The following is a 53,094-nucleotide window of genomic DNA, read 5'->3' as shown; positions in this document are numbered from 1 at the left end:
CCGGTGGGGGGCGCCGGGCCCCCCCCCCCCCCCCCCCGGGGGGGGGGGGGGGGGCCCCCCCGCCCCCCCCCCCCCCCGCGTCTTATGACCTTGAGCCGAGCGCAGACGTGGGCACCCCCTCCCCCCTCAGTCGCTTCGCGACAGCTCCCCCTTCAGGGGGAGCATCTGGAAAGCCCTACCCGCCCTTCTGCCGCGCGGCGAAGTCCCGGCGGAACTGCTCGAACCGCCCCTCTTCGATGGCCGCCCGCATGGCGGCCGTCAGGGCCTGGAAGAAGGCGATGTTGTGCCACGACAACAGCACCTGCCCCAGGATCTCCTCGGCCTTGAACAGGTGGCGCAGATAGGCCTTGGAATAGTCGCGGCTGGCCGGACAGTCGCTGGTCGGATCCAGCGGGCTCTCGTCCTCGGCGAAGCGGGCGTTCTTGATGTTGATCGCCCCGTCCCAGGTCCAGGCCTGGCCGTGGCGGCCCGAGCGGGTCGGCAGCACGCAGTCGAACATGTCGACGCCGCGATAGACGGCCTCCACGAGATCGATCGGCTTGCCCACGCCCATCAGGTAGCGCGGCTTGTCGGCGGGCAGCAGGCCCGGCGCATAGTCCAGCACCTCGCACATGGCCTCGTGGCCCTCGCCGACGGCCAGGCCGCCGATGGCGTAGCCGTCGAAGCCGATCTCCTGCAGGCGCTCGGACGACTCTCGGCGCAGGCTCTCGAAGGTCGAACCCTGCTGGATGCCGAACAGCGCCTGGGTGTCGCGCGTGCCGAAGGCGGTCTTGGAGCGCAGGCCCCAGCGCGCCGACAGCTCCATGCCCTCGCGGGCCCGCTTCTCTTCCGCCGGCCAGGCCACGCACTCGTCCAGCTGCATGACGATGTCGGATCCCAGCAGGTCGGCCTGGATCTCCATCGACCGCTCGGGGGAAAGCACGTGCTTGGTCCCGTCGATGTGGCTGGCGAAGGTGACGGCCTCTTCCGTCACCTTGCTTATCCCCGACAGGCTCATCACCTGGAAGCCGCCGCTGTCGGTCAGGATCGGCTTGTCCCAGCGCATGAACTTGTGCAGCCCGCCCAGGCGCTTCACCCGCTCGGCCGTCGGCCGCAGCATCAGGTGATAGGTGTTGCCCAGGATGATGTCGGCGCCGGCAGCCTTGACCTGGTCGACCGTCAGCGCCTTCACCGTCGCGGCCGTGCCCACCGGCATGAAGGCCGGGGTGCGGATGTCGCCGCGCGGGGTCTTCAGCACGCCCGTGCGGGCCTTGCCTTCGGTGGCTTTGATCTCGAAGGGGAAAGCGGCCATCTAGACGGTCTCTGTATCGGCGCGGAACAGCAGCGAGCCGTCGCCATAGGAATAGAAGCGGTAGCCCGTCGATATGGCGTGCTCGTAGGCTGCACGCATCGTCTTGCGGCCGGCGAACGCGCTGACCAGCATGAACAGGGTCGACTTGGGCAGGTGGAAATTGGTCATCAGCACGTCGACCGCCCGGAAGCGGTAGCCCGGCGTGATGAAGATCGCCGTCTCGTCGGCGAACGGGCGGACGACGCCGTCCTCGCCCGTGGCGCTCTCGATCAGGCGCAGGCTGGTGGTGCCGACGCAGACGATGCGCCCGCCGGCGGCGTGCACCGCGTTCAGGGCGTCGGCGGTCTCTCCGCTCACCTCGCCGAACTCGGCGTGCATCTTGTGCTCGGAAACCTCGTCGGTCTTCACCGGCAGGAAGGTGCCCGCGCCCACGTGCAGGGTGACGAAGTGCAGGGACACGCCCTTGGCCTTCAGGGCCTCCAGAAGGTCCGGGGTGAAGTGCAGGCCCGCCGTCGGCGCGGCCACCGAGCCGTCCTCGCGGGCGTAGACGGTCTGGTAGTCGGCGCGGTCGCGGTCGTCCTCGGCGCGCTTGGCGGCGATGTACGGCGGCAGCGGCATCATCCCATGCCGGGCGATGCCGATGTCCAGGTCAGGGCCCGACAGGTCGAAGGCCAGAACGACCTCGCCGCCCTCGTGCTTCTCGACCACCGTGGCGTCCAGGCGCTCGGCCTCGCAGGCGACCGAGCCCTGCGCGGCGAAGGCCACGCGGTCGCCGGCCTTCAGCCGCTTGCCCGGGCGCATGAAGGCGCTCCAGCGGTCCGGCGCGACGCGGCGGTGCAGGGTCGCCTCGACGGCCACCGGCGTACCGTCGGCCCCGCCGGTCGTGCGACCCTCGCGCAGGCCCGACAGGCGCGCGGGGATCACCCGGGTGTCGTTGAACACCAAAGCATCGCCAGGACGCAGGAAGTCGGGCAGGTCGCGGACGATGCGGTCCTCGAGGTCCTGCCCCGGCCGCACGACGAGAAACCGCGCGCTGTCGCGCGGCTCGGCCGGGCGCAGGGCGATGTTGTCGTCGGGAAGGTGAAAGTCGAAGTCGGAAAGGCGCATGGGCCGGCTTCAAGGCCACGAAGGGGGCGCAAGGTCAAGGCGCGGCGCGGCCGCATCGGCGCCGCGCGGCTGCGCAACCGCTCGCCCAGGCCCCTGGAAATGTATGCCGGCTTACACGACCGTCGCCTGCCCGTGCTAAGGGCGAAGTCATGCAACTGATCCTGCACCTTGCCCGCCTCTTCTGCCGCGGCACGGCCCTGGCCCTGGTCCTGCTGGCCCTGGCGCTCGGCCTGGCCGGCCTTGGCGGCGCCTTCAGCGACCGGCTGGACGTGGCCAACCACTTCGCGCCGATCTGGCTGGTCACGGGCTTGGCCGGCGCCCTGGTCGGCGCGATCGTCTCGCGGCGCAGCGAGCGCTGGGCGATCGTGGTCATGGGCGTCGTGGCGATCCTGGCCCACGGCGGCCTGATGGCCCCGGAGCTGATCGCGGCCCAGACCCGCAAGCTCGACAAGGGCCCCGCCACGCTGAAGGTCATGCAGTTCAACGTCTGGGCCTCGAACGACGACCCTACCGAGGCCCTGGAGTGGGTGCTGGCCGAGGACCCCGACGTCCTCTTCGTCGAGGAAGGCGGCGGCAGCGCCTGGCCGCTGATCGGCCCGCTGCGCCGGCTCTATCCGTTCGTCGTCTCCTGCGTGGGCAACACCCGCCCGTGCGACAGCTGGATCTTCAGCAAGAAGAAGATGGTCGCCCGGGGCGGCCTCTATGATCGCGAACGGCCGTTCTCGGTCGCCTGGGCCACCCTGGCCGATCCCAGCGGTCCGTTCACAGTGGTGGCCACCCACTATGTCTGGCCGATCCCGGCCGGCGCCCAGCAGGCCCAGAGCCGCCGCCTGGCGCAGATGCTGAACGGCTTCGACAAGAAGGCGATGATCGTCGCCGGCGACTTCAACTCCACGCCCTGGTCGTGGAGCCTGCGCCGTCAGGACAAACTGTTCGGCCTGGAGCGCCGCACGCTCGCCCTGCCCTCCTGGCCGTCGGGCTCGTTCACCCGCCTCTTGAAGGCGCCCTTCCCGTTCATGCCGATCGACCACCTCTATGCCGGCAAGCAGTGGAAGACGGTGTCGGTCAAGCGCGGCCCGCACCTGGGCTCGGACCACCGGCCGGTGGTCGTCACCCTGCGGCGCGGCTAGGCGCGCAAAGAAAAAGGGCCCCTCCGTTTCCGAAGGGGCCCTCTTTTGGATTTAAGCGTCGGCGGCGATCTTGGCGCTGACGATCTTGCCCGGCGCGCGGGGCGGCTCGCCCTTGGGCAGGTTGTCGACGTGCTCCATGCCTTCGCTGACCACGCCCCAGACGGTGTATTGCTTGTCGAGGAAGGTGGCGTCGTCGAAGACGATGAAGAACTGGCTGTTGGCCGAGTTCGGATCCGGCGTGCGGGCCATCGAGCAGACGCCGCGGACGTGCGGCTCGGCCGAGAACTCGGCCTTCAGGTCGGGCTTCGAGGAACCGCCGCGGCCGGTGCCGGTCGGGTCGCCGCCCTGGGCCATGAAGCCCGGGATCACGCGGTGGAAGACGACGCCGTCATAGAAGCCCTCGCGGACCAGTTCCTTGATCCGCTCGACGTGGCCGGGGGCCAGGTCGGGACGCAGGGTGATGGTGACCGGACCGGTCTCGAGCGTCAGGATCAGGGTGTTTTCGAGGTCAGCCGACATGGTCGTCCCTTCGGTACGGGGTTTGGCGGGCGAACCCGCCGGAGAAATTGAGTCTGGCGCTCTTTAGCCCGCCGCAAAGCGGCTGTGAACCGCCGTTACTGAACGCTGACGGGCAGGTCGAGGTCGCAGACCGAGAAATCCGCGCCCTTGGCCCGCCGCACCGCGGCGATCTGGCCCCGGAACCACGGGCTGTTCGGATCGATCACTCGCACCTTCGGTCGCTCGGCCGCCGGAATGTCCGACAGCAGGCGCACCTTGGTCATCTCGTCCTGCGGATCGGGCACCGGCTCGCCGGTCTTGATGTCGCGCACCACCTCCAGGCCCGAGATCACCCGGCCAAAGGCGGTGTAGCGCTTGTCCAGCGACGGATAGGGCTGGCGCATCAGGAAGAACTGGCTGTTGGCGCTGTCGGGCGCGTCGTCGCGGGCCATGCCCAGAACGCCCGGGCAATAGGTCCCCCAGGCGGCGACCTTCTTGTCGCTGGTCATGGTGTTCCAGCTCAGCGCCTGGCTGACCACGGGCAGCGACTTCAGGAAGCCAACCTCCGTGCCGGCCGGCGAGGCGGCGACCACGAACGGCAGGGCCTGGTCGCGGCGGAAGGTGAATTCGGCCTTCAGGTTGGGCTTGCTTGAAGCCCCCTGCCCCGTGTCCTCCGGATCGCCGGTCTGGGCCATGAACCGGTCGATGACCCTGAAGAAGGTGCGCCGGTCATAGACGCCCTCGCGGGTCAGCTCCTGCAGGCGCGCCACGTGGGCGGGCGCGACCTCGGGGATCAGCTCGACGAGGATACGGCCCTTGGTGCTGTCGATGACCATCACCGTGTCGGGCGCCGGCGTGCGCCAGTCGGATTCGCGGGGGTCGGCCGGCGCCGTGGCGACAGCGGCCTTGGCCCGCTTGGCCTTGGGCGCGGCCTGCGCCGCCGGGACGACCGCCGCAGCGGTCAGGAGAACGACGGCGGAGACGATCGGCAGGCGCATTTAAGTCGACCTTCGCTTACTTGCTGACCTTCACGGGTACTTCCACGTCGCAGATGTTGTAGCCGGCGCCAAGCTCGGCCTGCTTCTTCTTGACCAGTTCGGCGAAGGCGGCGCTGCGGGTGTCCATCACCTGCACGGTCGGGCGCTTGTCGGCCGGAATATCGGCCAGCACCTTGACGCTGAGCATCTTGTCCTGCGGATCGGCGACCGGCTCGCCGGTCTTGATGGCGCGCACGACCTCCAGGCCCGACAGCACGCGGCCAAAGCCGGTGTAGGTCTTCTCCAGCGACGGATAGTGCTGGCGCATGAAGAAGAACTGGCTGTTGGCGCTGTTGGGGTCGCCGGCGCGGGCCATGCCCAGCACGCCGGGGCAGAAGTTGGCCCAGGCCTGCACCTTGCCGTCGGCGGTCATGGCCGCCAGCATCGACGACTGGCTGGTCACGGCCAACGGACCGACGAAGCCGGTCTCCAGCGAGCCGACCTTGCCGGCCGGGGCGAACGAGCCGCCCGAGCCAGCGCGGCGGAAGGTGAACTCGGCCGTAAGGTCGGGCTTGTCCGAGCCGCCGGTGCCGTCGTTCTTCGGGTCGCCCGTCTGGGCCATGAAGCTGTCGATGACGCGGAAGAAGCTCAGGCCGTCATAGAAGCCGGCCTTGGCCAGTTCGCGCACCCGCTCCACGTGGCCCGGCGCGGCCTCGGGGACGAGCTCGGCGACGATGCGGCCCTTGTTGGTCTCGACGACCAGCACGTTCTCCGGATCGGGCGTACGCCATTCGGCGACCTGGGCGGAAGCGGCCGAGGCCGAAACGAGCGCCAGGGCGGCGACGCCGAGAGCGCGGAACGCAGACTTCATGGATTTCCCCGAACAGATCTCGTCGCCCCGCGTAGAACGGGCGGAGCGGAACCACAAGCTTTGTCGATGATTTCGGCCACTTGTGGGCGATGAGAAGATGCTCCCCCTGAAGGGGGAGCTGTCGCCCCCGGGTCCGGCCATAGGCCCGCCCGAGGATAAACTCCGCGACTGAGGGGGAAGTGAACGCGGCATGCCAGCAGCCGCTTCCCCCTCCGGCCCTTCGGGCCACCTCCCCCTTCAGGGGAGGATTTGAGGATCACCGCGCCTTGATCTTGGCGATCAGGTCGGTGGCGACGCCCGGGCTGACGAACTTGCCGACTTCGCCGTCGAGCGAGGCGATTTCCTTGACCAGCTTGGAAGCGATGGCCTGGTGGCGCGGGTCGGCCATCAGGAAGACGGTCTCGATCTCGCGATCCATCTGCTGGTTCATCGCGGTCATCTGGAATTCGTATTCGAAGTCGGCCACGGCCCGCAGGCCGCGGACGATCATCTGGGCGTTCACCTCACGGGCGAAGTGGATCAGCAGGCTGTCGAAGGGCCGGACCTCGATGGCCGCGCCCTTCAGGTGCGCCGTCTCGCGCTGCAGCATGGCGACCCGCTCATCGAGCGAGAACAGGGGGCTCTTGCCGATGTTGACGGCTACCCCGATGACCAGCTTGTCGACCAGCTTGACCGCCCGACCGATGATGTCGAGATGGCCGTTGGTGACCGGATCGAAGGTCCCGGGATAAAGACCGATACGCATGAAACCCCCTGCGCTTCTTTGCTTTACGGGGTCTCGTCCGCCCCGTTTGCCTCGTCCTGCCCTTCGTCGCCGCCGGCCTCGGCCAGACGTTCGACGCTCACGACATGCTCATCCGCCGCCGTACGGAAGACGGTTACGCCCTGAGTATTCCGCGCCGCAACACGAATTTGCGAGACGGGGCACCGTATCAGCTGACCCGCGTCGGTCACCAGCAGGATTTGGTCGCTCTCGTCGACCGGGAACGAGCCCACCAGCTTGCCGCCGCGCTTGGACAGGTCCTGGGCCGCGAGGCCCTGGCCGCCACGGCCCGTGCGGCGGAAGTCATAGGCGCTGGTGCGCTTGCCATAGCCTTCCGACGAGATGGTGAGGATGATTTCCTCGGCCGCGCCCAGCTCGGCGATGCGCTCGACCGTGAGGGTGGCCTCGCCGGCCTCTTCGTCGGCCTCCTCCGGCGCCGGGGCTTCCTCGCCCTCCTCGCCGTTGGCGGCGCGCAGCAGGGCGCGCTGGTGCTTGAGATAGGCGGCGCGCTCGGCCGGGGTGGCGTCGACGCTGCGCAGCACGGCCATCGAGATGACGGTGTCGCCCGAGGCCAGCTTCACGCCGCGAACGCCGGTGGAGTCACGGCTGGCGAACACCCGCACCTCCTCGACCGAGAAGCGGATGCAGCGGCCGGCCGCCGTGGTCAGCAGCACGTCCTGGTCGCCGTTGCAGACCGCGACGCCGACGATGCCGTCGCCTTCGTCCAGCTTCATGGCGATCTTGCCGTTGCGGCGGACGTCGACGAAGTCCGACAGCTTGTTGCGACGCACGCTGCCCGAGCGGGTGGCGAACATCACGTCCAGGCCGTCCCAGGTGGCCTCGTCTTCCGGCAGGGTCAGGATCGAGGTGATGGTCTCGCCCGGCTCGATCGGCAGCAGGTTCACGAACGCCTTGCCGCGCGAGTTGGCGGCGCCCAGCGGCAGGCGCCACACCTTCATCTTGTAGACCTTGCCGCCCGAGGTGAAGAACAGCAGCGGCGCGTGGGTCGAGGCCGAGAACACGCGGGTGACGGCGTCCTCGTCCTTGGTGGCCATACCCGACTTGCCCTTCCCGCCCCGGTGCTGGGTGCGGTAGTTGGCCAGCGGGGTGCGCTTGACGTAGCCGCCCATGGTGACGGTGATCACCATGTCCTCGCGGACGATCAGGTCCTCGTCTTCCATGTCGGCGTCGCCGTCGACGATCTGGCAGCGGCGCGGAATGGCGAACTTGTCCTTCACCTCGACCAGCTCTTCGCGGACCACGGCCATGATGTTGGCGCGGTCGGACAGCAGGTCGAGATAGCCCTTGATGGCCTCGGCCAGCAGAGCGGCCTCGTTGCCGATCTCGTCACGGCCAAGGCCGGTCAGGCGCGACAGGGTCAGGGCCAGGATGGCGCGGGCCTGCTCGTCGGTCAGGCGGATGAGACCGCCTTCTTCCAGCACCGAGCGCGGGTCGGCGATCAGCTCGACCAGGGGCAGCATGTCGCCCATCGGCCAGGCCTTGGCCACCAGGCGCTCGCGCGCCTCGGCCGGGTCCTTGGACGAGCGGATGATGTGGATGAACTCGTCGATATTGGCCACGGCGATGGCCAGACCGACCAAGACGTGGCCGCGGTCGCGGGCCTTGCCCAGCTCGAACTTGGTGCGGCGGACGACGACTTCCTCGCGGAACTCGACGAACACTTCCAAGAGCTTGCGCAGGCCCATCTGCTCGGGACGGCCGCGGTTCAGGGCCAGCATGTTGACGCCGAACGAGCTTTGCAGCGCCGTGAAGCGGTAGAGCTGGTTGAGGATCACCTCGCCCGAGGCGTCGCGCTTGAGCTCGACCACGATGCGCATGCCGTCGCGGTTGGACTCGTCGCGGATGTCGGCGACGCCCTCGATCTTCTTGTCGCGGACCAGCTCGGCGATGTGCTCGACGAGGTTGGCCTTGTTCACCTGATACGGGATCTCGGTGATGATGATGGCTTCGCGGCCGCTGCGGATCTCGTCGACGCTGGCGACGCCGCGCATGACGACCGAGCCGCGGCCGGTCAGCAGCGCGTTGCGAGGCGGCGAACGGCCGATGATCTCGCCGCCGGTCGGGAAGTCCGGACCGGGCACGAGGTCGAGCAACTGGTCGGTGGTGACCTCGGGCTCGTCGATCAGCAGCAGGCAGGCGTCGATGACTTCGCCCAGATTGTGCGGCGGAATGTTGGTGGCCATGCCGACGGCGATGCCGCCCGCGCCGTTGACCAGCAGGTTGGGGATCCGCGACGGCAGGACGGTGGGTTCCTGCTCCTTGCCGTCGTAGTTGTCGGCGAAGTCGACCGTGTCCTTGTCGAGGTCGGCCAGCAGCGACATGGCCGGCGGGGCCATGCGGCACTCGGTGTATCGCATGGCGGCCGGCATATCGCCGTCGACCGAGCCGAAGTTGCCCTGGCCGTCGATGAGCACCAGGCCCATCGAGAACGACTGCGTCATGCGCACCAGGGTGAAGTAGATCGAGGCGTCGCCGTGCGGGTGATACTTACCCATGACGTCACCGACGACGCGGGCCGACTTGACGTACGGACGCTCGGGCGTCTGGCCCTGCTCGTGCATCGAGAACAGCACGCGGCGGTGCACCGGCTTGAGGCCGTCGCGCGCGTCCGGAAGGGCGCGGCTGACGATGACGCTCATCGCGTAGTCGAGATACGAACGGCGCAGTTCGTCCTCGATGTTGATCGGGGCGATGTCTCCGCGCGGCCCTTCGGGAGGCAGAGTGTTTTGATCGTCGCTCAAGGGGATTTTTCGCCGTCAGAATCGAACACGGAACAGTCGGAAACAGTTAGCATTCTGACACGGACGGCGCCACCTTCGCGGCCCCATGCGTCCCTTACGAATGCAGGAGCAGTTCATGCGTCTGACCGCCCTTTTCCTCGCCGCCGGCCTCGTGGCCGCCACCACGGCCTCCGCCGCCGAAGCGCCCGCCACCGCGATCGCCGAGATCAAGGGCGCGGACGGCAAGACCATCGGGACCGGGACGATCACCGAGGCTCCGCACGGCGTGCTGCTGAAGATCGAGGCCAAGGGCCTGACGCCCGGCTGGCACGGCCTGCACTTCCACGAAAAGGGCGACTGCGGCACGCCTGACTTCAAGTCGGCCGGCGCCCACGTGCACACCACGGCCACGGTGGTCCACGGCCTGCTGAACCCGAACGGCAACGACAACGGCGACCTGCCCAACCTCTACGCCGCCGCCGACGGCAGCGCCGTCACCGAGGTGTTCTCGCCCCTGGTGTCGCTGAAGGGCGCGGGCGGCCGCCCCGCCCTGCTGGACGCCGACGGCTCGGCCATCGTCATCCACGCCAGCCCCGACGACCACACGAGCCAGCCGATCGGCGGCGCCGGCGCGCGCAGCGCCTGCGGCGTCGTGAAGTAGGCTTCCCCTCCCCTTCCTTGAGGGCGGAAACTAAAACGGCCTCCGGATCGCTCCGGAGGCCGTTTCTGTTTGGAATGTCTTGCGACCCTAGCGCGGCAGCACCAGGCCCGGGTCGATCGGCTTGGCCTTGTCCTTCGGGGTCGGAGCGTAGCGGACCTCGAAGTGCAGCTGGGGTTCGTTGACGCCGCCCGTCTGGCCGACCGTGCCGAGCTGTTCGCCCTGGCCGACCTGCTGGCGCATCTTGACGTCGGTGGTGGCCAGGTGGGCGTAGGCCGTGACCCAGCCGTCGGCGTGCTTGACCAGCACGAGGTTGCCGAAGCCCGGCACCTGGTTGCCGGCATAGACCACCTCGCCCGAGGCGGCGGCCTTGACCGGCGCGCCGGCCGAGGCGCGGATGTTGAGGCCGTCGTTGCGCTGGCCCGTGCCCTTGGGGCCGAAGTCCGAGATGGTCTCGCCGCGCACCGGCCAGACGAAGCGGCCGCGGCCGGCGGCCGTGATCTCGGCCTCGGTCGGCGGGGCGCTGCTCTCGATGATCGGACGCGCCGGAGCCGGCGGCGGGGTGATCGGCTGGGCCGAGACCGGCGCGCTGGGACGCGGATAGCTGGAGGTCGAACCCGACGGCGTGTAGGGGCGCGGGCTGGACGGCAGGCCGCTGGTCGACGGCGCGGGCGCCGGCGAAGCGCCGATCGGCGCCTGGGCGGTCGTGGTCGGAGCCGGGGTCGAGGGGCGCGGCGCGGGCGTCGTCACCGTCGTGCGGATCGGGCCGCGGTCCTTGTAGCCGTCGGGCAGGACGACCTTCTGGCCCTTCTTGATCGACGCGCCGGTGCGCAGGTTGTTTTCCTTGGCCAGGGCCGAGACGCTGACGTTGAAGCGCTTGGCGATGCCGGCCAGGGTGTCGCCGCTCTCGGCCACATAGGCCTTGTCGGTGGTGGCGGGGCCTTTGAGCTTCTGGCCCGGACGGATCACGTACGGAGCCTTCAGGTCGTTGTCCTCGACCAGGTCCTTGCGGGTGGTGCCAAGCTCACGGGCGATGGAGTCGATGGCGTCGCCCGACTTCACGGTGTGGATCTTCGGCTTGCCGGCGACCTCGATCACCTTGCCGGTGATGCTGACGGTCGTGGTGGTCGTGGCGGCCGGAGCCGGCTCGTCGTCGACGACCGGGCGCGACGGCGGCGGCGCAGCGGTGGGGCGCGAACCGATCGGCGGAGCCGAGGCGGTCGGGGTCGGACGCGACGGGGCCGCGCCGGCCAGGGTGGACGAGCCGCCCGGAACCGGCTGCATCACCGTGGTCTTGGACGGACCCTTGTCCTTGTAGCCTTCCGGCAGGCGGATCTTCTGGCCGGCGCGGATCGAGGCGCCGCTGGCCATGTCGTTCTCGTCAGCCAGGGCCACCGGGGTGACGCTGAAGCGGCGGGCGATGGCGCTGAGGGTGTCGCCGCTCTCGACCACGTAGGCTTTGGCCTTGGTCGACGGGCCCTTCAGCTTCTGGCCGGGCTTGAGGCGATAGGGTTCTTCAAGGTCGTTCAGCTTGGCCAGTTCAACGCGCGAGATGCCCATCTTGCGGCCGATGGCGTCTAGGCCGTCGCCCGATTGGACAGTGTAGGTCTGCGGGCCGCCGCTGACGTCGACGACCTTGCCGCCAGTGACGGTCACCACGACCGGACGCATGGCCGGCTGCTGCGGCGCGGGCGCCGGGATGGGACGGCTATCGGCGGGCGGCGGAGGCGGCGGGGGAATGTCGGAAGGCACCGGCGACAGCGGCTGGCTCGACACGGCGCCGGCGGCGACCGGTGCGGTCACCGGCGGGGCGTCGTCCTCGGACGGCTGAGCGGCCGGCGGCGGGGTCTGGACGGCAGGCGGAGCCTGGACGAGCGGCGGGCTGACGCCGCCCTCGACGCGGGTGGGATACTGGGCGCCGGTCGTCTCGCAGGCCGCGAGCGTTCCAGCCGTCAGCGCGATCACCGCCGCTTGCGTCCACAACTGCCTCATGACCTCTCCTTTCCTCGCGGAGCCTTCAAGTCGCCGCCGCAAGGGTGAATCAAACCTTAACCAAACACGCACAGCGCCGCCGAACCTGTGGACGCCGGGCCCGCTCTACTCGCGGGCGACGCCTTCCAGGATCGGGACGAAACGCACGTCGCACAGGGCTTCGACCGTGAAGCCCCCCTTCCCGTCGCCGGCATAGCGGCGGAGGCTCTGGACAGGCCCGCGACCAACCGGCGCGACGAGCACGCCGTTGGGCTTGAGCTGAGCCAGAAGCCCCTTAGGCTCTTCTTGCGCCGCAGCCGTGACCATAATGCGGTCGAAAGGCGCCTGCTCGCGCCAGCCTTCCCAGCCGTCGCCGAACTTGGTGATGACGTTGGTCAGGCCCAGGGTCGCGAAGCGCGACTCGGCCTCCTTCATCAGGGTGCGATAGCGCTCGACCGTGTAGACGAGGCGCGACACGCGGCTGAGGATCGCGGTCTGATAGCCCGAACCGGTGCCGATCTCGAGCACGCGGCAGCGCGGCTCGACCGTCAGGGCCTGGGTCATCAGGCCGACGATGAACGGCTGGCTGATGGTCTGGCCGCAGGCGATCGGCAGGGCCGAGTCCTCCCACGACCGCTCCTTGAAGAGATCAGGCGTGAACAGGTCGCGCGGCGTCTTCTCGATCGCCGACAGTACGCCGGGATCGGTCACGCCCTGGGCGCGCAGGGCGTCGAGCAGACGCTTCAGCAGCGCTTCAGGCGTCTCCGGGCGCTTGGCGCTCGCCATCACAGGCCAGGCTCCGGCTTGGGGGCGAGCTTGGGCGGCGCGCCGCCCAGCACGCCCTTGAGGGTCGCGACGGTGGCGTTGTGCGTCAGGTCGATATGCAGGGGCGTCACCGAGATGCGCCCTTCGTAAACGGCCCTCAGATCAGTGCCCTCCGGCGGATTGGACGGCTTGGCGGTGAAGCCGGTCCAGTAATAGTCGCGACCGCGCAGGTCGGTCCGCTTTTCAATGCGCCGCAAGTGCGAGTCGCGGAAGCCTTGGCGGGTCACTTCCACGGCATCGACGCGCTCGGGCGGGATCGCCGGGAAGTTGACGTTCATCACCACGTCCGACGGCCAGCCCACTTCCAGCAGGCGGCGGATGATGCCCGGCGCGAAGTGTTCGGCGGTCTCCCAGTGGGCGACGACCTCGTCGGCGAAGTAGGTCATGGCCTGCGACAGGGCGATGGCCGGCACGCCCAGCACCATGCCTTCGATGGCGCCGGCGACCGTGCCCGACAGGGTGACGTCCTCGGCCAGGTTCTGGCCCCGGTTGACGCCCGAGAGCACCAGGTCCGGACGCGCGCCCTGGACCAGTTCCTGGAAGGCCAGCGCCACGCAGTCGGTGGGCGTGCCCTCGACGGCGAAGCGGCGCTCACTGATCTTCCGCACCCGCAGCGGGTCGGCCAGGGTCAGAGCCCGGCTGGCGCCCGACTGTTCGTATTCCGGCGCGACGACCCAGACGTCGTCCGACAGGGCCGCGGCGATGCGCTCCAGGGCTTCAAGCCCCGGAGCATGGATGCCGTCGTCGTTGGTGAGGAGGATCCTCACGCAGCGCCCCCGATGTGGGTCAGGCCGCCCATATAGGGCTGCAGCACGGTCGGGATGGCGATGCGGCCGGCTTCGTCCTGGTAGTTTTCCAGCACGGCCACCAGGGTGCGGCCGACGGCCAGGCCCGAGCCGTTGAGGGTGTGGACGTAGTGCGTGCCCTTCTCGCCGGCCTTCTTGTAGCGGGCGTCCATGCGGCGGGCCTGGAAGTCGCCGCAGTTGGAGCACGAGCTGATCTCGCGATAGGTCGCCTGCGACGGCAGCCAGACTTCCAGATCGTAGGTCTTGCGCGCGCCAAAGCCCATGTCGCCCTTGCACAGCAGCATGGTGCGGAACGGCAGTTCCAGCTTCTTGAGCACGGTCTCGGCGCACTCGACCATGCGCTCGTGCTCGGCTTCCGACTGGTCGGGCGTGGTGATCGAAACGAGCTCGACCTTCTGGAACTGGTGCTGGCGGATCATGCCGCGGGTGTCGCGGCCCGAGGCGCCGGCTTCCGAGCGGAAGCAGTAGGTCAGGGCCGTCAGGCGCAGCGGCAGTTCTTCCTCGCCGGTGATCTGCTCGCGCACGAGGTTGGTCAGCGACACCTCGGCGGTCGGGATCAGCCAGTGGTCGCCGGTGGTGCGAAACAGGTCCTCGGAGAACTTGGGCAACTGGCCCGTGCCGAACAGGGCGTCGTCCTTGACGAGGACCGGCGGGCTGACCTCGGTATAGCCGTGCTCGACCGTCTGCAGGTCGAGCATGAACTGGCCAAGGGCCCGTTCGAGCCGGGCGATCTCCTTCTTGAGCACCACGAAGCGCGCGCCGCTCATGCGGGCGGCGGCTTCAAAGTCCATGCCGCCCAGCGCCGCGCCCAGGTCGACGTGATCCTTGGGCGCGTTCAGGCGACCGGCCGGCAGCTTGGCGGCGTCGCCCCAGCGGCGCTGCTCGACATTGCCCGCCTCGTCCTCACCTTCCGGCACTTCGGCGGCGGGGATGTTGGGCAGGCTGGCCAAGAGGTCCTTCAGCTTGGCGCCGACTAGGTGCTCTTCTTCCGAAGCCTCGGCCATGCGGCCCTTCAGCGTCTCGACCTCGGCCATCAGGCGGGCGGCTTCGGCCTCGTCCTTCTTGGCCTTGGCCATGCCGATCAGCTTGGAGCTTTCGTTGCGCTTGGCCTGGGCCTCCTGCAGGGCGGTCTGCGCCGCGCGCAGTTGGGCGTCGAGCTTGACGGCCTCCGAGGCCGCGCCCGAACGGCCCTTGGCCGACCAGGCGGCTTCATAGGCTTCGGTATTTTCGCGGATGGCCTTGATGTCGTGCATCGGAATGGGCTCGGCAGGAAGTCGTTAAGAAACGCCCTTCTCTAAGGCGCGTCGGCAAGGGCGCCAACCTTCTTACACGTCCCCTCTCCCCTTGCGGGAGAGGGTGGCCCCGCAGAGCGGGGTCGGGTGAGGGGTCGCGCAAACAGAAACGCCGCGACGGCCGATCGGCTGTCGCGGCGTGAAACATCTGAGAGACCCCTCATCCGTCGGCTTCGCCGACACCTTCTCCCGCAAGGGGAGAAGGGTACGGAATCAGACCGCGACGACGTCCGTGCTCTCTTCGGCTTCGCGCTTCTTGCGGCCGCGCTCGATGATCCAGACGCACCAGATGCCGACCTCGTAGAGCAGGCACATGGGGATCGCCAGGGTCAGCTGGCTGATCGGATCGGGCGGGGTCAGGATGGCGGCGGCGATGAACACGCCGACGATGGCGTAGCGGCGGCCGGCGCGCAGCATCTTGGAATCGATAATCCCGGCCATGCCCAGCAGCGACACCACGACCGGCAGCTGGAAGCACAGGCCGAAGGCCAGCAGCAGCGAGGTCACCAGGGTCAGGTAGTCGGAAACCTTGGGCAGCAGTTCGACCGAGATGCCCGCGCCGAAGATCTGCTGGTTCATCGAGAACCAGACGATGAACGGCAGCATCACGTAGTAGACCAGCGCCGCGCCCATCATGAACAGCACAGGCGAGGCGACCAGGAACGGCAGGAAAGCCCCACGCTCGTTCTTGTAGAGGCCCGGCGCGACGAAGCGGTAGAGCTGCCAGGCCAGCACCGGGAAGGTGACCACCACGGCGCCGAAAGCCGACAGCTTCAGCTTGGTGAAGAACTGTTCCAGCAAGGCCGTGAAGACGAACTTCTGGTGCGCGACATCGGCCGGCGCGTCCTTCAGCCCCATCAGCACCATGATCAGGTCGAACGGATTGTGGTGCGCCCCGGTCTTGCTCGCCGCGACCATGCCGGCGGCGACCTCGAACGGGTGGATCAGGAAGAGGAAAAGCTGGGTCGAGAAGGCGAAGCAGACGCCGAAGCCGACGAACAGCGCCACGACGCAGACGATCAGGCGCGAGCGCAGCTCGGTCAGGTGTTCGAGCAGCGGAGCGCGCGAGGCCTCGATCTCGTCTTCCGGATCATGTCCGATCGAATTGGTCACGAAACGATGTCCGAGCTGGAGGCGGCGGTCTTGGTCGTGCGCTTGCGGACCGGCTTGGCGGCGGGCGCGGCGACTTCAGCCTTGGAAGCCTTGGCGGCCTTCGGCTTGGCGGCGACGCCGACGTCCTTGGAGGAGGCCTTGGCGCGCGGCTTCTTGGCGACGATCTCGACCGTCGGCTCGGCCACGGCCTTGGGCGCACGCTTGCGGGCCGGCTTGACCGGCGGCTCGAGCGTGGCCGCAGCGTCGGTCTGCGGCTCGCCGACCGGCTCGGGATTGTGAGCGGCGTAGGGGTGGGCCTGCACCGAACCGCTGTTCAGGCTGGCGTCGATGTCGGCGAACACCTGGTCGACGCCGGCGTCCTTGGCCTCGTCGACGGCGCTCTGCACCGGATTGGCGTACTGGCCGGCGCGCATGGCCTCGACCTCGCGACGCAGGTCGTCCAGTTCGGACTGGCGAGCCATCTCGTCGAAGCTGGCGCGAAACTCGTTCGCCATGCCGCGGATCTTGCCGACGAACTGGCCCAGCTTGCGCAGGAGAACAGGCAGGTCCTTGGGGCCGACCACGATCAGGGCGACCGCGGCGATGACCAGGAGCTCTGCGCCGCCGATATCAGGAAGCATGCAACCGCCTCAGATCGGCCCGGCGCTTCTCGGAGGAAGGCCTGGGCCGCGCAGTATGAAAAACGCGGCCGCGCCCTCCACGGGAAGGCGCGGCGAATAGAGACCTTACGACTTGCGCAGGTCTTCCTTCTCGGCCTCGGTGCGCGGCAGGGCGCCGGTCGACTTGTTGTCGGCCACTTCCTGGCTGCTGTCGTCCTTCAGGCCGTCCTTGAACGCCTTGATGCCCTTGGCGGCGTCGCCCATGATCCCGGACAGCTTGCCGCGACCGCCGAAAAGCAGGGCGACGACCGCGATCACGATCACCCAGTGAATCCAGCTCATGCTACCCATAACGGCGGTGCTCCTTGCGACAGCGGCGCTTTAGCCGCTGCGGCGTGTCGTTACAATGTCTCAGATAATATAGGCGTCCGCGTGGCGTGGAGCCAAGCGGAACGGAATGCGGCGATTGCGCCCCGGCCAAGACAGGCTAGGCCTTGTCGCCTCCCTCCAGCTCTCCGAGGAAATCCTGTGCGAATTCGGGGGTCTCGCCTTCCTCGAGCGGGTCTTCCTCCTCGCCGTCGGCGCGCAGCCCCATCGGGTCGGGCACGCTGAAGCCCGGCGGCAGGTTGAGATCGAGCAGGCCGGCGGCCTTCATTTCGGCCACGCCAGGCAGGTCGCCCAGATTCGCCAGGCCGTAATGTTCGAGGAAGGCGTCGGTGGTGCCGAACGTCACCGGACGGCCCGGCGTGCGGCGACGGCCGCGCATCCGGATCAGGCCCAGCTCCAGCAACACGTCCAGCGTGCCGCGGCTGGCCTGCACGCCGCGCACGGCTTCGATCTCGGCCCGGGTGACGGGCTGGTGATAGGCGACGATGGCCAGGGTTTCCTGGGCGGCCTTGGACAGGCGCCGCGGCTCCTCGCGCTCCTCGGTCATCAGGAAGGCCAGATCGGCGGCGGTCTGGAAACGCCAGCGCCCCGCCACCTCGACCAGCTCGATGCCCCTGCCCGCCCAGGTCAGGCGCAGATCTGTGATCCCTTGCTTGATGTCGGCGCCGTCAGGCAGGCGCTTGGCCAGATCCTGGACGCTCAGCGGCTCGGCCGCCGCGAACAGCAGCGCCTCGATGCAGCGTTCGGTGAAGATGGGGTCGAGGGTCATCGTGCGGGGCCGGCGCCAAGGAACCTCCCCCCATGGGGGAGGCGATCGCGCAGCGATCGGTGGGGGGAGTGACTACGAAACCGGCCGAGTGCAGCGGAAGCCGACGACTTCCCCCCACCGGCCTTCGGCCGCCTCCCCCGCGGGGGGAGGTTCCTGGAAGCGGCCGCCATCACAACAGCCCCTCCCCGCCATCGGTCCGGGTGCGCAGGTAGATCTCCTCGAACGCGCCCATCTGGCGGACGGTCAGGGCGCCCTCCTTGGCCAGCTCCAGACTGGCCGACAGGGTCGAGGCCAGATAGCTGGCCGGCGTGGGGCCTTCCGGATCTTCTTCCCAGCGCTCGACGGGGGCGACGCCGGATAGGGCCGTCCACTCCTCCATCCTCGGCAGGAAGGTGCGCAGGCGGTCGCGGGCGTCTTCCAGCGGATAGGCCTGCGGCGGGCGCGGGGCGTAGTAGCGGCCGTGCTCGCGCTTTCGCTGGCTGATATAGGCGCTCATCAGGGCGTACAGGTCGCCCTCGAAACGGGTGGAAGAGACGATCTTCACCGCGTCGGGATCACCGCGCATGAAGACGTCGCGTTTGAGCTGCGGGCGCTCCTTCAGGGCCTCGACCGAGCGACGCATGGCGTCCAGCTTGGCCAGGCGAAAGGCCAGCAGGGCCGCCATCTCCTCGGCCGGCGGCTCCTCGGCCTTGGGGCGCTCGGGCTTGGGCAGCAGCAGGCGTGACTTCAGGTAGGCCAGCCAGGCGGCCATCACCAGATAGTCGGCCGCCAGCGAGAAGCGCACCCGTCGGGCTTGCTGAACGAAGGCCAGATACTGCTCGGCCAGACGGGTGATCGACAGCTGAAGCAGGTCGACCTTCTGGTTGCGGGCCAGGGCCAAGAGGACGTGCAGCGGGCCTTCGTAGCCATCGATGTCGATGACCAGGGCCGCGCCGTCTTCGGCCGCCTCACGGGCGGCCGCGAAGTCGAATGTGGGCTGAAAGCCCGTGCTCACCCGGCGTACCGGCCGTCGAAGGCGGCGTCGAAGCGGGCGCGGGCCTCGGCATGATCGAAGGGTTCGGGAACCTTGACCAGGCGCCCCATGACGGCCTGGGCGCGGCGGCGGGCTTCCTTGGACATCTTGCCGACGCCGGCCATCACGGCCTTCATCTCGTCCATGTCGCCGTTGCAGTGCAGGACGACGTCGCAGCCGGCCGAAAGGCTGTCCTTGGCGCGCTGCTTGAAGTCGCCCGACAGCGCCTTCATCGACAGGTCGTCGCTCATCAAGAGGCCGTCGAAGCCGAGCGATCCGCGGATCACCTGCTTGATGGCCTTCTTCGACGTCGTGGCCGGACGCCGACGATCGATGGCCGTGTAGACGACGTGGGCGGTCATCGCCATCGGCATGTCCGAAAGCACCCGGAACGGGGCGAAGTCGCGCTCGTCCAGCTCGGCCAGCTTGGCCTTCACCACCGGCAGCTCAAGATGGCTGTCGGCCATCGCCCGTCCATGTCCGGGGATGTGCTTGATGATCGGCAGCACCCCGCCGGCCAGCAGCCCCTCGGCGGCGGCGCGGCCCAGCGTGGCCACCTGCTGCGGGGTGTCGCCATAGGCGCGGTCGCCGATGATCTCGTGGCCCTTGGGATCGGGCACGTCCAACACCGGCACGCAGTCGACATTGATGCCCAGCGACGTCAGGTCGTGGGCGATCAGCCGCGCGCCCAGGCGCGTGATCTCGCGGGCGTGAAGCGGGTCGTTGGCGACCAGCTCGCCATAGGCGCGGCCGGGCGGATACTTCCCCCAGTGCGGGGCGCCAAGGCGGGCGACGCGGCCGCCCTCCTGGTCGATCAGGATCGGCGCGTCAGGACGACCAACCGTCTCGCGCAGCGCGGCCGTCAGCTTGCGCACCTGGTCGGGCGTGTCGATATTGCGCTTGAAGAGGATGAAGCCCCAGGGCCGCACGTCGCGGAAGAAGCTGGCTTCTTCCGCCGAGAGGACGGTCCCGGCGCAGCCGAGGATGGCGGCGGACGACGTGCTCATGAGGCCCCTCGCCTTACTTCACGAAGCAGGACTTGCCGGCGGCGCTCAGGGCGTCGCAGAACGCCTTGGCGTCGGCGCGGCTGGAGAAGCCCGTGACCGAGGTGCGGTAGAGCGTCGAGCCGTTCTTGTCGATCGCCTCGACCTTCTTGCCCTTGCCGGCGGCCAGGCCCGGCGCGATGCGGGCGGCGTCGCTCCAGGCCTTGTCGGCCAGGGCGGTCGAGGACAGGGCGCCGATCTGCACGCTGGCCGGACCCGAGGCGGTCGCGGCGGGCTTGGGCGCGGCGGCGGCCGGCTTAGGCGGAGCCACGGCGGCGGTGGCCAGGCTCTCGATGCTCGGGGCCGCCGCAGGCTTGGCGGCCGGCTTGGCCGCGGGCGGAGCGGCGACCGGGGCGCTGGGCGCGGTGGCGGCGGGCTTGGCCGGCGGCAGGCTGGCGCTCTGCACAGGGGCGGCCGGCGGCGGGGCGGTCGGACGGGCCATCGGCTCTTCCGGCGGCGCAGCGTAGGTCGGCGAGGCCGTCGGGTTCTCGTGGCTGTAGATCTGCAGGCCGGCGGCTTCGTCGGGCTTGTTCTGATCCGGCGTCGGGGCGGCCTTGATCTCGGCCACCGGCTCGCCGACGGTGCGCGGCGGCTCGTTGGGGCCGCGGATGCCGTTACGATAGATCAGGAACACGGCCACCAGCAGGGTGCCCAGCACCACGGCGCTGATGATCAGGGTCAGCGGCAAGGGCCGCGACCCGCGCACCGGCTGGCGCGCATCGAACGAAAGCGGCGCATCGGTGGGCGGCGCATAGGCGCCGCGGTGCGGGTCGGACATCGAAAAAGGCTCCAGAATTCCGGCGCGCGTTCACCATGTGCGAATCACGCGCGCAAGTTCCTACTCTACTGGACCCGATGGCCGTTCAGAACTGTCGCACCCTCGACGGTCGTGCGTCGCCCGGCGCTCGCCCGTCAGCTCCACACATCGAGATGGAAGAGCTTGCGGTGCTCCTCGATGGCGAAACGATCGGTCATGCCGGCGATGTAGTCGCACACCACGCGGGCCCTTCCGGCCTGGTCGCGGTTCTGCGACTTGGCGAACCATTCCGATGGCAGCACCTCGGGTTCGGCCAAGAACAGCGTGAACATCTCGGCCAGAATGCGGCGCGCCTGGCTGCGGGTGCGGTTCACGCGCCAGTGGCGGTACATCCTGGCGTGCAGGAACTCGCGCAGGCGGGCCAGGTCCTCCAGCATGTCGGACGAGAACGACACCAGGGCGTGCGGCAGGGCCCGCACCTCGTCCGCCGAAGAGACGCCGGTGATGGCCGCCCGCTGCAGCGTCTCGCCCATGACGTCGTCGACCATGGCCCCGATCATCCGGCGCACGGCCTCCAGGCGGGTGATGCGGGCGTCGAGGTCGGGCCGCTCGCTGCGCACGGCCGCCAGGATCGGGCCGATCAGCGGCACGTCCATCAGTTCGTCCAGCGTGAAGAGCCCCGCCTCCACCCCGTCGTCGATGTCGTGGTTGTTGTAGGCGATGTCGTCCGACAGGGCCGCGACCTGCGCCTCGGCCGAGGCCCAGGTGTCGAGCTTGAGCCCGTACTCGCCGTCGTACTTGGAGATCGCCTTCCACGACGGCTGGCCCAGCTTATGGATCACCGGGCCGTTGTGCTTGATGACCCCTTCCAGGGTCTCCCAGGTCAGGTTCAGGCCGACAAAGTCGGGATAGCGATGCTCCAGCTCGGTCACGACCCGGAAGGTCTGGACGTTGTGGTCGAAGCCGCCGAACTCCTTGGTCTGCAGCTCCAGTTCGTCCTCGCCGGCGTGGCCGAACGGCGGGTGGCCCAGGTCGTGGGCGAGCGCAATGGTCTCGGCCAGGTCGGCGTCCAGGCCCAGCGCGGTGGCCAGCGAGCGGGCGATCTGGGCCACTTCCAGCGAGTGGGTCAGGCGGGTGCGGAACTGATCGCCCTCGTGGGCGACGAAGACCTGCGTCTTTTCCTTCAGGCGACGGAAGGCCGAGGTATGGATGATGCGGTCGCGGTCGCGCGCGAACGGCGTGCGGGTGCGGCTCTCGTCTTCCTGATAGCGCCGGCCGCGTGACTTGGCCGGATCTTCGGCGTAGGGGGCGCGGGGGACGGCGAACGGAGACGTCGACATGAGCGGCCTTTGCTGATCGCCCCTTTTCCCGGGACGCGGTCGCCCTCATATATGCGATAGATCAAGTTTCCACAGCCATGACCGACATCACCGTTACGCTTTCTTCCAACGCCGTCCGCCGCCTGCACGCCCTTTCCGAGGCCGAAGGTCGCGAAGTCATGCTTCGCGTCGCGGTCGACGGCGGCGGCTGCTCGGGCTTCCAGTACCGGTTCGACCTGGTCGAGGCCGCCGAAGCCGACGACCTGAAGATCGAGCGCGACGGCGCAGCGGCCCTGGTCGACGTCGTGTCGCTGGCCCTGCTGAAGGGTTCGGAGATCGACTTCGTCGACGAACTGGCCGGCGCCGAGTTCCGGGTCAGGAACCCCAACGCCAAGTCCAGCTGCGGCTGCGGCGTCAGCTTCTCGATCTGACGCCCCTTTCCGCCCCTCTCAAGTTTATGGCGTGACACGCGCCAAACTAGGCTCTACGGTCGCCGCCATGATCCTCGCCGCCAGCCAACAGCTGTTTTGGTACTTTAGCTATCCGACGCCTCTGGCGCCGGGAGGGGATCGTTTGGCCTGAGATCAGGCCGCCAAAAACGCCTTTCACCAGCCGCCAGGGGTTCCCCGGGCGGCTTTTTTGATGGCCGCCGGATCCCGCGAATTTTCCGGAGCACGCCATGCCATCCTCGACCGCCGCCAACCTCGTCTCGCTGCCCGTCCCCACCGACGACCTGCGCATCCAGAAACTCCAGACCCTCAGCCCGCCCGCCCAGGTGATCGGCGAAGCGCCCGCCACCTCGACGACGGCCGAGCTGGTCGAAGGCTCGCGCCAGGCGGTGCACGAGATCCTGCACGGCCGCGACGACCGGCTGGTGGTGGTGATCGGCCCCTGCTCGATCCACGATCCCAAGGCCGCCATCGACTACGCCAGCCGCCTGGCCGCCGAGCGCGAGCGCCACGCCGGCGAGCTGGAAGTGATCATGCGCGTCTACTTCGAAAAGCCGCGCACGACGGTGGGCTGGAAGGGCCTGATCAACGACCCCGGCCTGGACGGCGGCTTCCACATCAACGAAGGCCTGCGTCTGGCGCGCCGGGTGCTGCTCGACGTCTCCGCCCAGGGCCTGCCCGCGGCCTGCGAGTTCCTGGACGTCACCACCCCGCAGTACATCGCCGACCTGGTGGCCTGGGGCGCGATCGGCGCGCGCACCACCGAAAGTCAGATCCACCGCGAGATGGCCTCGGGCCTGTCGTGCCCGGTGGGCTTCAAGAACGGCACCAACGGCGACGTGAAGGTGGCGGTCGACGCCGTGACCGCCGCCGCCCAGCCGCACCATTTCCTGGCCGTGACCAAGGAAGGCCGCGCCGCCATCGCCACCACCACCGGCAACGCCGACAGCCACGTGGTGCTGCGGGGTGGCAAGACGCCCAACTACGACGCCGCCAGTGTGGCGGCCGCCGCCCAGGCGCTGACCAAGGCCGGCCAGCCGGCCCGCCTGATGATCGACGCCAGCCACGCCAACAGCGGCAAGAACCACGAGAACCAGCCGGCCGTGGTCGACGACATCGCCGCCCAGGTGGCGAGCGGCGCCTCGCCGATCATGGGCGTGATGATCGAGAGCAACATCGTGGCCGGCCGCCAGGACATCGTTCCCGGCCAGCCGCTGACCTACGGCCAGTCGGTCACCGACGCCTGCGTCGACTGGGACACCTCGGTGCGCATGCTCGACGCCCTGGCAGCCGCCGTCCGCGCCGGCCGGGCGGCCCGCAAGGCCTGACCCCGATAGACGGAGGGGCGCTCCTAGGGGCGCTCCTCCCTATCCCCGGAAATCTCCCGGCCATGGCTTGAGCGCGAGGCCCGCGCCCCCTAGCCTCCGCGCGCCTATCGGAGCCCGCCATGCGCATCGCCACCTGGAACGTCAATTCGGTCAACGCCCGCCTGGACAACGTCCTGGCCTGGTTCGAGGCCGAGGCGCCCGACGTCGCGGTGCTGCAGGAGATCAAGTGCGTCGACGAGAAGTTCCCGGCCGAGGCCTTCGAGCGCCTGGGCTACAACGTCGTCGTCCACGGCCAGAAGACCTATAACGGCGTGGCTTTGCTCTCGAAGCACCCGGTTGAAGACGTCCGCAAGGGCCTGCCCCTGCTGGACGGCGACGCCGAAGACGAGCAGGCCCGCTATGTCGAGGCGGTGATCTCGGGACCCAAGCCGATCCGCGTGATCGGCATCTACCTGCCCAACGGCAATCCGATCGGCACCGAGAAGTTCGCCTACAAGCTGTCGTGGATGCGCCGCCTGCACGCGCACGCCAAGGGCCTGCTGGCCTTTGAGGAGCCCCTGGTCATCGCGGGCGACTACAACGTCATCCCCGAGGTCGAGGACGTGGCCAATCCGGAGGCCTGGCTGAGCGACGCGCTGTTCCAGCCCGAGAGCCGGGCGGCCTTCCGGGCCCTGAAGAACCTCGGCTTCACCGACGCCTACATGCAGGCTGACGGCGCGCCCGGCGGCTACACCTTCTGGGACTACCAGGCCGGCGCCTGGCCCCGGAACCTGGGCATTCGCATCGACCACCTGCTGCTGTCGCCCCAGGCCGCCGACAAGCTGGCGCAGGTGAAGATCCACCGCGACGAGCGCGACAAGGAAAAGCCGTCGGACCACGTGCCGGTGGTGGCGACGCTCGATCTCTGATGCTCGGAAGCGGCCGGTAGCCGGCGCCTCTGTCGCGAATCCGCGAACGCCGCTAGCCTCCGCGCCATGAGCGAGTTCTGGCGCCTCCTGTTGCTTGTCGCCATCGCCGGGTCGGCCGTCACCTTCATGGGCAGCGCGGCCATCTGGTTCATGGACGAAGAGCGTCGCATCCGCCGCGCCCTCCGCCACGTGCTGAAGGGCGAGCCCGAGACCGTGATCATCGCGCGCGGTCGCGGCAAGGGCGTGGGCTTCTCGTTCGACACCAACACCGCCGCCGTCGCCTGGGACAGCGGGACCTGGTGCCTGCTCTATCGCATCGACGAACTGATGGGGGCCGAGCTGTCGGTCGACAACCAGGTCGTGGGCCGGGTGTTCCGCGGCGAGCAGCGCCGGGCCATCGACCAGATCGTGCAGCAGGCCGCCCGCGTCTGCCTGCGGCTGATCTTCGACGATCCGCGCCATCCCGACTTCGAGCTGGACCTTTGGCTGGAAGGCGACGAGCAGCAGCGCCAGAGCCGCTCGCCCGCCCAGGCGATCCAGGAGGCCAACCGCTGGCTGGCCCGCGCCGAAGCGATCGTGCGGCGGCCGCTGGCCCCGCGCGGCCAGACGCCCGCCGCCGCCAAGAGCGCCGAGCCCGAGATCGCCCGCCGCGCCGAACCGGCCGCCGCGGCCGACAAACCCAAGCCCTATCGTTCCGCCCGCGAGGCCGTGACGGCGGGAGCAGGCGGCGTCGCCGCGGCCGTCGCCACCGCGCCGCTGTTCGAGGAGATCGACGACGGCCCCGAGTCCGCCGATCCGCCATGGTCGGACCCCGAAGCGCCGATCCACGCCTGGGCCGACGACGGCGACACGACCGACGAGCCCGCCTATCTGCCGCCCGACCGGCCCTACAAGCCGGTGTCCAAGGCGGCCCGCGAGGCCAGGGGCGACCAGGACGAGCTGCCGTTCGATCTCGACGACGAGGACGAATACTGAGGCTCCCGCCCGGGTTGCATGACAGCGTGGCTTGATGCACGCTTTCGGCGCCCCGTGGAGACGCGCCATGATCCGCCTCGCCGCTCTCTCCCTGCCCCTGCTGCTGGCCGCCGCGCCCGCCATGGCCCAGACGTCGGCCCCCTCGCCCCTGACGCCGCAAAGGCTGGTGCTGAACCTGGCCGACCGGGACGGCGACGGCGTCGTCAGCCCGGCCGAGGCCGCCGATCAACTGGCTTCCTACGACGCGGCCGAACTGCCCGCCGCCCAGCCGGCGAGCGCTCCCCATCGGGGTCCCCGGTCCAGGCCTGGCAAAGCCAAGCCCGAGAAGGCGGACGAAGCCGGCTTCCCCGGCCTGTCGATGAAGCGCCGCTTCGTCGAGGCCAGCGAGTTCGAGCAGGCCCTGGAATTTCGCTTCCTGGAAGAGCTGAAAGACCGTCGCAAGTAACGGTAATCCCTTGCCTGGGACCGGCTCGTCCTACCCACCAAAATTCCGCCCATTTTTTGCCGGCTGCGGCCATCCCGTAGTTGCGAGTCGATCTCAACGCGCCTAAGACCCCCGCCCTTAATTGCGATTGACACGCACGAGCGTTGGTACGGGGCGAGTAAATGAAGCGAGCGATGATGACGACCGCGGCGATGGCCGTGGCCCTGGGCGCGGCCGGCCAGGCCTGGAGCCAGGACGAGAAGGCCGAGCGCCTGCCCAAGGTCAGCATCGAATCGTCGGCGACCACCGCCCCTCCCGCCGCCGCCTACGAGGCCAACGACCCGATCGACTCGGGGACCTCGAAGATCACCCGTCGCGCCATCGAGGACCGCTCGCCCGGCACCGGCGACGTCATCGAGACGCTGAAGATCCTGCCCTTCGCCAACTTCGACTCCGACCAGGGCCTGGCGACCCAGGAGAGCATCCAGGACATGCGTCCGGCCAAGGTCTCGATCTCGGGCGGCCAGTTCTACGACAACTACTTCTCGATCGACGGCGTGGGCGTGAACAGCCGCCTGGACGTGGTCGATATCGGCAATCCCCAGGACTACAACGAGGCCGCCGTAGGCAGCGCCCAGTCGATCTGGCTGGACAGCAACCTGCTGGAATCGGTGACCGTCCGCGACAGCAACGTCTCGGCCCGCTACGGCGGCTTCACCGGCGGCGTTGTGCAGATCGAGACCCGCCAGCCCGCGCGCGTGTTCGGCGCCCAGGTCACCGGCGGCTGCACCAACGACAGCATGACTTCGTTCAAAATCCCCGGCGTGGTGCGCGACGCGCTCAACGGCGCCGAACCCGAGCCGCCGAACTACGAAAAGTGCCGGGTCAGCGGTTCGGTCGACCTGCCGATCAACGACAAGGTGCGCCTGCTGCTGGCCGGCGGCCGCCAGCAGACCGACATGACCTACTACCGGCACGCCAACTACGGCGGCACGCCGTTCGGCCTGAAGAGCCGCACCGACAACGCCATGGCCAAGGTCGAGGTCGACCTGGCCCCCGACCTGACCCTGCGCGGTCAGGTCGCCTACAGCCCCTATACGAGCGAGAACTCGGCCAACAATTCGCGCGACGCCGTGATGACCCAGAAGGGCGGCGGCCTGACCAGCAAGGTCGAGCTGCTGGGCAAGCGCGGCGAGGCCGACTGGTCGCTGACCGCCACCTACGCCAAGGCCCGCAGCGGCCGTGACGCGCCGGGCACACTGTTCACCTGGTCGTCGACGGCGGCCTACGCCAACTGGTGCTCGTCGACCAACTGCGTCGAGGGCAGCTTCGGCGACCTTGACCAATGGCAGGAAGACATCGGCCTGCAGGCGCGCTGGAACCAGCCGCTGCTGGGCGGCGATGTGCGACTGGGCGTCGACTATGGCCACGTGGAAGCCCGCAAGCGCCGCCCGATCGACAACTACGCCTACCGCACCACCATCGCCGACAGCCGCATCGTCTGCTCGCAGGGCGACGTCGCCTGCATCGCCGGCGACGCCGCCCTGACCGTCTACAGCCTCTACAAGGCCTATGACGCCTCGGCCGAGGTCGACACCGTCACCGCCTTCGCCGAGTACGAGGTCAGCCGCGGCCCGCTGACCGTGCGCGCCGGCGTGCGCTACGACCACGAAAGCCTGATCTCCAAGCACAACTTCGCCCCGCGCCTGTCGGTGGTCTACGAGATGCCGTGGGACGTCACCGCCACCGTCGGCGCCAACCGCTACTATTCGCGCGACTTCCTGGGCTACGCGATCAAGTCCCAGTACCCGGGCAACTACGTCTACAATCGCACCAGCTCGATCGTGAGCGGCCGGCGGGTGATGGGGGCCTGGACCCTGAGCACCCACTCGGTGTCGGCCGGCCTCGCCGGCTCGGGCCTGGCGATCCCTTACTCGGACGAACTGACCTTCGCGCTGTCCAAGCCGCTGTTCGGGGGCGTGGCCCGTCTGAAGGGCGTGGCTCGCGAGACCCGCGACCAGTTCACGGCCGGCGTCGAGGAGGTGCAGAACTACGTCCGCGAGACCAACGGCCAGACCTACACCTACCGCACCACCTATCTCGGCAACGACGGCGAGACCTCCTTCCGCAGCCTGTCGGCGGAATGGACCCGGGGCGTGGGCCGCCACACCTTCAGCCTGAACGGCTCGTGGTCGAAGACCGAGGACAACATGGGCGACAACACCCTTGTCGATCCCTCGGACGAGGCCGAGTACGGCGACGAGATGGTCTACTACAAGGGCGAGGTGCGCAGCCTGCTGGGCGTCATCGCCACCAACCAGCGCCTGAACTACGCCGCCCCTGGCCTGGCCAACGCCGACTGGAGCGCCGACTGGTGGAAGGGCCGCATCCGCACCAACCTCAACGCCCGCTGGCGTTCGGGCTATGACCAGATCGAGGAGACGGGCGCGACCCAGACCGTCGGCGGCGTGCGCTACGCGGTGTGGGACGTGATCCGCTACAAGGCCCAGACCACCTTCAACGCCAACGTCTCGGCCCTGGTGGCCAAGACCGCCTATGGCGAGGCGCGGCTGGACGTGCGGGTGACCAACCTGTTCGACACCCTGCCCCAGACGGTGACGGCCTCCTCGATCAGCCAGCCCTACCGCATGGGCCGGTCGTTCTGGGTGGGCATGAGCTACAAGTTCTAAGCCATGAAGCGCGCGGCGAATCTCCTTCTCCTGCTGGGAACGGCGGCGGCCCTGATCGGGCTGGCGCCGGCGCCCGACCCGACGGCGCTTCGCCGCGCCGCCTTCGCGGGCAAGCCCGACAGCTGGCCCGCCCCGACCTTGCTGCCCGGCGCCAGCTTCACGCCGTTCGGCGCCCTGCCCGCCCCCAAGGTTCCGGCCGACAATCCGCAGACGCCGGAAAAGATCGCTCTGGGCCGCAAGCTGTTCGACGATCCCAAGCTGTCGGGCTCGGGCCAGATCGCCTGCGCCTCGTGCCACAATCCAGAGCTGGCCTTCGGCGACGGGGTGAAGACCTCGTTCGGCCACGACCGCCAGCGCGGCCGCCGCAACGCCCCGACCTTGAGCGTCGTGGCCTGGCGCACGCCGCTGTTCTGGGACGGCCGCGCCGGCAGCCTGGAGACCCAGGCCCTGGGTCCCGTCGTCGACCACAAGGAAATGGCCGGCGATCCGCGCGAGATCGAAAGGCGCCTCGCCGCCGATGCCGACTACCGCAAGGACTTCCAGGCCGTGTTCGGCGCCAGGCGTCCGACCATGCAGGACGCCGCCAAGGCCCTGGCCGCCTATCAGCGCACCCTCAAGCCGCGCAGCAGCAAGTGGGACCGAGCGCTGTCTTTGGGCGGCCGGGTGCTGACCGACCAGGAGCTGCAGGGGCTCGAGCTGTTCCAGGGCAAGGCCGGCTGCGTGAACTGCCACAACGGCCCGCTGCTGTCGGACGGCAAGTTCCACAACATCGGCCTCAGCTTCTACGGCCGCAAGCTGCAGGACCTGGGACGCTACGAGGTCAGCGGCGACCCGGCCGACGTCGGCGCCTTCCTGACGCCGTCGCTGCGCGGGATCTCCAGGACCGGCCCCTACATGCACAACGGCATCTTCCCCACGCTGGAAGGCACGGTGAACTTCTACAACGAGGGCGGCGCCCGCCCCCGGCCCAAACCCGAACAGGCCGGCGACCGCCTGTTCCCGACCACGACCCCGCTGCTGAAGCCGCTCGGCCTGACGCGCGAGGAGAAGGCGGCGCTGGTAGCGTTCCTGGAGACGCTCTGAAGACGCTCCCCCTGAAGGGGGAGCTGTCGCGGAGCGACTGAGGGGGAAGGGACTGCTGCGTCTGTGGCCGTCGGAGCGCCTTCTCCCTTCCCCCTTGATGGGGGAAGGGCGGGGGTTGGGGGGTGGTTACGGCGGTCAGGCTTGAAACGGCGGTGCGGGTTGAACCGCAGCGTCACCCCCATCCCAACCCTTCCCCCATCGAGGGGGAAGGGCTTTTGAGCTATCCCTTCACAGCGTACGCGATCGGGGTCTCGAAGCGGCGGCGGTTCCAGTCGGAGTCGCGGGGGGCCTTGGGGAACGGGGCGGCGGTGGACAAAAGGTCCATGGCCGCGGCGTCGAGCGCGCGGTCGCCGCTGCTCTCGACGATCACCGCCCGCGACATCCGGCCGAAGCGGTCGAGAGTGAAGGCGACCACCACCACGCCCTGGGTGCGGCGGCGCTTCAGCGCCTCGGGCATCACCTTGCGGGCCTCGATCCACGACAGCACCTGGGCCGCGTAGGGGTCGTGGGTCTTGGCCGCCTCGCCGCGAACCTGCACCGGCGCGCCGCCACCGGCCGGAGCCGAGGCGGCCGACGCCGAGACCGCCACGGGCGTCGCGCTCGAGATCGAGCGGGTCTCGACCGGCTGGGGCGCGACCTGCGGGGCGGCGATCAGCGGATCGGGCGCGGGAATGGGAACCGGACGAGGGCGGATCGGCGAGGCCATGCGCGCCTCGCGGGGCACGGCCTGCTCGCGCCGCTCGCTCGAGGCCTGGGAGGGCGAAGGATCGGGGCTGGGGGCCATGGCCTCGAACAGCGCCGCCTCCATGGCCGGCGGCTCAGCCAGGCCCGGCATGGCGCGGACGAACCCCACCAGGCCGGCGATGACGACGGCATGAAGCCCCACCGACACGCCGGCGGCGAGGATCTTGTCCCCGCCCCTTCGGCCCGACCCGGGCCGCCTCACGCCTATGGATTCCGCGACACTCATAAGAATGCGTCGCATCTACAGGATAGGCGGTTCCGACACAACGCCGGGAGACCACCTATCGGGAGAGGCTGCTCATCAGGCCGCCTGGCGGATCTGCGGCGCGAAGGCGGGATAGAAGGCCGTCAGCATCCGTTCGGCATAGGCCACCAGATTGCAGAACCCCTCGGCCCGGCGACGGATCGGCGAGTCGAAGAACGGCGTCAGGATCTGGGCCAGCACGCCGAAGACGATGGCGTCGACGCTGGTCGGCCGCTCGCCCATCATGAAGGCCTTGTCGCCCAGCAGTTCCGAAAGCGCGGTCAGCGACCAGGACGCCAGCTCGACGATCTCGTCCGGCGAGTGGCGACCGATCCCGACGGCCTTCAGATTGGCCTCGACCGCATCCAGCAGCCCCGCCTTCAGGTCCTGGCGCATGGCTTCGGGCGCCCCGTCGAACCAGCGGGCCGGCCCCTTCTCGAAATTGTCGAAGTCGAAGAAGCGGAAGTAGCAGTTGGCCCAGCCCAGCTGGTTTTCGACCATCCGCTCGATCGCCCAGGCCTGGGCGCGCTCGGCGCGGGAGAGGCCCGCATCCAGGTCGACGCCGTAGCTGCGCTCGAGATAGGCGCGGATGAAGGTGGAGTCGGCGACCTTGACGCCGTCGTCGTCGATCCAGGGCAGCTGACCCTTGGGCGAGGTCTCCGGATGGGCCGGGACCTTCTGGTAGTCGAGGCCCGCCATCATCAGGTGGATCTCGGTCTTGGTGACGTAGGGGCTTCCCTCAGGCAGGCCGTAGGCCGGGCCGGCGGCGTAGAGCGTGATCATCTCGAGGTCCCTCTCGTGCGGTATTGCGATGGGGAGAGACTGCCGCCACCCTGCTGCCAGCATGCTGTCAGCAACGATCCGGCACAGTGGGACCCCATGAGACGCGCTGAACGCCTATTCCAGATCATCCAGATCCTTCGCCGCAGCCGTGCGCCGGTCACCGCCGACGCCATCGCGGCCGAACTGGAGACCTCCAAGCGCAGCGTCTATCGCGACATCGCCGCATTGGTCGGTCAGAGGGCGCCCATCCGCGGCGAGGCGGGCGTCGGCTACGTGCTGGAGGCCGGATACGACATGCCGCCCCTGATGCTGACGCCGGACGAGATCGAAGCCGCCGTGCTGGGCGCCCAATGGGTGGCCGGCCGGGGCGATCCCGCCCTGGCCACCGCCGCCCGCGACCTGATTGCAAAGATCGCCGCCGCGGTGCCCGACAACCTGCGCCCCTACGTGCTGGAGCCGGCCACCCGGGCCCCCGCGCCCTGGAACCCCGCGCCCGACGGCATCGACATGGCCCAGACCCGGGCCTGGATCCACGCCGGCCGCAAGATCCGGCTGGACTATCGCGACGAGAAGGGCGCGGTCAGCCAGCGCATCGTCTGGCCGGTGACTGTCGGCTACATGTCCACCACGCGGATGCTGATCGCCTGGTGCGAACTGCGCGACGACTTCCGCAACTTCCGCACAGACCGGGTGGTGGCCGCCGAGTTCCTCGACGACCGCCACGGCCAGCGCCCCGCCGTGCTGCGCGCCCGCTGGCAGCGGCAGATGGAAGAGGAATGGGCCGCCTACGATGCGGCCAAGGCGGTCAGGGGCGCTCTTCCGCATAGCCCGGACTGAAACAGCGGGCGGGCAGCTTGTGCTCGGGCGAATAGGCGAGGAGATGGACCGGCAAGGACTCGGCCTCTCGCCATTGCTGGCCCTGCCGCATCCAGATCTCGGTTTTGGTCTTCTGGTCCCAGCCCGTCCAGACCAGATCTCGGTCGCGCTCCACCTCACAATGCGTCGTTGACATCAGCGCATAGCGACCGCCCGGCAGAAAGGCGACCCGCGAGTAGCGAACCCGCCCCAGCACGCTGAGCTGCTCTTCGGGCACGCCGGCCCGGTTGCCGACTGAATGAGGAACACTCGCCTGATCGAGGGCCGCGTCACAGTCGATCGCCCCGGCGCGCCTGGGCCGCGCAAGCTCGAACAACGCTCCGATCGCCTTGACCTTCAACGAATGCCCCTCGCCTCGCGGCCGGCCAGGAGCGCCTTCGACGGCTTCGGCGCGCCGCCACATCATCGGCTGGGCGGCGACCCGCTCGTCCGCACCGAACAAGCGCTGGCGCTCGATCGCGGCCACGACCTGGCACTCGCGGGCGACGTGCTCTGGCGTATCGATGGGATCGTGCAGCCAAACCGCCAGCGCGACCGCCGACGTCGCCGCCGCGCCGAGCACAACCCCTGTCCCGATCGCCAACGCCTTGCCGACATCCATGCCCCGCCCTCGCAACCAACACCCTAGATTGCACAACAGCGAGCGGTCGCCAATTCAAGCAGGGCCGAAGACTTCAACCCATACGCAAGCGCTCGCCTCGCGATTAATCCTGCGAATGAGTTTGCATTTGACTCGCAACTTCACGCCCGCTAGCTGCGACCCGTTCTTAGATAACGGGGGAATGCATGAAGTCGCGGTTGATGATGGCGAGCGCCGTCGGCGTTTGGGCGGTTCTGGCCGGCGTGGCGCGGGCCGAGGCTCCGGTCGCCACGGCGCCGGAAGCGCCGACGGAGGTCGACCAGGTGGTGGTCACCGGTGAAAAGACCAGCCGCAGCATCCAGGACACCGTCACCAGCGTGGCCGTGACCACCGCCCGCACCATCGAGCGCGAGCAGATCCGCGACTTCTACGACGTGGTCGCCAGGACCGCGAACATGAGCGAGACCTACGGCAAGAGCGGCTTCACGATCCGGGGCGTGGCCAACAACAACGTCTCGGGCGGCGGCACCGGGGGCCTGGCCACCGTCTATGTCGACGGCGCGGCGATCCCCGAGCGCGCCATGTACGGCGGCCCGCTGGACATGTGGGACGTGGGCCAGGTGGAAGTGTTCCGCGGCCCGCAGTCGACCCTGCAGGGCCGCAACGCGCTGGCCGGCGCGGTGATCGTGCGCACCACCGACCCGACCAACGACTGGAACTTCAAGGCCCGCGTCACCTCGGCCAGCGGCGACGACCGCTCGATCGCCCTGGCCGGCGGCGGCCCGATCGTCGAGGACCAGTTGGCCTTCCGCATCGCCGCCGAGGACCGTCAGAGCGACGGTTTCATCTACAACACCACGCGCAAGGTCGACGACGACGCCCTCGACACACGCATGATCCGCGGCAAGCTGCTGCTGACCCCGGCGGCGGCCGAGGGCTTCAAGGCCGTGGCCACCATGAGCCACAACGAGCGCAAGTCGGGCTATCTCTATACCTACAGCCGCACCGACACGCCGGACTACTACGACCACCGCGTCACCACGACCAACAATCCCAACACCAGCGACATCACCACCGATATCGCCACCCTGGAGCTGGAGCAGAAACTGGGCGAGCGCTTCACCCTGTCGGGCGTGGCCTCGTGGAGCCAGGTCGATCTCATCCAGCGCTATGACGGCGACCTGGGGCCGCAGACCCTGTCCTACGGCGGCCAGAACGAGCTGGTCGAGACCTCCAGCCTGGAGGCTCGCCTGAACTATGAGGGCGAACGCCTGAAGGGCGTGGTCGGCGTCTTCCGCGCCACCCGCGACGCCGACCGCAAGTCGGCCAGCCTGACCAACGTGGAATTCCCGCGCGCCACCCTGGTCAGCGTGCTGACCTCGACCCTGATGAGCAGCGTGCCCGGCATCACCCTGACCCAGGCCCAGGGCCAGGCCAACACCTTCGCCAACGCCTACATCGCCGCCCTGCCCGTCATCCCGGTCGACTACACCTCCGACGCGCCCGAACTGGTGGAGACCACCGCCCTGTTCGCCGACGGCAGCTTCGCCCTGACGCCCAAGCTCAGCGTGCTGGCCGGCTTCCGCTACGACCGCGAGAAGAACACCCAGAGCTCGGTGCAGACCGCCCGCTTCGCCGGCGTCTATCCCACTCCGGCCGCCTTCGGCGCCTTGGCCCCCTATGTGGTGCTGGTGAACCAGTTCGTCGGCTCGATGGTCGCCCAGGCCGGCGCGCCCTCACCCGAGACGACGCGCGAATTCGAGGCCTTCCTGCCCAAGCTCGGCGCCAAGTACGCCTTCACCGACGACGTCTCGGCCAGCTTCGTGGTCCAGCGCGGCTATCGCTCGGGCGGCACGGCGATCAACACCGCCCGCGCCACCGTCGTGCCCTACGATCCCGAATACACCTGGAACTACGAGTTTTCGCTGCGCACCTACTGGCCGCAGTGGGGCCTGACGGCCAACGCCAACGCCTACTACGTGGACTGGACCGACCAGCAGGTGTCGCTGAACCTTGGTTTGAACCAGTACGACTACCAGGTCGAGAACGCCGGCAGCTCGCACCTCTACGGCTTCGAGCTCGAACTGGCCCAGCGCCTGACGCCCCAGGCCAGCTGGTGGGCGTCGCTCGGCTACACCAAGACCGAGTTCGACGAGTTTAACGTCCAGACCGGCACCGACACCCGCAACCTGTCGGGCTCGGAATTCCCCTACGCGCCGCACTGGACCTTCGCGCTCGGCGGCGACTATCGCTGGGACAACGGCCTGGTCGCCAATCTCAATCTGAACTATCGCGCCAAGGCCTTCACCGAGGCCGGCGGCGAACAGGACGGCCGGATCGCCGACGCTCGCACCCTGGTCAACGGCCGCTTCGGCTACGAGAGCGATCGCTGGGGCGCCTATGTGTTCGGCAAGAACCTGCTGAACGAGAAGTACAGCCAGTACAGCCGCCCCGACTTCGCCGTGGCCCTGCTGGGCGAGCCGCGCGTGCTGGGCGTCAGCCTGGAGGCGCGCTGGTGATCGGGCTCGGCGGTCTGGCTCTGGCGCCCCTGGCCCTGGGGGGCGCGCTGCTGCTGCGGCGCGCCTGGACCCATGCCGACGCGCGGCGTCCCTGGCTGATCGTCGGCGGCTGGGCGCTGCTGGCAGTCGCTGTGGCCGTATCCGTGCCGTTCCTGGGAGCGGCGCGCGGGCCGTCGATCGCGCTGGCGCTCGCCTCCACCGTCGCCCTGGCGCTGGTGGCCGCAGGCGTCGAGCTGCGCGAGGCCAAGCGCAAGGCGCCGCGCGAACTGGCGTTGGAGCCGTCCGACCGCCGGCGCGTGGCCTGGCGCGGCTGGCTGCGCGGTTTCCTGGCCGGCCCGCTGGGCGGCGCGGCGGCCATGGCCGTGGGCCTGGCAGTGGCCGTCTGCTTCCCGGCCGAGGTCAAGACCCGGCTGATCATCGGCGGCATGCTGGTGCCGTTCCTGTGGGCCGGCGGCATGGCCTGGACCCTGTCGGACGACAAGATCCTGCGCGCCCTGGCCGTGCTGGTCGGCGTCACCGTCGCCGGCTTCGGCGCCGTGTTCCTGAAGGGCACCCTCTGATGCACGCCCCGCAACAAAAGCCTAAACCCGGCAAGCCGATCTGGCCGAAGATCCCTGCCCCCTTCGTGCGCGCCATGCTGGCCGGCCACTCGGCCCTGGGCCTGGCTTTCGCCGCCCTGATCTACCTCGTCTGCTTCTCGGGCGCGGTGGCGGTGTTCACCAACGAGTTCAATCGCTGGGAGCAGCCGACCGCTCCGGTGCTGCACAGCGTCTCGCCCGCCGCCGTCGGCGCGGCCTTCGACGAGGTGCTGGCCAAGAACCCCAAGGCCCACGACCTCTTCATCCGCATGCCCGAGCCCGCCCTGCCGCGCCTGTCGGTGCACGGCGACGACGCCAAGGGCGGCGAGCACACCTGGTTCGCCGACGCGTCCGGAAAGATCGTCGCCGAACAGCAGACGCCGTTCAGCGAGTTCCAGGCCAAGCTGCACACCGTCCTGCACCTGCCCGGCAGCTGGGGTTTCTTCCTGGTCGGGCTGACGGGCGTGGCCCTGCTGTCGTCGCTGGTCTCGGGCGTGCTGTCGCATCCGCGCGTGTTCAAGGACGCCTTCGCGTTCCGTTGGGGCGGCTCCAAGCGTCTGCAGGAGGCCGACCTGCACAACCGCATCTCGGTGTGGGGCCTGCCCTTCCACGTGGTGGTGTCGCTGACCGGCGCGTTCCTGGGCCTTAGCGTCCTGATCGTCGGCGTGCTGGCCATGGTGGTGTTCGACGGCAATCGCGAGAAGGTCTTCGCCCTGTTCAGCGGCCCGGCCGTGGCCGACGACCCGCGCCCGGCGCCGGTGGTCGACGTGGCCAAGGGCCTTTCGGTCCTTCAGGCCAGGCATCCCGAAGCGGGCTTCAACTACATCTTCGTCGAGCATCCCGGCGAGACCGGCCAGCATATGAGCATCAACCGCGTCACGCCCGGCAAGCTGTCGCGCGGCGAGATGTTCATCGTCGACGGCAACGCCAAGGTGCTGGGCGAGGCCGGCTTCGAGAGCGGCAATGTCGGCATGGCCATCTATGCCAGCCTGACCCCGCTGCACTTCGGCTGGTTCGGCGGCTGGCCGGTGAAGGTCGCCTATTTCCTGCTGGGTCTTGGCCTGACGGCCGTGAGCGCCAGCGGCGTGGCCATCTGGCTGGCCCGCCGACGCGACAAGGGCCGCCCGGCCCCGCGCTGGGAGCGGGTGTGGGTCGCCTTCTGCTGGAGCCAGCCTCTGGCCTACGGCGTCGCGGCCATGGTCGCCATGCTGGCCCAAGGCGTTCCGCCCGTGGCCGTATGGGGCGGCGTCACCCTGCTGGCCAGCGCGTCGGCGTTCCTCTGGACGCCGCCGGTGATCTCGATCCGCCTGCGCCTGGCCTCCGCCCTCAGCCTCGTGCTCGTGGCGCTGGTGCATATCGGCCTCAACACCGGCCGCTCCGTTGATCCGGTGGCCTGGATCATGGACGCCTCGCTGGTGCTGGGCGCCGTGGTGCTGGCCGCTTCGGTCAAACTGACCAAGACCCCGGCTTCGGCATGATCCGCCACCTTTGAACAACGAAGGCCCGCCAGCGACGGCGGGCCTTTTTCGTTGGCTGTGCAAGCCCGTCCTTCAACGCTTGAGCGACGCGGCAAGACCGGCTAAGCACGACCTCCACGGTCGCTCGCGACCCGTGCGGGCGTAGTTCAGAGGTAGAACGTCAGCTTCCCAAGCTGAATGTCGGGGGTTCGATTCCCCCCGCCCGCTCCAATCTCCTCCCCCATCCCCAAACGTTGACGCCTGCCCGCGCACGGCGCAGGCTGCGCGTCAAACAGACGTTCGGGAGGAGAACGCGATGGCCGACGGCGAGGATCATCCCCGCGCGCGCTTCCACGCCATGACCGAGGGCACGGCCGAGGACTGGGGCATCATCGCCCAGGCGGCCGGCGAGTACGGGCGCGAGCTGCCCGACCGGCTGATCAAGCATCTGAAGCTGCTGGAGGGCGACTGTGGGGGCTTTGCCGTCGACCGGCTGGAGCACAGCCTGCAGACCGCCACCCGGGCCCACTTGGCCGGCGAGGACGAGGAATACGTCGTCTGCGCCCTGCTCCACGACATCGGCGACATCCTGGGCCCGCGCAATCACGCCGACATCGCCGCCGCCATCGTCCAGCCCTTCGTGTCGGAGGCCAACCACTGGATGGTGGCCAACCACGCGATCTTCCAGGGCTACTATTTCTTCCATCACCTGGGCCTGGACCGCGACATGCGCGAGGCCTTCAGGGGCCATCCGCATTTCGAGCGCACGGCCAAGTTCTGCCACCGGTACGACCAGCCGGCCTTCGATCCGGCCTATGAGACGCTGCCGCTGGAGGCGTTCGAGCCGATGCTCCGGCGCGTGATGAGCGCGCCGAAGCGATCGATCTACCTGCGGGCCGCGGAGGCCTGAACGCCTCCTACTGGACGCGCTCGACCTTGACCCCGCGCTTGGCCAGCAGGGTCTGGACGCTGTCGGGACCGACGAGGTGGCCCGCGCCGACGGCGACGAAGCTGACGCCCTTGCCGTCCAGCTTGGTCTTCAGTTCGTCGGCCCAGGCGGTGTTGCGGGCGACGATCAGGGTCTTGTAGAGCGGCTGGTACTTGGTGCGCATCTCGGTGACGAACTCGCTTTCCAGGCCCTTCACGTCGCCGTCGGCCCAGGCCTTGACCAGCTTGTCGAGCTTGACGGGGCCTTCCTCGACCTCGTCCAGCGTCGCCTTCAGCAGCGACACCTCGTCGGCCTGCGGCATGTCGGCGAAGAAGCGGATCTGCTGCTCGGCCGTCTCCAGCTGGCCCAGGCCCTTGCCGTCGGCCTTCAGCTCGGCGGTCAGCACCTGCTCGACGCCCTTCTTGGGATCGAAGCCGGCCTTGACCATCGGCGCCATGGCCAGGGTGATGGCGGCCATCCACGGCCGGAAGGCGTCGAGGGCCGCCGCCGGCATGCCCATCTCCTGACCGTAGGTCTTGGCCTTCTCCCAATCGGCAGGCGCCAGCTTCTTCGAGAGCGGCGTGGACTGGTCGATGCCGTACTTCATGATCAGCGGCTGCATCACGGCCATGTCGTCGGCGCCGACGACTTCCAGCACCAGTTCGTCGGTCGACTTCAGGGCGGCGTCCAGCTTGACCGAGCGCCACTGGGTCTCGGGGCGCAGCACGTGGACGGTGCCGAACAGATAGATGGTGGAGTCGTGATCCTGGATCTTCCACAGCGCCGGATCGGCGAGGGCCTGGGTGGCCGCGCTCAAGGCGACGACGGAAACGAGGCCGGCGACGACGCGGCGGGCGACTTTGACGGACGAACGAAGCATGCGGATCCTCTCGGGTGAAAACGGTCGGGAAAAGGGTTTGCTTGGGCGGCTAGTCGACGAAGCCGCGCCGCCAGGCCACGATCATCGAGATCAGCAGGTAGCCGATCATGTTGACGTTGACGGCGTCCCAAAGGGTCAGCGGCGGCAGCAGAGAGAGCTTCTCGGCGGCCGCCCACAGGAACAGCAGCCCCTGCAGCAGGCCATAGGAGACAGCCGCGGTCTCGGCCATGGTCCGGCGCATCAGCTCGTCGCTGCGCACCCACAGGGTGATGTTGCCTGCGGTCTGGACCAGGAACACGGTGATCAAGCCGGTCATCACCGCCGAGGCCAGCAAGGGCGACAGCGGCACAAACAGCGCGCCCGCCAGCGGCGGAGCGGCTAGCATGACGGCCGCAAGGACCAGCACCCCGCCCTGCCCGGCATAGAAGCTGGCCTGGGCGGGCGTAGCCGCGCGGGTCTCTTCCTCGCCGTTGATCCGCCGCCCCAGCGCCTTGCGGCTGAGGCTGACGGCCATGGTCACCAGGCCCACGGCGACGAGGAAGGTCGCCAGACCCAGCGAGACGACGTCGCTGGAGGAGAACTCCAAGTCGCGCCAGTAGCCCTGGCGCTTGAGCCAGACCAAGACCCGACCGGCGGCGAAGCCCACCGGCGCGCCGACGGCCATCAGGATCAGGGCCCGGCGCGCCCGGGGCGAAAGCTTCTGGGCGTTGGACGCTGCGGTCATGTCAGTCCTCGTCCTGGAAGATGGCTTCGATGGGCTGGCCGAACAGGCGGGCGATCTTGAAGGCCAGGGGCAGGCTGGGGTCGTACTTGCCCGTCTCCAGCGCGTTGATGGTCTGGCGGGAAACGTCGAGCCGCTGGGCCAGGTCGGCCTGGCTCCAGTCGCGTTCGGCGCGCAGCACCTTGAGGCGGTTCTTCATCCGCCCCTCAGCGCCGCTTCAGCCACCAGGCGGCCCAGAACAGGCCGTAACCGACCAGTTGAAAGCCGCCGAGCAGGGCCATGCCGAACAGCACCGCCTGCGTGGTGGTCATGCCGGCCGGCAACGCGGCCTCGGCGGCTGCGGGCATGGCGTGGAGCAGGATGTAGGGCACGGCGGCCAGGGCCAGGCCCGTAGAGCCGCCCCAGTACCAGGACCACTTGTGGGCTTCACGCGCGGCCTCGTCGGCGGCGCTCCACCAGCGCGCGCAAAGCCACAGCACCAGAGCCATGACCCCGATGACCGACAACGCGATGACGACCAGCGAAAAGACGGCAAACTCGGGCTTTCGCTTGCCCAGCTCGCCGATCAGGGAGGCCGCGACGCCGAGCACCAAGGCCGCGCCAAACGAATAGGCCACCGCGGCCACAAGCCGTCGTCGCGCCAGTCTCTGCCCGGACATGCCAAGTTCCCCCGTCAAAATGACAAGGAACATTGACATTGAAGCGCAGGACCGTGTCAAGGACCCTGGACAAAATTCGCGCTTAGGCGGCGATGCGCCCGCTTCGCCAGTGCAGCGGCGCCGGGGCGGCGACGCCCAGGGCCTTGGCCAGCCAGTGGGCCTTGGGGTCGGCGTGGAGTAGCCAGCCATATTGCGAGAAGCGGTCGCCGTAGTCGTCCCAGCGGATCACCCGTCCGTCGGCGTCGAGGCGCCACACGGCCTTGTCGCAGCCGGGGATGCGCTCGGCGCGCTCCCAGGCGGCCACGCGCTGGCTGTGGGTCGAGAACGGACCGGAGAAGAGGCGGTTCATGACGCTGGGCTCCCGTCGACGCGGCGCGGATCCGGAAGCCGAATCTGCGTGTAATCGCAATAACCGGACACTAGCCCTTGGTGACGATTAACGCAGCCGACACCATATGTAGTGCGACGCCATGCCGCGCGACAGCTTGAACATGTTCAGCGACTTGCGCTTTGCGCGACTCAGGGCGGCGTAAGCGGTCGCCTCGCCGCATCCAGCGCCACATGCAGGTCGGCCCGCCTTGGAAGGTCCTCAGCGCACCACGCGGTCAGCCGCTCGTAGTGGTCGAGGAAGCGCTCCAGCACCGCCGGATCGAGGCCGCCGCGCTCGCCAAGCGCGGCGATTCGGACCTGAAGCTTGGCCTCCTGCTGCCGGCGCCACGCCCGCACGGTGGCGAAGTCGGGCGCGGTCAGCACGGCCAGCCAGTCGATCCGGCCGAAGAGCTCGCGGTACGGACCGGCCAGGGCCGCGTCGATGTAGCCGCGCCAGGCGCCGCTTTTGTCCTCGTCGCGCTCGAGGGCGTTGACGGGCTTGGCGAGCGCCGCCGCCCCTTGCGGCCGCGCGCCCAGGCACCAGCCCTCCAGCAGCACCACGTCGGCCGGAGCGTCGAACACCGGCCAGGCCTCGCGCGGAGCCCGATCATCGGCGGCCTTGTCGAAGCGCGGCAAGGCGATCGCGCCCTCCCCCGCCAGGTCGTCGAGCAGCGACAGTCCAAGGCCCACGTCGTGCGTGCCAGGCGGTCCGCGCGTGGCCAGCAGCGGGTGGACGTCGCGGGCCAGGGCCTGGCGCTGGGACCGGGTCAGATAGAGGTCGTCCAGCGACAGCACGGCCACCTTCAGCCCCTCGTCGGCCAGAAGGCGCGCGACCACCGCCATCAGGGTCGACTTGCCCGCCCCCTGCGGCCCCGACAGGCCGGCGACGAAGCCCGGCCGGCCATGCGCCCGCGCCGCGGCGATCAACCGCTCGGCCAGGGGCCGATGCAGGACATGGAAGGTCTCGGCGAAGCCGGCGTCCAGGCGCTCGTCGCGGATGAAGTCAGGCAGCCAGGCGGGATCGGGCGCGGTCATAGTCCGACCATGCACCGGTTCGCGCGGTTACTGCACCCGCCGCACGCGATAGCCGCGCGCCTTCATCAGGGCCGGCAGGCCGTCGGGCCCGGCCATGTGTAGGGCACCGACCGTGACCAGCTCGACGCCCGAGCCGGCCATCTCGCGGTCCAGAACCTGCGCCCAAGCCAGGTTGCGTCGCTTGAGCAGCGCCTCGTAAAGCTCGGGCCGGTCGCGGCGCATGCCCTCGACCAGCACAGCGCCCAGGCGGTCGACGTCACCCTTCAGCCAGGCCTGCTGCAAGTCGACACCCCTGCGCGGCGGGGCCATCTGCTCGGCGGCGACATCGTCGAGGTACTGCACCTCGACGGTCTCGGGCAGGTCGGCGAACAGGCGCAGCTGCTGCTCGAAGCTCTCGAAGGCCAGGACCGGCTTTTCGGCGCGCACGGCCTGGCGGGTGACGCTTGCGTCGGCGCCGTCCTCCACCGAGCCGCCAGCCTGCGCCATCGGCAGCACCGACAGCATCATCGCCGCCGCCCAGGGCCGCAGGCGGTCGACGCGGTCGAGGCTGGCGCCGCGGCTGTCGAGCGCCGCGCGCAGGCTGGCCACGGTGCGCGGCGGCAGTTTCTCGGTCAGCGAACGGTCGAGATCGACGCCGTAGCGGTCGACCAGGGCTTTCACGGCGGCGGGATCGGCGTCGACGCGGGTCTCGAACCACAGCTTGTCGGCGCGGGCATAGGCGCGGTCGAACACCGGGGTGCGCCAGCGCACGTCCGGCGACAGCACGTGCATCGAGCCGAACAGGTAGATGCGGGAGTCGCCGTCGCTAACCTCCCACATGGCAGGGGCGGCATGAGCCGCGCCCGACAGACCCGCCAGCGCAACGAGCGCCGCCGCAGCGCCCCTGATCCAGGCCAGAACCATACGCGTCCCCGACTAAAACACGGGGACCACGCTAGGCGAGAGCGGGTTAACCAGGCGAGCGCTAAGCGCCGCGGCCTAACGCCACGGCTTGAAGTGCTTGGAAAGCTTCAGCCCCTGCCTCTGGTAGTGCGAACCGCCCTCGCCATAGAGGCGCGCGGGCCGCTCGGTCAGGGGCTCATAGACCAGGCGAGCCACGGTCTGGCCGTCTTCCAGCAGGAACGGCGTCTCGTGGCTGCGCACCTCGAGCACGCCCTTGGAGCCGACGGCGCCGGCCTCCTCGGTGCCGAAGCCCGGGTCGAAGAAGCCGGCGTAGTGGACGCGGAACTCGCCCACCGACGGATCGATCGGGGTCATCTCGGCCGCTTCCATGACCGGGATCTCGACGTCGTCCTTGGAAGCCAGGATGTAAAACTCGCCCGGATCGAGCAGCAGCTCGCCGTGGCGGGTTTCCAGCGGCTCCCAGAAGTCGCGCGGGTCGTGGCCGTCCTCGTGGTCGAGATCGACGACGCCGGCGTGGCGACGGCCGCGGAAGCCCACGATGCCGCTCTGGCCGGGCGTCAGGTCGACGCCGACACTGCGGATGGCCAGCTTCACCGGATCGCCGCGCTTGAGGCGCAGCTGGTTCAGGCGCGTGCCGGCGCGGACCAGCACCGAGAAGGTCTGCGGCGCGATCTCGATATAGAGCGGCCCCTCATAGCCGGCCTCGATGTCGTCGAAGGCCTTGGAGTGGTCGCTCAGCAGGCGGACAAAGACGTCGACCCGGCCCGTGGAGCTCTTGGGATTGCCGCGCGCGGCGACATTGGCCGGCAGCGCCAGGCGCTCCTGGATCTCGGCGATGTAGACGCAGCCCTTCTCCAGCACCGCGCCCTTGCTCAGGTCCAGCTCGTGCATGGCCACGTCCTTGAGGCGGTCAGGCACGCGGCGCGAGACGCCCGGCAGGAACGAGGCCCGCACGCGCCAGCAGCGCACGCCCAGGCGCAGGTCGAGGCTGGCCGGCTGAACCTGGTCGCGGTCGAACGGGGTCTGCGAGGTGATCGCCTCCTGGGCGATCAGGGACTCGATGGTCTGGCAGGGCAGAATCCCTGCGGCGTGGGCGTCGGTCATCGGCGGCACACTCTCTAAACCTCGCGCCTAAGGCAAGGCTGCGCGCGCGTCGTTCGCCTCCAGGCATTCTGATGTTGAAATAAGACCCTCGGCGCTTGACCCTGGGGGCCGCCAAACCCCTTATGCCGCCAACTTGTGACTACTGCGTCGAGGAAGCCGTGTCCGAAGATCCGAAGAACTGGGACGTCGCCACCAAGCTGATCCGTGGAGGTCTCGCCCGTTCGCCGTTCATGGAGACCGCCGAGGCGCTCTACCTGACCCAGGGCTTCACCTACGACAGCGCCGAGGGCGCCGATCGCCGGTTCTCGGGCGAGGATCCGGGCTTCGTCTATTCGCGCTTCAACAACCCGACCGTGAAGATGTTCGAGGACCGCCTTGCGCTGCTGGAAGGCGCCGAGGTCTGCCGCGCCACGGCCACGGGCATGGCCGCCGTCCACTCGGCGCTGATGGGCCTGGTGCGCGCGGGCGATCACGTGGTGGCCGGCAACGCCCTCTTCGGCTCGTGCCGCTGGCTGATCGCCGAATGGCTGCCGCGCTTCGGCGTCGAGACCACCTTCGTCGACGCCACCGACCTTTCGGCCTGGGAAGCGGCGATCAAGTCCAACACCAAGGCCGTGCTGATCGAGACCCCCTCGAACCCGGTGCTGGAGATCACCGACATCGCCGCGGTGTCGAAGCTGGCCCACGCCGTCGGCGCCAAGGTCATCGTCGATAACGTGTTCGCCACCCCGATCTTCCAGCAGCCGCTGGAGCTGGGCGCCGACGTCGTCGTCTATTCGGCCACCAAGCACATCGACGGCCAGGGCCGCGTGCTGGGCGGGGCGATCCTGACCACCGAGGCCATCAACGAGGAATTCTACCGCGACAGCATGCGCCACACCGGCCCATCGCTGTCGCCGTTCAACGCCTGGGTCATGCTCAAGGGCCTGGAGACGCTGGACCTGCGCGTGCGCCGCCAGACCGACACCGCCGCCGCCCTGGCCGATGTCATGGCCGAGCACAAGAAGGTGACGCGGGTGCTCTACCCGTTCCGCACCGATCACCCTGGCTACGAAGTGGCCAAGAAGCAGATGACCGGCGCCGGCACGGTGATCGCCCTGGACCTCGGCTCGCGCGAGGCGGCCTTCAAGTTCCTGAACGCGCTGGAGATCGTCGACATCTCCAACAATCTGGGCGACGCCAAGTCGATGGCCACCCACCCGCCGACCACGACGCACCGCTCGGTGCCCGAGGAAATGCGCCCGCTGCTGGGCGTGACCGAAGGCGGCGTGCGCCTGTCCGTGGGCCTGGAAAGCCTGTCCGACCTGACGCGAGACGTGACCCGTGCGCTCGACCAGGCGTGAGTCCAGCCCGCCGCTGAAGCGGATCCGTCGGCGCCGCGGCCCCGATACCGGCATCTATGAAGCCCGCACGCGCGACATCGTCGTGCGGGTCGCGCCCTGCTACCTGCCCGAGGAGTCCTCGCCCGAGCAGAGCCTCTACCTGTGGGCCTACACCGTCGAGATCGAGAACCACGGCGTCGAGACCGTCCATCTGGTCGCGCGCTGGTGGAAGGTCACAGACGCGATGAACCGCAGCAACGAGGTCGAGGGCTCGGGCGTGGTCGGCGAGCAGCCGGAACTGCGGCCGCGCGAGGCCTTCCGCTACGTCTCCAACTGCCCGCTGCCGACGTCGTCGGGCACGATGGTCGGCCGCTACCAGATGGTGACCGAGGCCGGCGAAGCGTTCGACGCGCACATTCCCGAGTTCTCGCTGCACCTGCCGGGCGCCTCCCGGCGGGTGAACTGACGCAAGGATCGCGTTTCCGAAAACGCAACCTTGAGATAGTACGTCATCGTTCGTGAACCCCGGGGGGAACCGAGCGATGACGTCCTACACCATCCAGATCTGGAACCAGTCCCAGGCCGCCAGGAGCTATGTGCTGTTTCTGCAGCAGCCCGAACTGGCCGCGGCCGGCTCGCCGCAGGGCTACACCAACGCCTGGGCGACCTTTCCCAGCGTGACCAACGGCGGCTTCGACCGCATCACCTTCGACGAGACCATCTACGCCTACTGGAGCGAGCCGCCAGCCAACGGCCGAACGCTCAGCGGCGGCGTGGCGCTGGTCAACACCCAGACCCATGATACGGTCGCCTTCAGCGGCGGCTCTCCCACCGGTTTCACCTCGGTCACCAGCCCGGGCTCGGCCCCGCCGGGGAGCTTCGCGATCGTCACGGGGTCCGACTTCACCCCGAGCAACGGCTACGTCCTGGGGATGGCGCGCATGGCCGCCTCGCCGATCCCGGTCCCGACCATGACCTTTCCGGCCCTGCCGAACACGATCAGCACCATCCGGCCGATCCACACCTACTATGTGGCCGTCGGGGACTATGCGCCAGGCGAGGTGATGGACGCCGGCCTGGTCGCCGGCGCGGCCGAAATCGACTTCGCCGGACGGGCGCAGACCACTGCCACGGTCATCCAGCACGCGGACGGAACCTTTTCCGTGACCTACGGCTGACGCCGTCGCCGAAAGGCGCCGTTGCCAAGTAACGATGTTCTGCGTTTACTTCCCCTAGCGGCGTCAGACCGCGAACACATAGGGAGGTTGCGGCGTGGCCGATTACGAGCTTACCCTCATCAACCAGAGCGACGACGTCCAGAACTCGACGGTCATGGTGTTCCAGAAGGCGCCCAGCAGGCCGGTCAGCCTGGCGCGGACGATCCCGCCCGGCGGCTCTTCGAAGATCAGTTTCAACAATGTGGAACCGAACGCCCAGGCCTATCTGGTTCTGGGCGAGCGGCCGCACCTGGACGGCGGCGAACCGCCGGCCGGCTCGGTGCGGCTCGATCTGGACCTGACGCACGAATACGTCATCCGACGGCCGGAAGGGCGGCACTAGCTGCGCTAGCCCCCTTCAGTCGCTTAGAGAACCTCCCCCTCTGGGGGAGGCTCCTCCTGCCTTACGCCTCGCCTTCCGGCTCCAGCGCGTAGACGCGCGAGCAGTACTCGCAGGTCACGTGGATCTTGCCGTCGGGCTCGATCATCTCGGCCTTCTCTTCCGGCGAGAACGACTGCAGCACCACGCCGATCCGCTCTTCCGAGCAGCGGCAGAAGGCGCGCAGCGGCTTCTCGTCGATCAGGCGCACGCCGTCCTCGTTGAACAGGCGCCACAGCAGGGTGGTGGTCGGCACGGTCGGGTCGATCAGCTCGTCCTCGCCCGTGGTCTCGAACAGCGCCTGGGCGTGGTTCCAGGCTTCCTTGGTCTCGCCGCGCGTCTCGTCGCCGGCGATGGTCTGAATGAGAATGCCGCCGGCGCGCCAGGTCAGGCCCTCGCCCGTGTCGACCTGGCCGACGGCCAGGCGCACGCGGGTCGGGATCTGTTCCGACTGCATGAAGTACTGCTCGGCGCACAAAGCCAGGCTCTCGCCCTCAATGGCGGTGACGCCCTGATAGCGCTCCATGTCGGCGCCCTGGTCGAGGGTCATGATGAACACGCCGCCGCCCAGCAGGGTCTTGGCGCCCGGACGGGCGAAACCTTCCGAAACCGCCGCGACTTCGTCGGGGTCGAACCGGCAATAGCCGCGCAGGCCGCCGGTGGTGTCGTAGTCGACCACCACATAGCGCACCGGGCCGTCGCCCTGGGCCTGGACGATCAGGCGGCCCTCGAACTTCAGGCTCGAGCCGACCAGGGCGGCCAGCGCGCAGGCCTCGCCCAGCAGGTTGGCCACGGGCTCGGGATAGGAATGGCGGGTCAGCACCTCGTTGACCGCCTCGCCCAGCCGCACCACGCGGCCGCGCACGGGCAGGCCTTCGATCTGGAAGGCGGAAACGAGGTCGTCGGACAGGATCTGGGGGGCGGCGTCGGTCATGGGGCGGTTAGATAGGCGCTTTGTGGGAAATTGCGAGACCCCCTCTCCCCTTGCGGGAGAGGGTGGCCTCCGAAGGAGGTCGGGTGAGGGGTCGCACGAGCTGAGACACCACGTCAGCTGATCAGCCGTCGCGGTGTTTTGGGTCTGAGAGACCCCTCATCCGTCAGCTTCGCTGACACCTTCTCCCGCAAGGGGAGAAGGAACGAGAGCTTACTTCTTCGCCAGATAGTCCAGCGCCATGAACACCTCGGCCTTGACCCCCGTCTCCAGCACCGCCTCGTCGATGTCGAAATAGGGCGAGTGATTGGCCGGCGCCCCCGCGGCCGGCACGTCGGCCTTGCGGCCGCCCAGCTGGACGAACACCGCCGGCACCTTCTGACCGTAGAGGGAAAAGTCCTCGGCCCCGGTGACCAGGGCGGCCTGGTCGTCGACCTTGCCGGGCGAGGCCTTTTCCAGCGAGGCCTTGACCCACTTCGACAGGGCCGCGTCGTTCCAGGTGACCGGATAGGGCTGGGTGAACACCGCCTCGGCCTTGGCGCCATAACGGTCGCCGATGGCGGCCACGGCCTTCTGGGTCTTGGCGATCACCTCGGCCTTGCGCTCAGGCGTGAAGGTTCGCAGCGTGCCGCTCATCACCAGGTCTTCGGGGATGATGTTGTTGCGCACGCCCATGTTGATGGTGGCGATGGTCAGCACCGTCGGCGAGGTCCCGACATCGATCTGGCGGGCGGCGATCTGGTTCAGGGCCTGGACGATGTCGGCCGAGATGCTGGCCATGTCGATGCCCGCCCAGGGCCGCGCGCCGTGGGTCTGCTTGCCCTTGACGGTGATGGTGAGGCGGTCGGCGCCGGCGTAGAAGCCTTCCGGGCGATAGTTCAGGGCGTGGGCGTCACCGGGGCCGATATGGACGCCGAAGATGGCGTCGACCTTCGGGTTGTCGAGCGCGCCGTCGGCGATCATCAGCTTGGCGCCGCCCTCGTCGCCGGCCTGGGGCCCCTCCTCCGCCGGCTGGAAGATGAAGACCACCGTGCCGGCGATGTCGTTCTTCATGCCGGCCAGCACCGTGGCCGCGCCCAGCAGCATGGCCACGTGGGTGTCGTGGCCGCAGGCGTGCATCACCGGGACGGTCTTGCCTTCCCAGGTCGCCGTGGCCTTGGAGGCGAACGGCAGGCCGGTCTTTTCCAGCACCGGCAGGGCGTCCATGTCGGCGCGCAGAGCCACGACCTTGCCGGGCTTGCCGCCCTTGAGCACGCCCACGACGCCGGTCTTGCCGACGCCCTCGCGGACCTCCAGACCCAGCGCCTTCAGCTCCTTGGCCACCAGGGCGGCGGTGCGGACCTCCTGGTTGCCCAGTTCGGGATGCTCGTGAACGTCGCGCCGCCAGGCCACCGCCTTGGGCTGGGCCGCCTTGGCCGCCGACTCGACCTTGGCCGCGGACGGCGCGGCCAGAGCGGGGACGGAGATGGCGCTCGCCGCCATCAGGGCCAGAACCGAAACCTTCGCGCGCACGCCCATTCCCGACTCCTAGAGAAGACTTTGCGGGCGAGCTTGGCGGTTCCCAAGGCCGGGTCAAGGGCCGGGTCAAGGGCGACTGCACTTTACCTAAGGAACGGCTTTGCAGAACCGTTGCGAAGACTAAGCTTCGTCCATGACCGAGCCTGCATTCGACTCCAAGGACGACGGCGAAGCCCTGGACCCCAGTTCCGGCGTGATAAGGCCGCGCCACGCCGCCACCCTGATCGTGGTGCGCGACGATGGTCCCGCTCCGCAGGTGCTGATGGGGCGGCGGAATCGCGGCCACGCCTTCATGGCCAGCAAGTGGGTGTTTCCCGGCGGCCGGGTCGACCGCGGCGACTATGGCGCGCCCTCGGCCACCGAGCTTGATCCCCAGGTCGCCTCGCGCCTGACAACCGAACCGCGTCATCCCTCGCCCGCGCGCCTGGCCCGGGCCCTGGCCCTGGCGGCCGTGCGCGAAACCTTCGAGGAGACCGGCCTCCTGCTGGCCAAGCCGGCCCAGGCGCGCCCCGGCGCCGGGGCCTGGCGACCGTTCCTGGCCCAGGGCGCCCTGCCCGATCTGTCGCCGCTGGCCTTCGTGGCCCGCGCCATCACCCCGCCCTATCGCCCGCGCCGCTTCGACGCCCGCTTCTTCATGGCCCCGGCCAGCGCCCTGCTGAGCCTCGAGCCCCAGCCAGATTGCGGCGAGCTGGACGAGATCGCCTGGGTCACCTTCGACGAGACCCGCGACCTCGACCTGCCCAGCATCACCCGCATGGTGCTGCGCGAGTCGGCGCTGCGCCTGAAGGATCCCCACCGCCCCGCGCCGTTCATGCGCTTCCTGCGGGGCAACGCCGTGATGACGGAGCTCTGACCATGCTCGCCCTCCTCCTCGCCCTGCAGGCCGCCCCGGCGCCGGCCATCGACCAGGCCGCCTTCCTGGCCGGCTGCTGGCGGCAGGACCGGCCCAACGGCGTGGTCGAGGAGCAGTGGCTGGCGCCCGGCGGCGGCATGATGCTGGGCATGAGCCGCACGGTGCGCGACGGCAAGGTCCGCACTTTCGAGTTCACCCGAATCCAGGAAACTGACGGACGACTCACCTTCTTCGCCACGCCCTCGAACCAGGCCCCGGCCGCCTTTCCGCTGAAGAGCGCCGCGCCGGGCGAGCTCGTGTTCGAAAACCCCGCTCACGACTTTCCCCAGCGGGTGATCTACAAAAGCCAGGGCAAGGACGGCCTTCTGGGCCGGATCGAGGGCGAAATCGGCGGCAAGGCGCGGTCGGTCGACTTCCCCTACAAACGATGTTCAGGCGCCGATTGACTTTGGCCCGTTCATGCGTATGTTCCGCGCCTCTCATTTCGACCGCGCGGAGACCTGCGCGACCACCGCAGGGATACGACCATGGCCAAACCGGCTTCGATCAAGATCCGCCTGAATTCGACGGCGGACACCGGCTTCTTCTACGTCACCAAGAAGAACGCCCGCACCAAGACCGAAAAGATGGTGCTGAAGAAGTACGACCCGGTCGTGCGCAAGCACGTCGAATTCCGCGAAGGCAAGATCAAGTAAGATCGCCTCGTCGCACCGACGATTCTCGAAAACGCCCGGCGGCAACGTCGGGCGTTTTTGTTTTTCCGGTCCCTGGAATAGGTTCATCGCGTGATCGTTCGCCTCGCCCTCGCCTTCTCCGTCATGGCCGCCGCCCTGCCCGCCTGCGCCCAGCCCGCGCCGGTGCAGAGCTACGAGGTGGTCCGCACCTATCCCCACGACCGCCAGGCCTTCACCGAGGGCCTGCTGGTGCGCGACGGCCAGCTCTACGAGAGCACGGGCCTGGAGGGCCGCTCGTGGGTGCGCAAGGTCGACCTGGAGACCGGCGCGGTGCAGCAGCAGGCCGACCTTGATCCCAAGTACTTCGGCGAGGGCATCGTCGACTGGGGCGATCAGATCGTCCAGCTGACCTGGCAGAACGGGATCGGCTTCGTTCGTGACCGGGCGACCTTCGCCGTCAAGTCGACCTTCAGCTACACCGGCGAAGGCTGGGCCCTGACCAAGGACGACCGTCGCATCATCATGAGCGACGGCACCGACGAGCTGCGGTTCCTGGATCCCAAGACCCTGAAGGAAACCGGCCGGGTGAAGGTGACCGACGATGGCCGTCCCGTGGACCAGATCAACGAGCTGGAATTCATCAAGGGCGAGGTCTGGGCCAACATCTGGCAGACCGACCAGATCGTCCGCATCGATCCCAAGACCGGCAAGGTGGTCGGACGGCTCGATCTGTCGGGCCTGCTGACGCCGCAGGAAGCCGCCCGCGCCGACGTGCTGAACGGCATCGCTTACGACGCCAAGGCGGATCGGATCTTCGTCACGGGCAAGTTCTGGCCGTGGCTGTTCGAGATCAAGGTCGCGAAGTAGGCCGCCCCTTCACCGCCTCCCTAGGCCTCGAGCCTAGGGCCCATGGTTCAGTCGCTCAGACCTGAGATGCACGCCCGCGATCTGAGCGGCGGCGCGATGGCCCCTGGGCACAAGGCCCAGGGAAGCAGTTTCTAAAAGCTCGGAGAAAAAGGCGGCTCAAGCCGCCTTGCAGACCACGGCGTTGCGGCCGGCGGCCTTGGCTTCGTAGACGCCGCTGTCGGCGCGCTTGAGCAGGGCTTCGGGGGTGTCGCCCGGGCCTGTGGTGGCCGAGACGCCGACCGAGATTGTCACCGTCAGCATTTCCTGGCCGCCGGCCACGCGGAACGGCGAGCCGGCCACGTGCATGCGGATGCGCTCGGCGATGCGCACGGCGTCGGCCAGCTGGGTGTCGGGCATGATCACCGTGAACTCCTCGCCGCCGTAGCGGCAAGGCAGGTCGATGGCGCGCACGTTAGAGGCCAGGCGCAGGGCGAACTCGCGCAGCACCTCGTCGCCGACGTCGTGGCCGAAGCCGTCGTTGATCTTCTTGAAGTAGTCGATGTCGATCAGCAGGGCCGAGACCGGGTCGCCGCCCATGGTGGCGCGGTTGACCAGGGCCGACAGCTGGCCGGTCATGTAGCGGCGGTTGTGCAGGCCGGTCAGCGGATCGGTGACGGCCAGCTCCAGCGAATGGTCGAGGTTGTTGCGCAGATAGTCGGTGTAGCGCTTGCGGCGCACCTGGGTGCGGACGCGGGCGGCCAGCTCCTGCGGGTCGATCGGGCGCGGCAGCACATCGTTGACGCCGATATCCAGCGCCTTGACCATCCGCGGGCGGTCGTCGGGATCGACCACGGCCAGGATCGGCAGGTGGCGGGTGCGCTCGCTGGAACGCAGCGTCGCGGCGAAGCGAAGGCCGTCGAAGCCACGGGCGGCGGCGTTGACGATGACGAGGTCCACCGGGCCGCCGGCGCTGATTTCGGCCTTGGCCAGATCGGTCTCGACCACGGGGCGGTGCTCGACCGCCAGTTCGGTGGCCACGCGCTGGGCCTGGCGTTCGTTGTCGTCGACGATCAGCACCCGGCCGCCGATGCCGTCAAGGCGGGCGGCGGCGCCGGCGATCACGCCGATGCGGCGGCCCGAAGCCTCGCGCTGGCGCAGCTCGTCAATGACCATCTTCAGGCGGGTCAG

General features: G+C 69.0%; 56 protein-coding genes and 1 tRNA gene (1 of these 57 only partly in view). 24 read left to right on the top strand and 33 right to left on the bottom strand.

All coding sequences use genetic code 11. The annotated features are described in order from the left end of the window. Nucleotides 1-175 precede the first annotated feature (175 nt). Nucleotides 176-1,291: a tRNA guanosine(34) transglycosylase Tgt gene (gene tgt, locus P7A99_RS13565; protein ID WP_277794360.1), complete on the bottom strand. Its 1,116-nt coding sequence runs from the start codon at nt 1,289-1,291 to the stop codon at nt 176-178. Next, nucleotides 1,292-2,398, bottom strand: a complete 1,107-nt coding sequence (gene queA, locus P7A99_RS13560; protein ID WP_277794359.1) for a tRNA preQ1(34) S-adenosylmethionine ribosyltransferase-isomerase QueA — start codon at nt 2,396-2,398, stop codon at nt 1,292-1,294. Between the two features lie 149 nt (nt 2,399-2,547). Between queA and P7A99_RS13555 the strand changes: the two genes are divergently transcribed. After that, complete coding sequence (locus tag P7A99_RS13555; RefSeq protein ID WP_277794358.1) at nt 2,548-3,528, top strand: endonuclease/exonuclease/phosphatase family protein; 981 nt, start codon at nt 2,548-2,550, stop codon at nt 3,526-3,528. Nucleotides 3,529-3,579: 51 nt separating this feature from the next. Here P7A99_RS13555 and P7A99_RS13550 read toward each other — a convergent pair whose 3' ends face one another. The 5 genes from P7A99_RS13550 to gyrA all read right to left on the bottom strand — a co-directional run bounded on the left by P7A99_RS13550 (nt 3,580) and on the right by gyrA (nt 9,399). Further along, complete coding sequence (locus P7A99_RS13550; protein WP_277794357.1) at nt 3,580-4,047, bottom strand: peptidylprolyl isomerase; 468 nt, start codon at nt 4,045-4,047, stop codon at nt 3,580-3,582. Nucleotides 4,048-4,142: 95 nt separating this feature from the next. Beyond that, nucleotides 4,143-5,024 (bottom strand): peptidylprolyl isomerase, encoded by an 882-nt coding sequence (locus P7A99_RS13545; RefSeq protein WP_277794356.1) that lies wholly within the window; start codon nt 5,022-5,024, stop codon nt 4,143-4,145. Nucleotides 5,025-5,040: 16 nt separating this feature from the next. Next, on the bottom strand, nt 5,041-5,874 hold the full coding sequence (locus P7A99_RS13540) for a peptidylprolyl isomerase (protein ID WP_277794355.1): 834 nt from the start codon (nt 5,872-5,874) through the stop codon (nt 5,041-5,043). Nucleotides 5,875-6,130: 256 nt separating this feature from the next. Next, nucleotides 6,131-6,619, bottom strand: a complete 489-nt coding sequence (gene coaD, locus P7A99_RS13535) for a pantetheine-phosphate adenylyltransferase (protein WP_277794354.1) — start codon at nt 6,617-6,619, stop codon at nt 6,131-6,133. Between the two features lie 23 nt (nt 6,620-6,642). Further along, nucleotides 6,643-9,399, bottom strand: a complete 2,757-nt coding sequence (gene gyrA / locus P7A99_RS13530) for a DNA gyrase subunit A (RefSeq protein WP_277794353.1) — start codon at nt 9,397-9,399, stop codon at nt 6,643-6,645. A 115-nt stretch (nt 9,400-9,514) separates the two neighbouring features. Here gyrA and sodC point away from each other — a divergent pair, with 115 nt between their 5' ends. Next, nucleotides 9,515-10,039 carry a superoxide dismutase[Cu-Zn] gene (gene sodC, locus P7A99_RS13525; RefSeq protein WP_277794352.1) on the top strand — a complete coding sequence of 175 codons (525 nt, stop codon included), beginning with the start codon at nt 9,515-9,517 and terminating at the stop codon, nt 10,037-10,039. 87 nt (nt 10,040-10,126) lie between these two features. Here sodC and P7A99_RS13520 read toward each other — a convergent pair whose 3' ends face one another. From P7A99_RS13520 to P7A99_RS13465, 12 genes are all read right to left on the bottom strand, one after another. Further along, nucleotides 10,127-12,028 carry a cell division endopeptidase DipM gene (locus tag P7A99_RS13520; protein WP_277794351.1) on the bottom strand — a complete coding sequence of 634 codons (1,902 nt, stop codon included), beginning with the start codon at nt 12,026-12,028 and terminating at the stop codon, nt 10,127-10,129. Nucleotides 12,029-12,133: 105 nt separating this feature from the next. Then, the gene (locus tag P7A99_RS13515) at nt 12,134-12,793 is read right to left on the bottom strand and encodes a protein-L-isoaspartate(D-aspartate) O-methyltransferase (protein ID WP_277794350.1); all 660 of its coding nucleotides are present in this window, start codon (nt 12,791-12,793) and stop codon (nt 12,134-12,136) included. Further along, nucleotides 12,793-13,599: a 5'/3'-nucleotidase SurE gene (gene surE, locus P7A99_RS13510; RefSeq protein WP_277794349.1), complete on the bottom strand. Its 807-nt coding sequence runs from the start codon at nt 13,597-13,599 to the stop codon at nt 12,793-12,795. Before surE ends, P7A99_RS13515 begins: the two co-directional genes overlap by 1 nt. Beyond that, nucleotides 13,596-14,891 (bottom strand): serine--tRNA ligase, encoded by a 1,296-nt coding sequence (serS, locus tag P7A99_RS13505; RefSeq protein WP_277794348.1) that lies wholly within the window; start codon nt 14,889-14,891, stop codon nt 13,596-13,598. The genes surE and serS overlap by 4 nt, the downstream gene beginning before the upstream one ends. A 252-nt stretch (nt 14,892-15,143) precedes the next feature. Continuing rightward, nucleotides 15,144-16,043, bottom strand: a complete 900-nt coding sequence (gene tatC, locus P7A99_RS13500) for a twin-arginine translocase subunit TatC (RefSeq protein WP_277794347.1) — start codon at nt 16,041-16,043, stop codon at nt 15,144-15,146. Beyond that, a complete protein-coding gene (gene tatB, locus P7A99_RS13495; protein WP_277794346.1) occupies nt 16,040-16,663 on the bottom strand; it encodes a Sec-independent protein translocase protein TatB in 624 nt (207 codons plus the stop codon). The genes tatC and tatB overlap by 4 nt, the downstream gene beginning before the upstream one ends. A gap of 105 nt (nt 16,664-16,768) precedes the next feature. Then, the gene (locus P7A99_RS13490; protein ID WP_058349436.1) at nt 16,769-16,993 is read right to left on the bottom strand and encodes a twin-arginine translocase TatA/TatE family subunit; all 225 of its coding nucleotides are present in this window, start codon (nt 16,991-16,993) and stop codon (nt 16,769-16,771) included. Nucleotides 16,994-17,129: 136 nt separating this feature from the next. After that, a complete protein-coding gene (gene scpB, locus P7A99_RS13485) occupies nt 17,130-17,798 on the bottom strand; it encodes an SMC-Scp complex subunit ScpB (protein ID WP_277794345.1) in 669 nt (222 codons plus the stop codon). A 169-nt stretch (nt 17,799-17,967) separates the two neighbouring features. Further along, a complete protein-coding gene (locus P7A99_RS13480; protein ID WP_277794344.1) occupies nt 17,968-18,792 on the bottom strand; it encodes a segregation and condensation protein A in 825 nt (274 codons plus the stop codon). Beyond that, nucleotides 18,789-19,817, bottom strand: a complete 1,029-nt coding sequence (gene nagZ / locus P7A99_RS13475) for a beta-N-acetylhexosaminidase (RefSeq protein ID WP_277794343.1) — start codon at nt 19,815-19,817, stop codon at nt 18,789-18,791. Before nagZ ends, P7A99_RS13480 begins: the two co-directional genes overlap by 4 nt. Before the next feature lie 13 nt (nt 19,818-19,830). Continuing rightward, entirely contained in the window at nt 19,831-20,631 is an 801-nt protein-coding gene (locus P7A99_RS13470) for a cell division protein FtsN (protein WP_277794342.1), read from the bottom strand. 134 nt (nt 20,632-20,765) lie between these two features. Then, nucleotides 20,766-21,950 (bottom strand): deoxyguanosinetriphosphate triphosphohydrolase, encoded by a 1,185-nt coding sequence (locus tag P7A99_RS13465; protein WP_277794341.1) that lies wholly within the window; start codon nt 21,948-21,950, stop codon nt 20,766-20,768. A 77-nt stretch (nt 21,951-22,027) separates the two neighbouring features. Here P7A99_RS13465 and erpA point away from each other — a divergent pair, with 77 nt between their 5' ends. From erpA to P7A99_RS13425, 8 genes are all read left to right on the top strand, one after another. Then, on the top strand, nt 22,028-22,360 hold the full coding sequence (gene erpA / locus P7A99_RS13460; protein WP_277794340.1) for an iron-sulfur cluster insertion protein ErpA: 333 nt from the start codon (nt 22,028-22,030) through the stop codon (nt 22,358-22,360). Between the two features lie 67 nt (nt 22,361-22,427). Further along, on the top strand, nt 22,428-22,511 hold the full coding sequence (locus P7A99_RS13455) for a hypothetical protein (RefSeq protein WP_101711352.1): 84 nt from the start codon (nt 22,428-22,430) through the stop codon (nt 22,509-22,511). 97 nt (nt 22,512-22,608) lie between these two features. Beyond that, nucleotides 22,609-23,706, top strand: a complete 1,098-nt coding sequence (locus tag P7A99_RS13450) for a 3-deoxy-7-phosphoheptulonate synthase (RefSeq protein WP_277794339.1) — start codon at nt 22,609-22,611, stop codon at nt 23,704-23,706. A 119-nt stretch (nt 23,707-23,825) separates the two neighbouring features. Next, nucleotides 23,826-24,614 (top strand): exodeoxyribonuclease III, encoded by a 789-nt coding sequence (xth, locus tag P7A99_RS13445; RefSeq protein WP_277794338.1) that lies wholly within the window; start codon nt 23,826-23,828, stop codon nt 24,612-24,614. Between the two features lie 66 nt (nt 24,615-24,680). Beyond that, on the top strand, nt 24,681-25,589 hold the full coding sequence (locus P7A99_RS13440; protein WP_277794337.1) for a hypothetical protein: 909 nt from the start codon (nt 24,681-24,683) through the stop codon (nt 25,587-25,589). Nucleotides 25,590-25,656: 67 nt separating this feature from the next. Continuing rightward, the gene (locus P7A99_RS13435; RefSeq protein ID WP_277794336.1) at nt 25,657-26,034 is read left to right on the top strand and encodes a hypothetical protein; all 378 of its coding nucleotides are present in this window, start codon (nt 25,657-25,659) and stop codon (nt 26,032-26,034) included. 173 nt (nt 26,035-26,207) lie between these two features. Continuing rightward, nucleotides 26,208-28,703, top strand: a complete 2,496-nt coding sequence (locus P7A99_RS13430; RefSeq protein WP_277794335.1) for a TonB-dependent receptor plug domain-containing protein — start codon at nt 26,208-26,210, stop codon at nt 28,701-28,703. Between the two features lie 3 nt (nt 28,704-28,706). Beyond that, nucleotides 28,707-29,786, top strand: coding sequence for a cytochrome-c peroxidase (locus tag P7A99_RS13425; RefSeq protein ID WP_277794334.1), 1,080 nt, complete (start codon nt 28,707-28,709; stop codon nt 29,784-29,786). Between the two features lie 220 nt (nt 29,787-30,006). Here the strand turns inward: P7A99_RS13425 and P7A99_RS13420 are convergent, their stop codons facing one another. Beyond that, on the bottom strand, nt 30,007-30,732 hold the full coding sequence (locus tag P7A99_RS13420) for an energy transducer TonB (protein WP_277794333.1): 726 nt from the start codon (nt 30,730-30,732) through the stop codon (nt 30,007-30,009). A gap of 99 nt (nt 30,733-30,831) precedes the next feature. Next, nucleotides 30,832-31,557, bottom strand: a complete 726-nt coding sequence (locus tag P7A99_RS13415) for a glutathione S-transferase family protein (protein ID WP_277794332.1) — start codon at nt 31,555-31,557, stop codon at nt 30,832-30,834. A gap of 96 nt (nt 31,558-31,653) precedes the next feature. Here P7A99_RS13415 and P7A99_RS13410 point away from each other — a divergent pair, with 96 nt between their 5' ends. After that, nucleotides 31,654-32,394: a helix-turn-helix transcriptional regulator gene (locus P7A99_RS13410; RefSeq protein ID WP_277794331.1), complete on the top strand. Its 741-nt coding sequence runs from the start codon at nt 31,654-31,656 to the stop codon at nt 32,392-32,394. Here P7A99_RS13410 and P7A99_RS13405 read toward each other — a convergent pair. After that, nucleotides 32,363-33,034 carry a hypothetical protein gene (locus P7A99_RS13405; RefSeq protein ID WP_277794330.1) on the bottom strand — a complete coding sequence of 224 codons (672 nt, stop codon included), beginning with the start codon at nt 33,032-33,034 and terminating at the stop codon, nt 32,363-32,365. The genes P7A99_RS13410 and P7A99_RS13405 overlap by 32 nt on opposite strands. Nucleotides 33,035-33,219: 185 nt before the next feature. Between P7A99_RS13405 and P7A99_RS13400 the strand changes: the two genes are divergently transcribed. The 5 genes from P7A99_RS13400 (at nt 33,220) to P7A99_RS13380 (ending at nt 38,477) form a co-directional block, all read left to right on the top strand. After that, nucleotides 33,220-35,532 carry a TonB-dependent receptor gene (locus P7A99_RS13400; protein ID WP_277794329.1) on the top strand — a complete coding sequence of 771 codons (2,313 nt, stop codon included), beginning with the start codon at nt 33,220-33,222 and terminating at the stop codon, nt 35,530-35,532. Then, nucleotides 35,529-36,092 (top strand): hypothetical protein, encoded by a 564-nt coding sequence (locus P7A99_RS13395; protein ID WP_277794328.1) that lies wholly within the window; start codon nt 35,529-35,531, stop codon nt 36,090-36,092. The genes P7A99_RS13400 and P7A99_RS13395 overlap by 4 nt, the downstream gene beginning before the upstream one ends. Then, the gene (locus P7A99_RS13390) at nt 36,092-37,588 is read left to right on the top strand and encodes a PepSY-associated TM helix domain-containing protein (RefSeq protein WP_277794327.1); all 1,497 of its coding nucleotides are present in this window, start codon (nt 36,092-36,094) and stop codon (nt 37,586-37,588) included. The genes P7A99_RS13395 and P7A99_RS13390 overlap by 1 nt, the downstream gene beginning before the upstream one ends. Nucleotides 37,589-37,723: 135 nt before the next feature. Next, nucleotides 37,724-37,798, top strand: a tRNA-Gly gene (locus tag P7A99_RS13385). 85 nt (nt 37,799-37,883) lie between these two features. Further along, a complete protein-coding gene (locus tag P7A99_RS13380) occupies nt 37,884-38,477 on the top strand; it encodes an HD domain-containing protein (RefSeq protein WP_277794326.1) in 594 nt (197 codons plus the stop codon). A gap of 7 nt (nt 38,478-38,484) precedes the next feature. On the opposite strand, the gene P7A99_RS13375 is transcribed toward P7A99_RS13380, so the two are convergent. The 8 genes from P7A99_RS13375 to P7A99_RS13340 form a co-directional block, all read right to left on the bottom strand. Beyond that, nucleotides 38,485-39,375 carry a TraB/GumN family protein gene (locus tag P7A99_RS13375; RefSeq protein WP_277794325.1) on the bottom strand — a complete coding sequence of 297 codons (891 nt, stop codon included), beginning with the start codon at nt 39,373-39,375 and terminating at the stop codon, nt 38,485-38,487. A gap of 49 nt (nt 39,376-39,424) precedes the next feature. Next, a complete protein-coding gene (locus P7A99_RS13370) occupies nt 39,425-40,099 on the bottom strand; it encodes a hypothetical protein (RefSeq protein ID WP_277794324.1) in 675 nt (224 codons plus the stop codon). A 1-nt stretch (nt 40,100) separates the two neighbouring features. Next, nucleotides 40,101-40,295, bottom strand: coding sequence for a helix-turn-helix transcriptional regulator (locus tag P7A99_RS13365; RefSeq protein WP_058348510.1), 195 nt, complete (start codon nt 40,293-40,295; stop codon nt 40,101-40,103). Nucleotides 40,296-40,302: 7 nt separating this feature from the next. Next, nucleotides 40,303-40,755, bottom strand: a complete 453-nt coding sequence (locus P7A99_RS13360) for a hypothetical protein (protein WP_277794323.1) — start codon at nt 40,753-40,755, stop codon at nt 40,303-40,305. 82 nt (nt 40,756-40,837) lie between these two features. After that, a complete protein-coding gene (locus tag P7A99_RS13355; protein WP_277794322.1) occupies nt 40,838-41,104 on the bottom strand; it encodes a hypothetical protein in 267 nt (88 codons plus the stop codon). A 170-nt stretch (nt 41,105-41,274) separates the two neighbouring features. Beyond that, nucleotides 41,275-42,159, bottom strand: a complete 885-nt coding sequence (locus tag P7A99_RS13350) for a kinase (protein WP_277794321.1) — start codon at nt 42,157-42,159, stop codon at nt 41,275-41,277. 27 nt (nt 42,160-42,186) lie between these two features. Next, on the bottom strand, nt 42,187-43,062 hold the full coding sequence (locus P7A99_RS13345) for a TraB/GumN family protein (RefSeq protein WP_277794320.1): 876 nt from the start codon (nt 43,060-43,062) through the stop codon (nt 42,187-42,189). Nucleotides 43,063-43,137: 75 nt separating this feature from the next. Continuing rightward, nucleotides 43,138-44,166 carry a 2'-deoxycytidine 5'-triphosphate deaminase gene (locus P7A99_RS13340; RefSeq protein WP_277794319.1) on the bottom strand — a complete coding sequence of 343 codons (1,029 nt, stop codon included), beginning with the start codon at nt 44,164-44,166 and terminating at the stop codon, nt 43,138-43,140. A gap of 158 nt (nt 44,167-44,324) precedes the next feature. Between P7A99_RS13340 and metZ the strand changes: the two genes are divergently transcribed. From metZ to P7A99_RS13320, 4 genes are all read left to right on the top strand, one after another. Next, nucleotides 44,325-45,509, top strand: coding sequence for an O-succinylhomoserine sulfhydrylase (gene metZ / locus P7A99_RS13335; RefSeq protein ID WP_277794318.1), 1,185 nt, complete (start codon nt 44,325-44,327; stop codon nt 45,507-45,509). After that, on the top strand, nt 45,490-45,954 hold the full coding sequence (gene apaG / locus P7A99_RS13330) for a Co2+/Mg2+ efflux protein ApaG (RefSeq protein ID WP_277794317.1): 465 nt from the start codon (nt 45,490-45,492) through the stop codon (nt 45,952-45,954). The genes metZ and apaG overlap by 20 nt, the downstream gene beginning before the upstream one ends. 76 nt (nt 45,955-46,030) lie before the next feature. Further along, nucleotides 46,031-46,666: a hypothetical protein gene (locus P7A99_RS13325; RefSeq protein WP_277794316.1), complete on the top strand. Its 636-nt coding sequence runs from the start codon at nt 46,031-46,033 to the stop codon at nt 46,664-46,666. A gap of 94 nt (nt 46,667-46,760) precedes the next feature. Next, the gene (locus P7A99_RS13320; protein WP_277794315.1) at nt 46,761-47,048 is read left to right on the top strand and encodes a hypothetical protein; all 288 of its coding nucleotides are present in this window, start codon (nt 46,761-46,763) and stop codon (nt 47,046-47,048) included. A 61-nt stretch (nt 47,049-47,109) separates the two neighbouring features. Here P7A99_RS13320 and P7A99_RS13315 read toward each other — a convergent pair whose 3' ends face one another. Then, entirely contained in the window at nt 47,110-48,018 is a 909-nt protein-coding gene (locus tag P7A99_RS13315) for an Hsp33 family molecular chaperone (RefSeq protein ID WP_277794314.1), read from the bottom strand. A gap of 210 nt (nt 48,019-48,228) precedes the next feature. Then, a complete protein-coding gene (locus P7A99_RS13310) occupies nt 48,229-49,533 on the bottom strand; it encodes an amidohydrolase (protein WP_431307673.1) in 1,305 nt (434 codons plus the stop codon). A gap of 133 nt (nt 49,534-49,666) precedes the next feature. Between P7A99_RS13310 and P7A99_RS13305 the strand changes: the two genes are divergently transcribed. The 4 genes from P7A99_RS13305 (at nt 49,667) to P7A99_RS13290 (ending at nt 51,927) form a co-directional block, all read left to right on the top strand. After that, nucleotides 49,667-50,386: an NUDIX hydrolase gene (locus tag P7A99_RS13305; protein ID WP_277794313.1), complete on the top strand. Its 720-nt coding sequence runs from the start codon at nt 49,667-49,669 to the stop codon at nt 50,384-50,386. Nucleotides 50,387-50,388: 2 nt separating this feature from the next. Then, nucleotides 50,389-50,832, top strand: coding sequence for a DUF6265 family protein (locus P7A99_RS13300; protein ID WP_277794312.1), 444 nt, complete (start codon nt 50,389-50,391; stop codon nt 50,830-50,832). Between the two features lie 81 nt (nt 50,833-50,913). After that, entirely contained in the window at nt 50,914-51,081 is a 168-nt protein-coding gene (gene rpmG / locus P7A99_RS13295; RefSeq protein WP_004620056.1) for a 50S ribosomal protein L33, read from the top strand. A gap of 93 nt (nt 51,082-51,174) precedes the next feature. After that, nucleotides 51,175-51,927 (top strand): glutaminyl-peptide cyclotransferase, encoded by a 753-nt coding sequence (locus P7A99_RS13290; protein WP_431307674.1) that lies wholly within the window; start codon nt 51,175-51,177, stop codon nt 51,925-51,927. Between the two features lie 156 nt (nt 51,928-52,083). Here the strand turns inward: P7A99_RS13290 and P7A99_RS13285 are convergent, their stop codons facing one another. Next, nucleotides 52,084-53,094, bottom strand: the 3' portion of a protein-coding gene (locus P7A99_RS13285; RefSeq protein WP_277794310.1) for a PleD family two-component system response regulator. 354 nt of this gene lie beyond the right edge of the window; 1,011 of the gene's 1,365 nt are visible here — the last part of the coding sequence; its start codon lies beyond the right edge, outside the window; its stop codon occupies nt 52,084-52,086.

This window comes from Caulobacter endophyticus (assembly GCF_029543245.1).
Classification (GTDB): Bacteria; Pseudomonadota; Alphaproteobacteria; order Caulobacterales; family Caulobacteraceae; genus Caulobacter; species Caulobacter endophyticus_A.
The sequence above is the reverse complement of the archived record's forward strand: the minus strand, read 5'-3'. Positions and strand labels throughout refer to the sequence as shown.

Coding starts and splice junctions, on each gene's coding strand:
- P7A99_RS13325 (WP_277794316.1), top strand. CDS start 46,031: ATGACGTCCTACACCATCCAGATCTGGAACCAGTCCCAGGCCGCCAGG.
- P7A99_RS13360 (WP_277794323.1), bottom strand. CDS start 40,755: ATGTCCGGGCAGAGACTGGCGCGACGACGGCTTGTGGCCGCGGTGGCC.
- P7A99_RS13490 (WP_058349436.1), bottom strand. CDS start 16,993: ATGGGTAGCATGAGCTGGATTCACTGGGTGATCGTGATCGCGGTCGTC.
- P7A99_RS13400 (WP_277794329.1), top strand. CDS start 33,220: ATGAAGTCGCGGTTGATGATGGCGAGCGCCGTCGGCGTTTGGGCGGTT.
- P7A99_RS13465 (WP_277794341.1), bottom strand. CDS start 21,950: ATGTCGACGTCTCCGTTCGCCGTCCCCCGCGCCCCCTACGCCGAAGAT.
- P7A99_RS13355 (WP_277794322.1), bottom strand. CDS start 41,104: ATGAACCGCCTCTTCTCCGGTCCGTTCTCGACCCACAGCCAGCGCGTG.
- P7A99_RS13365 (WP_058348510.1), bottom strand. CDS start 40,295: ATGAAGAACCGCCTCAAGGTGCTGCGCGCCGAACGCGACTGGAGCCAG.
- P7A99_RS13350 (WP_277794321.1), bottom strand. CDS start 42,159: ATGACCGCGCCCGATCCCGCCTGGCTGCCTGACTTCATCCGCGACGAG.
- P7A99_RS13430 (WP_277794335.1), top strand. CDS start 26,208: ATGATGACGACCGCGGCGATGGCCGTGGCCCTGGGCGCGGCCGGCCAG.
- P7A99_RS13545 (WP_277794356.1), bottom strand. CDS start 5,024: ATGCGCCTGCCGATCGTCTCCGCCGTCGTTCTCCTGACCGCTGCGGCG.
- P7A99_RS13375 (WP_277794325.1), bottom strand. CDS start 39,375: ATGCTTCGTTCGTCCGTCAAAGTCGCCCGCCGCGTCGTCGCCGGCCTC.
- P7A99_RS13390 (WP_277794327.1), top strand. CDS start 36,092: ATGCACGCCCCGCAACAAAAGCCTAAACCCGGCAAGCCGATCTGGCCG.
- P7A99_RS13410 (WP_277794331.1), top strand. CDS start 31,654: ATGAGACGCGCTGAACGCCTATTCCAGATCATCCAGATCCTTCGCCGC.
- P7A99_RS13310 (WP_431307673.1), bottom strand. CDS start 49,533: ATGGGCGTGCGCGCGAAGGTTTCGGTTCTGGCCCTGATGGCGGCGAGC.
- rpmG (WP_004620056.1), top strand. CDS start 50,914: ATGGCCAAACCGGCTTCGATCAAGATCCGCCTGAATTCGACGGCGGAC.
- P7A99_RS13315 (WP_277794314.1), bottom strand. CDS start 48,018: ATGACCGACGCCGCCCCCCAGATCCTGTCCGACGACCTCGTTTCCGCC.
- P7A99_RS13470 (WP_277794342.1), bottom strand. CDS start 20,631: ATGTCCGACCCGCACCGCGGCGCCTATGCGCCGCCCACCGATGCGCCG.
- P7A99_RS13405 (WP_277794330.1), bottom strand. CDS start 33,034: ATGGATGTCGGCAAGGCGTTGGCGATCGGGACAGGGGTTGTGCTCGGC.
- P7A99_RS13435 (WP_277794336.1), top strand. CDS start 25,657: ATGATCCGCCTCGCCGCTCTCTCCCTGCCCCTGCTGCTGGCCGCCGCG.
- sodC (WP_277794352.1), top strand. CDS start 9,515: ATGCGTCTGACCGCCCTTTTCCTCGCCGCCGGCCTCGTGGCCGCCACC.
- scpB (WP_277794345.1), bottom strand. CDS start 17,798: ATGACCCTCGACCCCATCTTCACCGAACGCTGCATCGAGGCGCTGCTG.
- queA (WP_277794359.1), bottom strand. CDS start 2,398: ATGCGCCTTTCCGACTTCGACTTTCACCTTCCCGACGACAACATCGCC.
- P7A99_RS13540 (WP_277794355.1), bottom strand. CDS start 5,874: ATGAAGTCTGCGTTCCGCGCTCTCGGCGTCGCCGCCCTGGCGCTCGTT.
- P7A99_RS13550 (WP_277794357.1), bottom strand. CDS start 4,047: ATGTCGGCTGACCTCGAAAACACCCTGATCCTGACGCTCGAGACCGGT.
- nagZ (WP_277794343.1), bottom strand. CDS start 19,817: ATGAGCACGTCGTCCGCCGCCATCCTCGGCTGCGCCGGGACCGTCCTC.
- tatB (WP_277794346.1), bottom strand. CDS start 16,663: ATGCTTCCTGATATCGGCGGCGCAGAGCTCCTGGTCATCGCCGCGGTC.
- P7A99_RS13450 (WP_277794339.1), top strand. CDS start 22,609: ATGCCATCCTCGACCGCCGCCAACCTCGTCTCGCTGCCCGTCCCCACC.
- P7A99_RS13380 (WP_277794326.1), top strand. CDS start 37,884: ATGGCCGACGGCGAGGATCATCCCCGCGCGCGCTTCCACGCCATGACC.
- P7A99_RS13300 (WP_277794312.1), top strand. CDS start 50,389: ATGCTCGCCCTCCTCCTCGCCCTGCAGGCCGCCCCGGCGCCGGCCATC.
- xth (WP_277794338.1), top strand. CDS start 23,826: ATGCGCATCGCCACCTGGAACGTCAATTCGGTCAACGCCCGCCTGGAC.
- P7A99_RS13415 (WP_277794332.1), bottom strand. CDS start 31,557: ATGATCACGCTCTACGCCGCCGGCCCGGCCTACGGCCTGCCTGAGGGA.
- P7A99_RS13340 (WP_277794319.1), bottom strand. CDS start 44,166: ATGACCGACGCCCACGCCGCAGGGATTCTGCCCTGCCAGACCATCGAG.
- P7A99_RS13515 (WP_277794350.1), bottom strand. CDS start 12,793: ATGGCGAGCGCCAAGCGCCCGGAGACGCCTGAAGCGCTGCTGAAGCGT.
- P7A99_RS13370 (WP_277794324.1), bottom strand. CDS start 40,099: ATGACCGCAGCGTCCAACGCCCAGAAGCTTTCGCCCCGGGCGCGCCGG.
- P7A99_RS13520 (WP_277794351.1), bottom strand. CDS start 12,028: ATGAGGCAGTTGTGGACGCAAGCGGCGGTGATCGCGCTGACGGCTGGA.
- coaD (WP_277794354.1), bottom strand. CDS start 6,619: ATGCGTATCGGTCTTTATCCCGGGACCTTCGATCCGGTCACCAACGGC.
- P7A99_RS13440 (WP_277794337.1), top strand. CDS start 24,681: ATGAGCGAGTTCTGGCGCCTCCTGTTGCTTGTCGCCATCGCCGGGTCG.
- erpA (WP_277794340.1), top strand. CDS start 22,028: ATGACCGACATCACCGTTACGCTTTCTTCCAACGCCGTCCGCCGCCTG.
- tgt (WP_277794360.1), bottom strand. CDS start 1,291: ATGGCCGCTTTCCCCTTCGAGATCAAAGCCACCGAAGGCAAGGCCCGC.
- P7A99_RS13555 (WP_277794358.1), top strand. CDS start 2,548: ATGCAACTGATCCTGCACCTTGCCCGCCTCTTCTGCCGCGGCACGGCC.
- P7A99_RS13305 (WP_277794313.1), top strand. CDS start 49,667: ATGACCGAGCCTGCATTCGACTCCAAGGACGACGGCGAAGCCCTGGAC.
- P7A99_RS13345 (WP_277794320.1), bottom strand. CDS start 43,062: ATGGTTCTGGCCTGGATCAGGGGCGCTGCGGCGGCGCTCGTTGCGCTG.
- P7A99_RS13425 (WP_277794334.1), top strand. CDS start 28,707: ATGAAGCGCGCGGCGAATCTCCTTCTCCTGCTGGGAACGGCGGCGGCC.
- P7A99_RS13455 (WP_101711352.1), top strand. CDS start 22,428: ATGATCCTCGCCGCCAGCCAACAGCTGTTTTGGTACTTTAGCTATCCG.
- serS (WP_277794348.1), bottom strand. CDS start 14,891: ATGCACGACATCAAGGCCATCCGCGAAAATACCGAAGCCTATGAAGCC.